The 57,671-nt window shown below is 47.4% G+C and carries 52 protein-coding genes and 1 pseudogene (1 of these 53 running past the window's edge); 16 read left to right on the forward strand and 37 right to left on the reverse strand.

The features are described 5' to 3' along the window. Positions 1-1,159: 1,159 nt before the first annotated feature. The 9 genes from LC073_RS13135 to LC073_RS13175 all read right to left on the reverse strand — a co-directional run bounded on the left by LC073_RS13135 (position 1,160) and on the right by LC073_RS13175 (position 7,759). On the reverse strand, positions 1,160-1,612 hold the full coding sequence (locus LC073_RS13135) for a hypothetical protein (RefSeq protein ID WP_226647703.1): 453 nt from the start codon (positions 1,610-1,612) through the stop codon (positions 1,160-1,162). Positions 1,613-1,724: 112 nt separating this feature from the next. Then, positions 1,725-2,066, reverse strand: a complete 342-nt coding sequence (locus tag LC073_RS13140) for a GNAT family N-acetyltransferase (RefSeq protein WP_226647704.1) — start codon at positions 2,064-2,066, stop codon at positions 1,725-1,727. A gap of 1,473 nt (positions 2,067-3,539) precedes the next feature. Next, positions 3,540-4,040 carry a hypothetical protein gene (locus LC073_RS13145; RefSeq protein ID WP_226647705.1) on the reverse strand — a complete coding sequence of 167 codons (501 nt, stop codon included), beginning with the start codon at positions 4,038-4,040 and terminating at the stop codon, positions 3,540-3,542. Positions 4,041-4,131: 91 nt separating this feature from the next. Beyond that, positions 4,132-4,554, reverse strand: a complete 423-nt coding sequence (locus LC073_RS13150) for a hypothetical protein (RefSeq protein ID WP_226647706.1) — start codon at positions 4,552-4,554, stop codon at positions 4,132-4,134. Positions 4,555-4,834: 280 nt separating this feature from the next. After that, on the reverse strand, positions 4,835-5,269 hold the full coding sequence (locus tag LC073_RS13155; protein WP_226647707.1) for a hypothetical protein: 435 nt from the start codon (positions 5,267-5,269) through the stop codon (positions 4,835-4,837). 100 nt (positions 5,270-5,369) lie between these two features. Further along, positions 5,370-5,849, reverse strand: a complete 480-nt coding sequence (locus LC073_RS21815) for a DUF2059 domain-containing protein (protein WP_226647708.1) — start codon at positions 5,847-5,849, stop codon at positions 5,370-5,372. 74 nt (positions 5,850-5,923) lie between these two features. Beyond that, positions 5,924-6,163, reverse strand: a complete 240-nt coding sequence (locus tag LC073_RS13165) for a hypothetical protein (protein WP_226647709.1) — start codon at positions 6,161-6,163, stop codon at positions 5,924-5,926. 614 nt (positions 6,164-6,777) lie between these two features. After that, on the reverse strand, positions 6,778-7,140 hold the full coding sequence (locus LC073_RS13170; RefSeq protein ID WP_226647710.1) for a hypothetical protein: 363 nt from the start codon (positions 7,138-7,140) through the stop codon (positions 6,778-6,780). 64 nt (positions 7,141-7,204) lie between these two features. Beyond that, on the reverse strand, positions 7,205-7,759 hold the full coding sequence (locus LC073_RS13175; protein WP_226647711.1) for a hypothetical protein: 555 nt from the start codon (positions 7,757-7,759) through the stop codon (positions 7,205-7,207). 332 nt (positions 7,760-8,091) lie between these two features. On the opposite strand from LC073_RS13175, the gene LC073_RS13180 reads away from it, so the two are divergent. Beyond that, on the forward strand, positions 8,092-8,274 hold the full coding sequence (locus LC073_RS13180; protein ID WP_226647712.1) for a hypothetical protein: 183 nt from the start codon (positions 8,092-8,094) through the stop codon (positions 8,272-8,274). Between the two features lie 48 nt (positions 8,275-8,322). On the opposite strand, the gene LC073_RS13185 is transcribed toward LC073_RS13180, so the two are convergent. From LC073_RS13185 to LC073_RS13195, 3 genes are read right to left on the reverse strand one after another with little or no spacing between them, the layout of a single operon-like run. Beyond that, entirely contained in the window at positions 8,323-8,787 is a 465-nt protein-coding gene (locus LC073_RS13185; protein WP_226647713.1) for a DUF2489 domain-containing protein, read from the reverse strand. Further along, a complete protein-coding gene (locus LC073_RS13190; protein WP_226647714.1) occupies positions 8,787-9,716 on the reverse strand; it encodes an AEC family transporter in 930 nt (309 codons plus the stop codon). Before LC073_RS13190 ends, LC073_RS13185 begins: the two co-directional genes overlap by 1 nt. A 6-nt stretch (positions 9,717-9,722) precedes the next feature. After that, on the reverse strand, positions 9,723-11,117 hold the full coding sequence (locus LC073_RS13195) for a DNA recombination protein RmuC (protein ID WP_226647715.1): 1,395 nt from the start codon (positions 11,115-11,117) through the stop codon (positions 9,723-9,725). Positions 11,118-11,354: 237 nt separating this feature from the next. Here LC073_RS13195 and murI point away from each other — a divergent pair, with 237 nt between their 5' ends. From murI to LC073_RS13210, 3 genes are all read left to right on the forward strand, one after another. Then, entirely contained in the window at positions 11,355-12,188 is an 834-nt protein-coding gene (gene murI, locus LC073_RS13200) for a glutamate racemase (RefSeq protein ID WP_226647716.1), read from the forward strand. Positions 12,189-12,270: 82 nt separating this feature from the next. Continuing rightward, positions 12,271-14,970, forward strand: coding sequence for a PD-(D/E)XK nuclease family protein (locus tag LC073_RS13205; protein WP_226647717.1), 2,700 nt, complete (start codon positions 12,271-12,273; stop codon positions 14,968-14,970). Further along, the gene (locus LC073_RS13210) at positions 14,967-18,425 is read left to right on the forward strand and encodes a UvrD-helicase domain-containing protein (protein ID WP_226647718.1); all 3,459 of its coding nucleotides are present in this window, start codon (positions 14,967-14,969) and stop codon (positions 18,423-18,425) included. Before LC073_RS13205 ends, LC073_RS13210 begins: the two co-directional genes overlap by 4 nt. Positions 18,426-18,560: 135 nt before the next feature. Here LC073_RS13210 and LC073_RS13215 read toward each other — a convergent pair whose 3' ends face one another. The 4 genes from LC073_RS13215 to LC073_RS13230 all read right to left on the reverse strand — a co-directional run bounded on the left by LC073_RS13215 (position 18,561) and on the right by LC073_RS13230 (position 22,126). Beyond that, positions 18,561-19,478 (reverse strand): hypothetical protein, encoded by a 918-nt coding sequence (locus LC073_RS13215; RefSeq protein WP_226647719.1) that lies wholly within the window; start codon positions 19,476-19,478, stop codon positions 18,561-18,563. Next, positions 19,466-21,436 (reverse strand): Piwi domain-containing protein, encoded by a 1,971-nt coding sequence (locus LC073_RS13220; protein ID WP_226647825.1) that lies wholly within the window; start codon positions 21,434-21,436, stop codon positions 19,466-19,468. The genes LC073_RS13215 and LC073_RS13220 overlap by 13 nt, the downstream gene beginning before the upstream one ends. Positions 21,437-21,579: 143 nt before the next feature. After that, positions 21,580-21,828, reverse strand: coding sequence for a DUF2442 domain-containing protein (locus LC073_RS13225; RefSeq protein WP_226647720.1), 249 nt, complete (start codon positions 21,826-21,828; stop codon positions 21,580-21,582). Then, positions 21,809-22,126, reverse strand: a complete 318-nt coding sequence (locus LC073_RS13230) for a DUF4160 domain-containing protein (protein WP_226647721.1) — start codon at positions 22,124-22,126, stop codon at positions 21,809-21,811. The genes LC073_RS13225 and LC073_RS13230 overlap by 20 nt, the downstream gene beginning before the upstream one ends. A 719-nt stretch (positions 22,127-22,845) precedes the next feature. Here LC073_RS13230 and csrA point away from each other — a divergent pair. Beyond that, positions 22,846-23,025: a carbon storage regulator CsrA gene (gene csrA / locus LC073_RS13235; protein ID WP_226647722.1), complete on the forward strand. Its 180-nt coding sequence runs from the start codon at positions 22,846-22,848 to the stop codon at positions 23,023-23,025. Between the two features lie 175 nt (positions 23,026-23,200). On the opposite strand, the gene LC073_RS13240 is transcribed toward csrA, so the two are convergent. The 5 genes from LC073_RS13240 to LC073_RS13260 form a co-directional block, all read right to left on the reverse strand. Beyond that, a complete protein-coding gene (locus tag LC073_RS13240; RefSeq protein ID WP_226647723.1) occupies positions 23,201-23,443 on the reverse strand; it encodes a hypothetical protein in 243 nt (80 codons plus the stop codon). 261 nt (positions 23,444-23,704) lie between these two features. Next, the gene (locus LC073_RS13245; RefSeq protein ID WP_226647724.1) at positions 23,705-23,995 is read right to left on the reverse strand and encodes a hypothetical protein; all 291 of its coding nucleotides are present in this window, start codon (positions 23,993-23,995) and stop codon (positions 23,705-23,707) included. A gap of 1,069 nt (positions 23,996-25,064) precedes the next feature. Further along, positions 25,065-25,517 carry a hypothetical protein gene (locus LC073_RS13250; protein ID WP_226647725.1) on the reverse strand — a complete coding sequence of 151 codons (453 nt, stop codon included), beginning with the start codon at positions 25,515-25,517 and terminating at the stop codon, positions 25,065-25,067. Next, the gene (locus tag LC073_RS13255; RefSeq protein WP_226647726.1) at positions 25,504-26,178 is read right to left on the reverse strand and encodes a response regulator; all 675 of its coding nucleotides are present in this window, start codon (positions 26,176-26,178) and stop codon (positions 25,504-25,506) included. Before LC073_RS13255 ends, LC073_RS13250 begins: the two co-directional genes overlap by 14 nt. After that, complete coding sequence (locus tag LC073_RS13260; protein ID WP_226647727.1) at positions 26,178-27,449, reverse strand: sensor histidine kinase; 1,272 nt, start codon at positions 27,447-27,449, stop codon at positions 26,178-26,180. The genes LC073_RS13255 and LC073_RS13260 overlap by 1 nt, the downstream gene beginning before the upstream one ends. 190 nt (positions 27,450-27,639) lie before the next feature. On the opposite strand from LC073_RS13260, the gene LC073_RS13265 reads away from it, so the two are divergent. Then, on the forward strand, positions 27,640-28,467 hold the full coding sequence (locus tag LC073_RS13265; RefSeq protein ID WP_226647728.1) for a DUF2306 domain-containing protein: 828 nt from the start codon (positions 27,640-27,642) through the stop codon (positions 28,465-28,467). 373 nt (positions 28,468-28,840) lie between these two features. Further along, positions 28,841-28,972 carry a carbon storage regulator gene (locus tag LC073_RS13270; protein WP_226647729.1) on the forward strand — a complete coding sequence of 44 codons (132 nt, stop codon included), beginning with the start codon at positions 28,841-28,843 and terminating at the stop codon, positions 28,970-28,972. A 223-nt stretch (positions 28,973-29,195) separates the two neighbouring features. Here the strand turns inward: LC073_RS13270 and LC073_RS13275 are convergent, their stop codons facing one another. From LC073_RS13275 to LC073_RS21955, 3 genes are all read right to left on the reverse strand, one after another. After that, positions 29,196-29,702 (reverse strand): GNAT family N-acetyltransferase, encoded by a 507-nt coding sequence (locus LC073_RS13275; RefSeq protein ID WP_226647730.1) that lies wholly within the window; start codon positions 29,700-29,702, stop codon positions 29,196-29,198. Between the two features lie 436 nt (positions 29,703-30,138). Then, a complete protein-coding gene (locus LC073_RS13280) occupies positions 30,139-30,612 on the reverse strand; it encodes a hypothetical protein (protein WP_226647731.1) in 474 nt (157 codons plus the stop codon). A 214-nt stretch (positions 30,613-30,826) separates the two neighbouring features. Continuing rightward, the gene (locus tag LC073_RS21955) at positions 30,827-31,243 is read right to left on the reverse strand and encodes a VOC family protein (protein ID WP_413231449.1); all 417 of its coding nucleotides are present in this window, start codon (positions 31,241-31,243) and stop codon (positions 30,827-30,829) included. A 281-nt stretch (positions 31,244-31,524) separates the two neighbouring features. Here LC073_RS21955 and LC073_RS21960 point away from each other — a divergent pair. Continuing rightward, positions 31,525-31,635: pseudogene (locus LC073_RS21960) on the forward strand (carbon storage regulator); the annotation flags it as partial. 370 nt (positions 31,636-32,005) lie between these two features. On the opposite strand, the gene LC073_RS13290 reads toward LC073_RS21960, so the two are convergent. Next, positions 32,006-33,364, reverse strand: coding sequence for a serine hydrolase domain-containing protein (locus tag LC073_RS13290; RefSeq protein ID WP_226647732.1), 1,359 nt, complete (start codon positions 33,362-33,364; stop codon positions 32,006-32,008). 992 nt (positions 33,365-34,356) lie between these two features. After that, positions 34,357-37,899 (reverse strand): sialate O-acetylesterase, encoded by a 3,543-nt coding sequence (locus LC073_RS13295; protein ID WP_226647733.1) that lies wholly within the window; start codon positions 37,897-37,899, stop codon positions 34,357-34,359. Positions 37,900-38,994: 1,095 nt separating this feature from the next. On the opposite strand from LC073_RS13295, the gene LC073_RS13300 reads away from it, so the two are divergent. The 3 genes from LC073_RS13300 (at position 38,995) to LC073_RS13310 (ending at position 41,570) form a co-directional block, all read left to right on the forward strand. Next, a complete protein-coding gene (locus LC073_RS13300) occupies positions 38,995-40,074 on the forward strand; it encodes a 3-deoxy-7-phosphoheptulonate synthase (protein WP_226647734.1) in 1,080 nt (359 codons plus the stop codon). Between the two features lie 277 nt (positions 40,075-40,351). After that, positions 40,352-40,807, forward strand: coding sequence for a hypothetical protein (locus tag LC073_RS13305; RefSeq protein ID WP_226647735.1), 456 nt, complete (start codon positions 40,352-40,354; stop codon positions 40,805-40,807). Positions 40,808-41,291: 484 nt separating this feature from the next. After that, the gene (locus tag LC073_RS13310) at positions 41,292-41,570 is read left to right on the forward strand and encodes a hypothetical protein (RefSeq protein ID WP_226647736.1); all 279 of its coding nucleotides are present in this window, start codon (positions 41,292-41,294) and stop codon (positions 41,568-41,570) included. On the opposite strand, the gene LC073_RS13315 is transcribed toward LC073_RS13310, so the two are convergent. Continuing rightward, a complete protein-coding gene (locus LC073_RS13315; RefSeq protein WP_226647737.1) occupies positions 41,562-41,699 on the reverse strand; it encodes a hypothetical protein in 138 nt (45 codons plus the stop codon). The two genes, LC073_RS13310 and LC073_RS13315, sit on opposite strands and share 9 nt — an antisense overlap. Positions 41,700-42,249: 550 nt before the next feature. Between LC073_RS13315 and LC073_RS13320 the strand changes: the two genes are divergently transcribed. The 5 genes from LC073_RS13320 (at position 42,250) to LC073_RS13340 (ending at position 48,128) form a co-directional block, all read left to right on the forward strand. Beyond that, positions 42,250-42,705 (forward strand): hypothetical protein, encoded by a 456-nt coding sequence (locus LC073_RS13320; RefSeq protein ID WP_226647738.1) that lies wholly within the window; start codon positions 42,250-42,252, stop codon positions 42,703-42,705. Positions 42,706-42,967: 262 nt separating this feature from the next. Beyond that, positions 42,968-43,387 (forward strand): ester cyclase, encoded by a 420-nt coding sequence (locus tag LC073_RS13325; protein WP_226647739.1) that lies wholly within the window; start codon positions 42,968-42,970, stop codon positions 43,385-43,387. Positions 43,388-43,482: 95 nt separating this feature from the next. Further along, on the forward strand, positions 43,483-44,151 hold the full coding sequence (pcp, locus tag LC073_RS13330; RefSeq protein WP_226647740.1) for a pyroglutamyl-peptidase I: 669 nt from the start codon (positions 43,483-43,485) through the stop codon (positions 44,149-44,151). A gap of 226 nt (positions 44,152-44,377) precedes the next feature. Then, complete coding sequence (gene hrpB, locus LC073_RS13335; RefSeq protein ID WP_226647741.1) at positions 44,378-46,954, forward strand: ATP-dependent helicase HrpB; 2,577 nt, start codon at positions 44,378-44,380, stop codon at positions 46,952-46,954. 175 nt (positions 46,955-47,129) lie between these two features. Further along, positions 47,130-48,128: an endo alpha-1,4 polygalactosaminidase gene (locus LC073_RS13340; protein WP_226647742.1), complete on the forward strand. Its 999-nt coding sequence runs from the start codon at positions 47,130-47,132 to the stop codon at positions 48,126-48,128. A gap of 43 nt (positions 48,129-48,171) precedes the next feature. Here LC073_RS13340 and LC073_RS13345 read toward each other — a convergent pair whose 3' ends face one another. The 10 genes from LC073_RS13345 to LC073_RS13390 form a co-directional block, all read right to left on the reverse strand. Continuing rightward, the gene (locus tag LC073_RS13345; RefSeq protein ID WP_226647743.1) at positions 48,172-48,606 is read right to left on the reverse strand and encodes a nuclear transport factor 2 family protein; all 435 of its coding nucleotides are present in this window, start codon (positions 48,604-48,606) and stop codon (positions 48,172-48,174) included. Continuing rightward, entirely contained in the window at positions 48,590-49,465 is an 876-nt protein-coding gene (locus tag LC073_RS13350; RefSeq protein ID WP_226647744.1) for a patatin-like phospholipase family protein, read from the reverse strand. Before LC073_RS13350 ends, LC073_RS13345 begins: the two co-directional genes overlap by 17 nt. A gap of 245 nt (positions 49,466-49,710) precedes the next feature. Further along, positions 49,711-50,589, reverse strand: coding sequence for a patatin-like phospholipase family protein (locus LC073_RS13355; protein WP_226647745.1), 879 nt, complete (start codon positions 50,587-50,589; stop codon positions 49,711-49,713). Between the two features lie 123 nt (positions 50,590-50,712). After that, positions 50,713-51,591, reverse strand: coding sequence for a patatin-like phospholipase family protein (locus LC073_RS13360; RefSeq protein WP_226647746.1), 879 nt, complete (start codon positions 51,589-51,591; stop codon positions 50,713-50,715). Positions 51,592-51,626: 35 nt separating this feature from the next. Beyond that, positions 51,627-52,487 carry a patatin-like phospholipase family protein gene (locus LC073_RS13365; RefSeq protein ID WP_226647747.1) on the reverse strand — a complete coding sequence of 287 codons (861 nt, stop codon included), beginning with the start codon at positions 52,485-52,487 and terminating at the stop codon, positions 51,627-51,629. Between the two features lie 1,061 nt (positions 52,488-53,548). Then, positions 53,549-53,764 (reverse strand): cold-shock protein, encoded by a 216-nt coding sequence (locus LC073_RS13370; RefSeq protein ID WP_264190571.1) that lies wholly within the window; start codon positions 53,762-53,764, stop codon positions 53,549-53,551. A gap of 306 nt (positions 53,765-54,070) precedes the next feature. After that, positions 54,071-55,423, reverse strand: coding sequence for a Na+/H+ antiporter NhaA (gene nhaA, locus LC073_RS13375; RefSeq protein ID WP_226647749.1), 1,353 nt, complete (start codon positions 55,421-55,423; stop codon positions 54,071-54,073). Positions 55,424-56,069: 646 nt separating this feature from the next. Next, complete coding sequence (nfuA, locus tag LC073_RS13380; protein WP_226647750.1) at positions 56,070-56,660, reverse strand: Fe-S biogenesis protein NfuA; 591 nt, start codon at positions 56,658-56,660, stop codon at positions 56,070-56,072. Positions 56,661-56,778: 118 nt separating this feature from the next. Then, entirely contained in the window at positions 56,779-57,459 is a 681-nt protein-coding gene (locus LC073_RS13385; RefSeq protein WP_226647751.1) for a type 1 glutamine amidotransferase domain-containing protein, read from the reverse strand. Positions 57,460-57,501: 42 nt separating this feature from the next. Then, positions 57,502-57,671, reverse strand: the final stretch of a protein-coding gene (locus LC073_RS13390; RefSeq protein WP_319004730.1) for an NADP-dependent oxidoreductase. Its footprint extends 862 nt past the window's final position; 170 of the gene's 1,032 nt are visible here — the last part of the coding sequence; the start codon falls outside the window, past its right edge — the gene reads right to left on this strand; the stop codon is at positions 57,502-57,504.

The raw sequence follows: 57,671 nt of genomic DNA on the forward strand, positions 1-57,671 counted from the left end.
TCTTCCAAAGCTTTACAGCCGTTCGACGTTTCTCTTCCTTGGCGGAAGCGGGTAATTTTCTTGCATCAATAATATCCATTCGGACATTATACAGAACTACATGGTCGCCGGGTTAATAATGCGCCTAAAAGACAACTCCGCAAATTAAGCGCTTTTAATAAAGACAACGCATCAACACTTCAAAGATCAACTCAACTTCCTCTACCCTCCTTCCTTTCCTATATAAATAGTAAGCTGGTTAAATATGTCGAGAACCACTCCATATGGGCATGCTTTGGCATTTTATGAGGAGTGACTGAATTAACTTGGTTGCACGCCGTTACAAAACAGAAGCACACCACCATTATTGTAAAAGCCTAAGGGATCTGAAATTATCGACAAACTCTCAAAAAACAGATTTTAAATTATTAAAATGAAAGGTAATTTACAAGAATATTTCTTTGCTTGAAAAAAAGATGGCGCGTCGCCCCAAAAGCAAATAATTACCACTAAAATATTTATTACCTGTTAATAACAATCGCATATTGGCTCATGCATGAAATCCTTGACCAACGCTAAGGATAAATAACACAAGCCAAAAGCTTTAGAGATATGCGCCGTGACAGCTGTAAAATAATCAGATGTAATTTTACTAACCAATCAATCAAACGACAATTATCAGAACGGCATGTATTAATCAGGCTTTCAGCTCATCCATTGAATCGATATTCCAGATCTCGTTTATGTTACAGGTCTAGAAAATAAGTTAGATATCAATCATCTATGGTCACAATAATTTCTCCGATCCTAAAATTCTAGGTGAAGTATTGAGGCTGACTTTCATCTCTAAATTTCTTAATCAAAGACACTCCTAACTTTATGCCACACATCACGCAAGAAGAGTTACATTCATCAAAACCTGACGGGGCAGAAACTATACAGCATGAGTTTTCCCCAAAAAATAGTAGACTTAATTTGAATTACCAATCTGAGAGAATGCGGTACCATTTTTTAGTAGGCCGCCTATCACAGAACCAATCAAAATCAACATGCTACTTTTCGCTAAAATCCAGCCTTCTTCCGAGACGCATTTAATCTAGTGTTATTTTTTTCAGGCACCGACAACAAAAAGTAAGCTGAAGATTGAACATTCAAACTGCCCCCCAATAAACATATATATTTAGCTACTTTGTTGATCCCTACTTGATAAGCGGCTCCATGACTGACCCAAGCCTAGCGAGTAGATTACACCTAAGATAAAACATAATACTGAACTAATAAGCCAAAAAGTTAAGGAATTATCCGGGAAAGCCGGCATTATAAAGTAAAAACCTAGCGCCCTCGTAATTAACACCAAAGATATAAGGGTAAGACCTGTACGTAACAATGGAAGTCTGAGAATATGGCCAGCACCGGAAAAAGCATACGCAGACCAAACAAGCAAAACACTCACAATAATACCTGTAACTATTGTAGGGTAAGAATCTCCAGCTTCAGCCATTTGAGCCATTGCCTCTCCGGCACCTAAAAATCGATACCATTCCGCACCAAACAGAATACAACCAACATGCAACCCTGCAACGATCAGAGTAAGCATTCCCGCCAATTCCAAATAATTAAGCCTATCAGTCATATTTGATTCCTTAGAAAGAGCTGGCCCAGCGCCTGGATAAAGCTAGGGCAGCCCCTGGGAGCCCTATAGGGTCGGAGTAACAAGGATCGAGATGCTAACACTTCTTATTTGATCAAACCATTACGATAGCGTGTACCGGCGTACCATTGTATTCAGCAATGAACTCTTTAGTTGTTTCAAATCCAACCTTTTGATAAAACTTGATTGCAGGCCAATTAGATTTTGCAACGAACAACTTAGCTTGGCCACTGATCTTTGCTAGCAGAAACTCAAGTATCGGCTTCCTACCCCCTTCTCCTCTGGCACTCGGGCTTACAAACAGAGTACGAATTTCTTGCTGGAACATTGCGCCATAGCTAAGAGTTGTTTTATCTCCGTAGACGTAAATATCTGTCCCCTTTAGTGCTGCCAACCTTTTCGCATCTTTCTCCAACGACAGAAACTCAAATTCCACAGTTTCAAATCTAAGCTCATTTAGCTTAGAGAGAGTATAGGTCTCCAAGATTTTTGGAAAGTCCGTAGCGATGAACGTTCGAATCATCCTGAATGCTGAATGCTGAATGCTGAATGTTCCAATGTCTATCGACACTAATTTTTTTCAGTGCCACTTCAATTTTATTTTATACGTTGTAAATTTGAAGCAGCAACTATTAATTATATATTCCATATTAAGAGGACAAGTCGATACGTGGTATCGCCCAACGTACAACTCCAGCAACCCATAGAAACCTCCTAGATAAACATTCATAGCTCCCCCCGGGGCTATAAAGCCTTTGTGGCCAAATACAGTAATATTTTCAATTACCTGCTCTAGAAAGAAAATGACACTGAGCCATGTGAGCCAACGCGGGATCTAAACATATTTATCAAACCCTACAACGACTAAAGCTACCGCCATCGCAATTGTTGACCCATTTACCAAAGGCCCCCAATAAGAAGATATGTCAAATAGTGTGCGAGCACTGCCGGTTCTAGTCCTTCAGGATGAAGTGCCAAACCCGCTCACAGCCAAGCCTGTACCTGGGCTGTGAAGGCAAACCCTAGTACACCTACCAGAAAGATATACCTACCCGGCTTAGGTAGCAAAGCTGAAACCTACCCATCAAATATAGCAAGGCCAAGTGAAAAGAAAGCGGCGGTCCAAGCATAAAATCGAGCATTCAATCCATTACTTAAGAGCCAATAGACTATTTGCTCACCACTGGAATCGATGGTTGGATACGAGCTGCCGAGCGCGATAAAACCGGCCACATAAAATGCACCAGTAATCAATATATTTATCAGTAAAATATTTGACGGTTTTATGCTCATATAGGGCAGACCTTTATGAAACGTGAAACATCACCATTTATAGACCTCTGTATCAGGAATGATAACCACCCAGCCTAATAGAGATGTAATGACACTCGCTTTAGCCGTCTATATTATACTCCTGCAGCCTCTTTTCCAGATATAGGCTACACCACTTCGCCTATTAGTAGAATTCATATGAGGCTAAGCTTACATGTGACGACTTAGCCTGGTTTTTTACTTTCCATACCTCCCTTCCCATACTCCCGGTGCTGGATACTTTTCATGGTATGCTTTCAACTCATCTTGAGAGGTATATTTGAAATATGGCCATAAGAACTCACTAAGGTAAGATTCACCAACACCCATTCGCCAGAATATTGAGAATTGAGATTCTTGTAGATTTTTTATCCAAGGTGGCTCTGGTGGGTTTATCTTTAGCTCTGTTTCAAACTTCAATCGCCTTTTCTGATAAAATCGCCTCTTGATCTTTAAAAGTCAATTCCAGTCTTCCTGACTCATTCCCACTGAAAACTTCAAATTATTTGCATTCATTGCTAATGATGGATCTAATAGTTAAATTGTAGGTGTGCTCTTCATGCTTAATAAAGAATATATTTCAGATTTACACTATGCGTCAGATAGTTAACCGTTCTATTCTAATGAGATAAGACCGACTGTAGACAGCATAACCACCCCAGGCAGCACCTATTGAAACGACACAGAAGACAATATAAAAGCTAGATAGCGCTTGATACCTTACTAAAAAGCTAACTGCAAAAAGCATACATATAGCTGCTACACCAACCATTTTCATTTTTCTGTTAATTACCGCATAACCTCTATAAACAGAAGAGTGATATAGCCCGCAAACTACCGAAACAACAATACACAAAGTCAACCCCTCAATATCGAAATTAGGATTAGCCAAAACAATGAAGGGGAAAAGACATCCTGAAGCTGATGAAATTTTCTGTCCTTTGAAGCCGGCCTCCTCCCAGAAAATACTGCAAAGATGATTAGGGTCTCGTTCTGACTCAGTTGATACCTCTACCCAAAGCGGAATCAAAAAAATGACTCCAACCAGAGCTAAGACTAGAAGGCAAAATAAAGTCACCCCGAGTAAAATATCATTCATAATCCAATTTATACTTAAAACCTCAGACACCCACAGCTGAGAACTAACAACCTAGAGTGTACGCTATCGGGTAAAGATATTTACTAACTTATCAGCAGGATTCAACATGAAGCCTCCACTCAGGTGAATAGTGTGAGTAATTATAGTCTTCTGAGTATTCACTGATATAACTGTACCCGGGACCTCGCCCAGATAGTTTGACCAGAAACTGCTGAAAGTTAGCTAGGATATCACCATTTCCATATACTCTTAAAATGTTTCGGCCATTCCAATCATCCATTGAGAAATAGTCGTTAGCTTTGTTCTGAAGAGCCGTAAAAAGTTCCTCTTTTGTTTCATCACAAATAATCTCGATTGATATTTCTGACTCAGACAACATGAGCATTGGCTTATTTGAACTAATAGCCATTCCAACAATATCAGCGAATCGAACGTAATCCTCTGATTTCGCATATAGGACAAGATCATCAATCAACCCATTTGACTGGAACATTTGCCTTGCTTCCATTTTCACTACTTTTCACCCCGCAATATTCTACATCCTAAAAAAGCATATCTTTCACCAACCAATAACAAATGGTGATATTCCGATTTTGGCTGACATATCCAGAACCTTGAGTTCAATGTAGAGGTTAAGTTATATAATGACCCAAACAGAAAGAAACGAACCCTATATAGCTTGTTAATGGTTTTCACTATAAAAAACGGGGAGTCAGAAACAAAGTTTCTTTCACTTCCATCTTGGATTTCATTATTTACACTTAACGATTTATCGTTTCAATGGTCCAATTTTCTCATGCATTTTCAAAAACCCGAAGGACCTTTTCCCCCACCCAAATCATAAAACCCATCATTAAGCAGCTCATGCCACCACCGAGTACTGCCGCAGCCAATGCACTAATACCGTTTGCCTGTCCACCATTTACAGTGATTGCTCCAAGACCAAAAAATCCTAGAATGCCAAGAAACAACCATAACAGCCCAATACTGCAACAACATGCTAAAAAGCAACGTTTGAAAGTAAATGTATTTTGACCTTCATCCATCGCCCCCTGCAAAGGGGTGGATCCAGACAATTTTACAATCTGAGCATTTAGCTCTTGAATCTCCACCCTCTTCTTGGATAGTTCAGACTGAAGCTCACTATATTTTTCTCGGTACTTTTCTTGATCTATTCCATCAATAGCTTCTTGCAACTCTTGAATGGTGTAATCTTCAACTTTCTTCATAGTCAATACGTCATTTATCACAGCTTTTACACATGGCAGGAGCGCAACACAATAAAATAATGGAAAATTAATTTATCCACCCCCAAGCACTCTTCAAGTCTTACTTAAGCCCCTTCAGCTTTTCTTTAAACTCTTGATCTATCGCAGCTAATTGCGGAAGTACAGATTGCACCTGAGCCTCTGATATCTTTGTTATGCCCGCCACGATTTCTGGAAAGCTTTTCGAGAAAGCCTTTCCGTGATCGCTTTTATAGAATGCCAGTATACTTTTCAGCTCTTCTTCCGAGAATACACTTGCGTACAAATCTGCATACTGCCTCTTTACTTCCTCGGACTGAAAAGTAGAGAAGAGCAGATTGTTGGTATCTTCCATGTACTCCCTTATTAATGGCTTGGCTTTTTCAGGTATATCGAACTGCTCCAGTTGACGGACTTGCATAGCACTTAGGTTCTGAACTATAACATCCGTTTGAGAATCAAAATCCATAATCGCAATCAACTCCATAGCCAAATCAACCTTAGGCTGCTGAGCATTTACCCCCATGGAAATAAATGTAATCAGAAATAATATATTTTTCACTTAAACCTCTATATCCTATCTTGAAAGTTAAACATTTCAATCAGTTAAACTATTACGTATACTGAATTCACACCTCACGGCTTGTCTGGCACAGCCATAACAAACTCTATCAGTTCAAACAGTGAGTCTTCGGCACTTAAGACGCCATCCATGTAATCTTCACATATTTGAGTAATTTTGTTTCTTTGACCGAAGGGGACACCTTCAAGCGTTTCAATATCTACACCCACAACTTTAAGCGCCGAAAATACATCTTTGCAGGAATCTCCTGCAATCCTTGCTAGAATATATTCTTTCCTTTTAAAGTTATTCATAACCAACCACCAGAAACGTAGCACCCCACGATTTTGTTGTTATTTTATCTATTATCAAACTGTCATCCCGTTGCATAGATTCCCGAGTAATGTACAAATGTATACCTTGAATCCTTGCCTCCCTCGGTTTTCCCAATTTCAGAGCCCCTCCCAGTCAAGCAAAGAAAGTCGATCCAATTGCTCCAGAAATATTCTCCACGCTTGTAACCAAGTTCCTTTCCCTTCCAAAAATTGAGGTCTTCTCCAGCAAGCATTCGATAATGGATAGCGTGCAGGAAGATCTTTCTATCGTACTCTGGAGTGTAAAACACATAAGATGCCTTCAAAGCATGCTCGATTCCCAATGGGCTATGGATCTCCCCTTTTTTTAGCCTTCAAAGGCAAGGTTGGATCAATTCCCATTGATCGTCAATTAATCCCAACTTTCATTTTTTCTCTACTGTCGGTATTTTTCTATGTAATTCCATGAGAGAAACAGATTTCAAGCTATGAATAACCCTCTAACAATCAATACGCTCAAGCGATTTCTAAAGCAATTTTGGCATTGTCTTTTAAACATACAAGACTAGTTCAGCACTTTTTACTAAACACCGCCGTAATGAAATCACTTTGTGCTAGCGAACCTCGAATATATATATTTTCTTAGACTCACCATCTAATGGGACCCACACTTCTTTAACGCCCTTAAAGTCCAAAACCAAATCAGCTTCCTCTAAAATCCTCTGACCATAGAGGGATCTATCCGAGTAAACCCCTCCACAGTTGTAGTAGTTTGGCGGCTCTTTTTTAGGGAAATTTACTGTGAACTCGCTGCTTTCTGGTTTACTAATTTCTATTTCATAATCTTTGAGTGCAGTTTCAAAAATATAATTCTTGCCTTCAAAATTTAAGATGTTAGGCAGCCCAGGTTCTTTCCGCCCCTGAGAAGCACAGCCAAATAAAGCCAACAATATAAGACCGATTATAATCCGACTCACTTAACCCCCATTTAAAACCCACGCGATAAAATTACATCTGAAAAATAAAAAATAACCCACCTTGTTACAACTTGGTATTACCACCATCTTTCTTTCGGAGCTCTACTAGCTCCTTCAATTTTATTGATATCTCTTCACTTCTTCCCGTGAAATACTCCATCAACTTTAAATTATCTTTATGCCAGGCTTCCATTTGCGCTCCAGCTGCTTTGGAAATCGCCTCACTTATACTATCCAACTTTTTAAACACAGGCCGTCGATGAATTTCTCTTAACTCCACCAACTCTTCAATAGTGAGCAATGAAACAACATCATCAACTAATATTTTTTCAAAATCCTTGGAATCAAACTTTAATACTTTTGAAGCAATCACATCCATGTACAGCTGCTCTTGCATAGCAATAATTTCCGGTGGTGCTTCACTGGACTCATAGAAAGGCTCATATAACTCTATAAAGGCCTCTCTTTTCTCATCAAAGCGCTCTTTGAGAGTAGCAAATTCTTTCTTGGTAGCTTCATTAATAAATATTTCACGAGCCAAATCCTCACTTGTTTGAGAAAAGACAATCCCCGGTATAAGCAAGCAGATTGACAATAAGCCTTTAATAACTCTATTCATTTAACTATTAACCTAGGATCTTCTTTATATGTCTTGCAGCTACCAAACCCAAACAATATACTCAATGCAGGCACCTTTATATCATTCTTTTCTACATCTCTAACCTGTTTAAACATCAGACATAGATCTTCAGCAAATGAAAGCTATTGACGATAGAGTCACCAAGTAGACAGATAACACCAGCTCTATAGATATCCGTTTTCTTTACTTTAGATAAAGCTGCCAACTTCATTAAAGATCAATGAGTTAGCCCGCATCCAAGTGCTACAAACAGACGAAACTGGTTTTGGCTTTAGATACCTTGAGCGGGATTAGGCTAAAAAGCGGGATAGATGTCAACTTATAAAAATAAGGAAACATATCTACGCTTGCGTTTAGAAGTATTACCTGGTGAGCAAGTGGGATATATTTTTAAAAATACGGAATCTGATAAAAAATTAATCCGAGAGGAAATTCAGGCCAGCTTAAAGGGAAAGGCTTCACCCAATCTCAGCGAGCAGATTTCTGCTCGCTGAGTACTTATAAACACTTTAGCTAAATGAGTCACTAATCAGCTTCCAGATTCAAAAAGTACGACCCAAAATACGCTTAGCTGCATCTAGGGCGAAATCTTTATAGTCCGCCTCCACCTGTGCCATCTCCAGCTCATACTGGAACTGTTCTTTGCGTGGGAGTGCTTTCCATTCTTTTAAAATTGGAATATGGCTGGTTTTTTCTGCGATGGTATAGAAAGCGACAAACTCTTCACGCACTGTGTCTTCTACTTGAAGCGCATCCAGGAGTACGCGAATACGAATGGAAGCTTCAGTAAGCCCTACCCCATCATCCAATAGGGAACGCGCGATAATCTGAATGCTGTCGTTCACTCTTTGGCGCTGCTCTTGCGCGGCTTGCTCCAATTCTGCCAGCTGTTCGGCCTGTTTTTTCTGCGCAGCTGAGAGCTTACGCAGATAGTAGCCGGCAATAACGGCAAGGGTGAAAACGATTAAAGCCGCAATAACCAGCAACCAGATAGGAAATTCCGTCATTAGATATACACCTTAAACAGAGCCAGTCCGATGCTGGCAGATACAACAGAAAGCAATGTGCTGAGACCAATAATATTGGCGGCCAGCTGGCTGTTACCACCCATGGAGTGGGCCATAACAAATGCCGATATAGCGCAGGGCGAGCCTGTAATCAGCATCAAGTAGCCGAGATAATTAGGGCCCAGTCCCATGCCCCAGCCAATGGCTACAGAGAGTGCGGGTACAGCCACCAGTTTTAAAAGTGAAGACATCAGGGCTGTTGGGGAACTGCGCAACAGGTGGCCAAACTTCATGCTGGCACCTATGCAGATCAACCCCATGGGAAGACTGGCAGAGGCCAGGATTTTGATCGTATCAAGCACGACTTCCGGTAGCTGGATATGCGCTATACGAAAAAGGATGGCGAGCAGTACGGCGATAATCAGCGGATTCTTACCCAGCTCAGCCAGTAACATACCCAGGCCAAATTTCTTATTTTTATCGTAAAAAACAAAAAGGATCACCGCGAACACATTGAACTGAATCGTAAGTGCAGCCACCAACACCGCGGAGTTTGAAACGCCGGCATCACCAAAGGCTTTATCCACCCAGGCAAGGCCTACGATAGCCACGTTACCCCGGAAGGCTCCCTGAATAAATGCGCTTCTATCTTTCACTGCAATTGGCTTGGCCAATAACCAGGAAAGCGGCAATACGGCGAAAGTCCCCAAAACCGCTGCGGTGATCAGGGGGATTTCTTTGGAAGGTTGCGCGCTGGAGCTATAGATACTGTTAAACAGCAGCGCCGGCAGCATTACGTTGAAAACCAGTGCGGTGGCGTCATTTATAAACGGCTGATGCAGCATGCCCTGCCGCGTGAGCAGATAGCCGCCGATGATCATTAAGAAGATCGGACCGGTAACCAGCAGGGCAAAAGCCAGGTTTTCCATCGTAAATTAATCGTCCAGCGCCATTTCAGCCTGGGGAAGTGCCTTGAGCGCGGACTCTTCCGCTTTCTCACGCAACTCTGCGGAAATTTGCTTGCGGGTCTTGGCGCCGAGTTTGCGCAGGCTATCGATACGTTTCACCGCATTGCCGCGGCCGCTGACCAATCGCTTATAAGTCTGCTGGTAAGCGTCATCCGCTTGGCGCAGGCGGTCACCAAGAGCATCCAGCGACTCCAGTACCATAGCAAACTGGTCGTGCAGCTTGCCGGCCTCGTCGGCGATTTTTTCCGCGTTCTTGTTTTGTTTCTCGTAGCGCCAAATATTCTCGACGGTGCGCAGTGTCGCCATTAGGCTGGTGGGGCTTACAAGGACAATCTGCTTCTCGTACGCGAAGCGGAACAGGTCCGGGTCCGCCTGCATGGCAAGCATATAGGCGGCTTCGATGGGCACGAAAATAAAGACGAAATCCAGGGTGCGCACACCTTCCAGCTGTTCATAGGCTTTCTTGTTTAGACCGGTGATATGGGCGCGCAGGGAGTTCACATGTTGCTTCAGGGCCTGGGTGCGCTCCTCGTCGGTCTCTGCCGAGCTATAGCGCTCGTAATCCACCAGGGAGACCTTGGAATCGATAATCAGGTCTTTATTTTCCGGCAGGCGCACGATCACATCTGGCTGACGCCTACGGCCATCACTGGTGAGAGTTACCTGGGTTTCGTATTCACGGCCCTTTTGCAGGCCGGATTCTTCCAGCAACCGCTCCAGTACCACCTCCCCCCAGTTACCCTGGATCTTGCGGTCTCCTTTTAGGGCCGAAGTCAGGTTCAGGGCTTCATCGCTGATGCGTTGGGTCTGCTCACGCAGTGCCTTGATCTGCCCAAGTAGGCTATTGCGCTCAGCATTTTCTCGATCGTAGACATGTTCTACCCGCTTACGGAAATCCCCCAGCTGGCGCTCTAGCGGATCGAGACTTTTGCGCAGGCTATCTTCACTGCGGCGCACGAAGCTCTGCTGCTTCTCCTCGAAAATCCGGTTGGCCAGATTCTCGAACTGTTCCCCCATAGCAACGCGCATCTGCTCCATCAGCTTGCGCTGCTCTGCCAGGGCCTGCTCACCTTTTTCAACCAGCACTTGGCTGCGAGTCAGCTGCTGTAATTTTGCCGCCAGCTCACTACGCAAAGAATCCACCTCTTCACTCAACTGAGATTCCCGCTCGCGGCTGTTATCCAGGCGTGCCTGTATCACCTGCTGCGCTGCTAATGCTTCTTGCTGCGCCGTTTGCGCTTGCAGGATACGGTGGCGCCCAGCAGAACGGCCAACCCAGAAAGCAAAACCCAGCAAAACCAACAAGGCGACAGCCGCCAATAGCGCGTGATCAGCATTTAGTTGCAGCGGGAACGCTGGCATATAGAGGTACTCCCAGACCCGGAATAGAAGTGTGAAGCAGGCTTCTGCTCAGACCAAGCGCCCGCAATCGACATACCCACTACTAGCCGTGGGCGAGGCGGCCATTCTAACAGCTTGGCCAGGGAAAGTACTCTTAACCCCAATGCGGCCCATTGAGATCCGTGGCGCAGCAGTAACTTACAAAGGGTTTTAGGGTATTCTTGGAGGATTGGTTTCGATGTTGGTACTCCTGAACGCATGCACAGACACAGCGCCCACCCAGACAGCCCAGCCCCCAGCGCCCTGATCTTTGATTCTGGCGTGGGCGCCATCAGCATTGCGCGGGAAATCCGCCGCCTGATGCCGGGCCTGACCTTGCACCTGGGTGTGGACAACGGCTTTTACCCCTACGGCAATAAAAGCGAAGAGGAGCTGCGCCCCCGGATCGTCCAGCAAGCCCAAGCCATGATGGAGCACTGCGAGGCCGACATTTTAGTGGTGGGCTGCAATACCGCCAGCACCCTGGCCCTGCCCCAGCTGCGTGAATCTTTAGATAAGCCCGTGGTGGGTGTTGTGCCCGCAGTCAAACCCGCCGCGGCCGCCAGCCGCACACGCACTATCGCCCTGATTGCCACCGAAGGCACCGTCAATCGCCGCTACACCCGCGAACTGATCGAGCAATTTGCCAATGGCAACCGGGTGATCAACGTCCCTGCGCCGGAGCTGGTGCACCTGGCAGAGAGCAAATTGCGTGGAGAAGTGATTACGGCAAAGGATTTGGAGCCGGTATTACACCGGGTATTCCACACCGCCGGAGGCGATCAGGTGGATATAGCCGTATTGGCCTGCACCCACTTTCCCCTACTGCGTGAAGAGCTGGACCAGTTCGCCCCGCGCTCGATCCAATGGCTGGATTCCGGTGAAGCCATCGCCCGACGCGTACGCTGGTGGCTGGAAGAACTCAACCTGGTACTGCCAGATGCCCCAGGCACCGGCCGCCTGATTACCAGTAGTGCTGACCATACCGGCAATATCGAACTCGCCTTCCGCGAATTCGCCCCGATTGCCGAACCTCTCGCGTCGAGCCCCTAGGGCCGCCAAAAACAAGGTTGACAGCTCCGTCACAAATCGCGACCGTTCCCCGAATAACAAGCCCTAACCGGTACCCGAATTCATGCTGAAGCCGGCATTTCCCGCTCTCGAAATATTTGCGCAGCTGCCCCCCGGCGGACTGCTGCTCACCCCCAACAACCGTTTGCGCAACCGCTGCCAACAGGTGTTTGCCGCGCAGCAGTCGCCTGGTGCCTGCTGGATGCCGCCGCCGGTGGAATCCCTGCGCAGTTGGCTGGACAAGCTCTGGTTCCAACTGCAACAGCGCAACTGGCAGCCCGCCCTGCAGCAGGTGTTGAATCGTGAGCAGCGACAATTACTCTGGCAGCGCGCCTTGGACGAATCCCTGGATCGGCAACTGCTCAACAGCCAGCAGCTGTGCCGGGATGCCGATAGTGCCCTGGCGCAGCTACTCCAATGGCAGCTGATCTCCGATCTCTCACAAATTGATGAAGCGCTATCTCCCCTACTGGAACAGTTCGCACTCTCTATGCGCAGCAACGAACTGCCGCTGTGCGCCATGATCAAGGCCTTTGCCACTGAGCTTCAGGCCCACGGCGCCATCACGCCAGACCAGCGCGATCAACTGATCCTGCGCGCATTCCGCGAAGGCATTCTGGAACCCCTGCCGCAGATTGATACTGCCGGCTTTGCCCAGATTTCGCCCCTCGCCAATGCCCTGATTCACGCAGGTGCCGCAAGCGTTTTCGAAAGACCGGGAATCACCCAGCAAAGCACATTATCCGTAGCCGCCTGTGCCGACTTGGATGAAGAGCTCTACCAGGCCGCCCTTTGGGCCGGGCAGAAATTGGCCGAAAATCCCGGCCACAGCGTCGGCATAGTGGTGAACAATCTGGGCCAATGCCGTGCCCAGGTGGAAGCGGTATTTTCCCGCGTGCTCGAACCCCAATACCTGGACCCACAGCAACCGCGCTACACATTGCCGTTTAACTTCTCTGCCGGTACACCCCTGGCGCAGACACCGGTCGGCAGCGCCGCCTTACAATTGCTATCGCTACTGCAAGACGAATGGGATTACCCTCAATTGCAAAACATCCTGTTCAGCCCCTTCTGGGGTGACGACAGTGAAACCTGGCTGCGCAGCGCCCTGTTCCGCCGCCTACAAAAACTGGAACTGCGCCGCATCGACGGCGCAACCCTGCGCTACTGGGCCGAGCGCACCGCAGAAGTCCTCCACTTGGAATCGCCGCAACTACCCCGCCAGCTGGAACAAATGGCCGAACGCGCCCGCCGCTGGCGGCGAGCGCCCGCTGAAATTTGGGCCGCGCGTTTTTCCGAAACGCTTACCGCATTAAATTGGCCCGGCAGCCGTAACCCGGACAGCCAGGAATACCAGCAGCTGATGCAGTGGGAATCCATCCTGGAAGAGTTCGCCGCACTCAGCGCTTGCGGTGGCAACCTTACCCTCACCCAGGCCCTACAATTGCTGCGTCAGATTGCCAGCCGCACCCCCTTCCAAGCGGAAACCCGCGATGGCCCCCTGCAAATTCTCGGGGTACTGGAAGCCGGCGGCCTCGCTTTCGATCACCTGCGCCTGGTCGGCTTCGGCCAACAGCAGTGGCCACCGGCACCGGCGCCCAATCCGCTGTTGCCGATTCAATGGCAAAAACACTGGAAAATGCCCCGCGCCAGCGCCGAACGGGAATTGGAACTGGCCCGCGAACTCACCACCGACCTGCTCAATGCCAGCGGTGATATCGTCGTGAGTTACACCTGCGAAGAAGACGGTGTTCAGCAAGGCCTCAGCAGCTTGTTTGAGAGCCCGCAAAAAGCCCAGCACTTTGCCGAAGGTGCCCTGCACAATCACTACAACCAGCTGGCGCAAGCCTGCCAACTGGAAAAAGTCGAAGACAAAAAGCTACCGCCACTCACCCCCGCCGAATGCGAACAAGTGCGCGGCGGTGCCTCGGTACTCAAGGCCCAGGCCCTGTCCCCGTTAAATGCGCAATTGCGCTTCCGCCTCGGCGCCAGCAGTTTTACCCAACCGGATATCGGCCTCGGCCCCGCCGAGCGCGGCAATGTGGTGCACCAGGTGCTGGCGGAATTCTGGCAGCAGTGCGGCACCCTCGCACAACTGCAAGCCATGGACGACGAGCAACACCAAGCGCAAATCGAACGCGCGGTAGAACGGTCCCTCGGCAGTGTGCGCAAAAAATACAATCACCTGCCGATCGGATTTTGGACCATGGAAAAGCAGCGCCTGGAGCGCCTGCTGCAGCAATGGCTGTCCGTGGAACTGGACAGGCCCAACTTCTCCGTAGAAAAAGTCGAATGGGAACAAGCCGTGGAAATCGGCGGACTGCACTTTAACCTTCGCCTGGACCGGCTGGACCAACTCGCCAGCGGCGAACAGCTGGTCATCGATTACAAAACCGGCATCCCCAGTATTCGCGACTGGCTTACTCAGCGCATCCGCGAACCCCAGCTGCCGCTCTACGCCCTCTTTCAACCGGACGCCCACGCCATCGCCTTCGGCCAAGTACGCAACGGCGACTGCAAATGGAATGGCTGCGGAGACCTGGAGCACCCCATCGCCGGCATTAAAGCCGTGGGCGATACCGAAAAAGAATCCCCCTACGGCACCTGGAGCAATCTGGTGGAGCACTGGCGCTACAGCCTGGAATCCCTCGCCACCGAATATCGCAGTGGTGTAGCCACCCTCGCCTTTGATCGCCCCACCGATAACCACAGTGAACTCTGGCCCCTGAACCGCTGGCCGGAAAGGGAGCAAGTAAGCGAATGAACGAAGTTGTGACCACTCCCGCCCTGCGCCGCCCCATCGATGCCGACGCCCGCAGCCAAGCCCTGGATATCAGCCGTAGCTTTGCCGTATCTGCCCCGGCGGGCTCCGGTAAAACCGGCCTGCTCACCCAGCGCGTATTAAAGTTGCTCGCCGCCTGCCAGCAACCAGAAGAGGTGCTGGCCATTACCTTCACCCGCAAAGCCGCCGGTGAAATGCGCGAGCGCCTGATCGACGCCCTGCACAGTGCCCGCGACCAAGCCCGGCCAGATAACCCTCACGATGCCATCACCTGGGATTTGGCCCACGCCCTGCTGAAGCGGGATCGCGAACTGGAATGGGAACTACTGCAAACACCCCAGCGCCTGCGCATTCAAACCATCGACGGCCTCTGCCGCAGCCTCGCCAGCCAACTGCCGATCGAAAGCGGCCTGGGCGCACCGGGTGAACCCCTGGAGCGCACCCAAATCGCCTTTGAGCTAGCGGTGGTGAACCTGCTCAAACACCTCGATGGCGAAACCCCAGACGCAGATCTACAGCAGCTACTGCTCCACCTGGACAACGATCTGGGCCAGCTCAATAAACTGCTGCGTATTTTGTTGGACAAGCGCGAGCAATGGCTCGGCCCACTCTTGAGCATCAACTTCGACGGCGCCCAGGATTATTTCCATTTTGTCATCGACGAACTGGTAGCAGAAAAGCTGCAAGACCTCACCACAGCCCTCGGCAGTGTCGCCGGGGAACTGCTGGAGCTGGCCAGCTATGCCGGCAGCAATTTACAAAAAGAAAATCCCAGCCACGGCCTGTGCCTCTTCGCCGAACTGGACGATTTCCCCAGCACAGACAGCAGCGGCCTGCCCGCCTGGCTCGCCCTCGGCAGCCTGCTTCTCACCACTACCGGTGATTTGCGCAAAGGCGGCGGCATCAATAAAAAACTCGGTTTTGGCCTGCCAGATAAAAAAGATCCCGAGCGCCCCATTGCCGAAGAATACAAACAGCGGATGCAAGACCTGCTGACGGAACTGGCCGGCAATGAACCGCTGCTCTCCGCCCTGCGGGAAGTGGGCAAGCTCCCTAACGGACTGCAACAGAGCCAATGGCAACTGCTGCAAGGGCTCGCCCAGGTACTGCCAAAACTGGTCGCCGAATTAAAATTGGTCTTCCAGCAGCTGGGCGCCACCGACTATACCGAAGTGGCCCAGGCCGCACTGATCGCCCTGGGCGATAGCGATAACCCCACAGACCTGGCCCTAAAACTGGACCTGCAAACCCAGCATATTCTGGTGGACGAGTTCCAGGACACCTCCCACACCCAGCTACAACTGCTGGAAAAGCTCACTGCCGGCTGGCAACAGGGAGACGGCCGCACTCTATTTATTGTCGGCGACGGCATGCAGTCCTGTTACGGCTTCCGCAATGCCAACGTGGGTATTTTCCTGGATGCGCGCAAACGCGGTATCGGTGAAGTCCCCCTGGAAGCCCTCGATCTCCAGGTCAATTTCCGCTCCGAAAGCGCAGTGGTGAACTGGGTCAACGAGACTTTCCAAAGGGCCTTTCCGCAAGCGGACAATATCGGTCGCGGCGCCGTGCGCTATCTGCAATCCGAAGCGTTTAAAGGCAGTAAATGGGCCGAGCCCTCGGTCAATTTTTACGGCTGCATTGATGACGAAGACCGCAACCGCGAAGCCACCCAAGCGGTTGAACTGGTGCAGCAATTACAAGCGCAAGATCCGGAAAGCCGTATCGCCATTCTGGTGCGCAAGAAAAAACACCTACAAAAGATTCTGCCGTCCCTAAGCGCAGCCAATATTGCCTTCCAGGCCCCAGAGTTGGCGCCGCTCGCCAGTAAAATGGTGGTGCTGGATTTACTCAGCCTCACCCGAGCCCTGCTCGACCCCAGCGACCGAATCAGCTGGTTGGCCCTACTCCGCGCCCCCTGGTGCGGACTGCAACTGCCAGACCTTTACACCCTGGCCAACTGGGGCAATGGGGATATCACCGTAACCGACACCAGCGCGCGTCCACTGTTAATGGCATTGCAGGAAGTGGACGATATCGCCCTGCTCAGCGACGAAGGGCGCATACGCCTGGCCCAAGTGGCCCCCAAACTGCTGCACGCCTGGCAACAGCGCGGCCGCAAACCCCTGCGCACCTGGATTGAAGGCCTCTGGCTGGAACTGGGTGGCCCCGCCACCGTAGCGCAAAAATCTGACCTGAATAATGTGCAGGATTTTCTGCAATTATTAGAAGCCTTCGATACCGGCGGAGCCATTACCGACTGGCAACAGTTCACCCTGGCCCTGGAACAACTCTACGCCCGCCCCGCCCAGGATGCCAAAGTGCAGGTGATGACCATTCACAAATCCAAAGGGCTGGAGTTCGAACACGTAATGATCCCAGGCCTGGATCAGGGCGGCAAACCCGGCAGTGATCAACTGCTGCGCTGGAGCGAATGGCTCAACCGCGAAGGCGAAAGCCGCTTCCTCCTCGCCCCCAAAAATGAACGCGGCGGCCGTGACCCAGTTTTTGAATACCTGAAGCACGACAACAGCGAGCGCGAACGCCTGGAAGGCACCCGCCTGTTGTATGTAGGCTGCACCCGCGCCATCCGCTCGCTGCATCTTTTAGCCTGCATCAACCGGGATGAAAAAAAGGGCCACCTAAAAGCCCCCGGCAGCGCCGCCCTACTCGCCGGCATTTGGCCCAGTGTTTTGCACCATCAGGAAAGCGACTGGTGCCGCTGGCTGGAAGCGGAAGAACCCCTGCTAAACCAGGACGAAGCCAGCAGAGATCACGACTACCTACTGCGCCTGCCCAACCAATGGCAACCCCAAGCCATGCCCCGGCAGGAATGGCTGGCCCAATACCGCATGCCAGACTACCAATCCAAATCTGAGGAAGAGGACAATATTCCCGAGCTAGGCCAGGTAGCCCTGCGCTGGTTAAAACACGCCGGCACCGTAGCCCACGAAACCCTTGCCACCATTGCCGAAACCAATATCAACGACTGGACACCCAGCAAACTGGAAGCCCAACGCCCCCTATGGCAACTGCGCCTGAAACAATTAGGACTATCCGCCACCAGCCTGGACCGCGCCGCCGAGAAAGTGGAAATCGCCGTACGCAACAGCCTCAACTGCCCCACGGGCCGCTGGCTATTGGATGGCACATTAAGGGAGTCTGCCTGCGAACTGGAACTGCACAGCGGTGGCCGACAGTTACGGCGCTCCATTGTGGACCGCACCTTTATCGACAATGAAGGTACTCGCTGGATAGTCGACTACAAAACCGCAGAGCCCTGTGGTGAGGAAAGCCAGGAGGAATTTATTGCGGCTCAGCTGGAGCAGTATCGGAATCAGTTGGAGAATTACCGCAAGCTCTTTTATGCGCGGGGGGAGCGGAATATTCGGTGTGCGCTGTATTTTCCGTTGATGCAGAGGTTGGTGGAGTTGGATTAGGGCATACTAGGCATCGTGCAGGGCTGGTACCTGCACTTTCTATAAAGTGGTAAGAGATAAGCTATCTCCTAAACTACGTTTGTTGAGTTTACAGAGATTGTGCATTATAGAAGCCTAACATTTCATATCATTATGTTACTCTATTCTTAAAGTTTTTTTTAAATTTACATAACTAGGGTAATCAACCCCTAACAACTTGTAAATCCCTTTAAGCACAAACTTCCTAAATCTAGACTTAATAGAATCCACCTTTGTTGCAATCACTACACCTGTAATCAAAACAATCCCTAAAGCCGTTTTATCTAGAAGATATGCATAGGGCTCCAAAGTATCCCAACTTTCAACAACTAAACTAACAATTGGTGGAAAAGTTAAATACATCAGATAACAAAGAGCCAAAAACAAAAACAAAAAAGAAGCAAATTCAACTCTGTTTAAAGCTATATTTTGCGCTCTCACCAGATCCACATAGGACTGAAAATTATTCTCTTCATTTGACTGAAGAACACTCCTAGCTATAGCTCTCTCCAGGACAAACAAATCATATAAATCGCAAACAGAAGTTAAACACTGCTGTATTTCCTTTTCAGAAATAAATTCATTTTCTTGAATTAAATAGGCCAGATGGTCAATTGGTGTAAAAGTATTACATGACTCTACATAATTCGAACCTAGTGCCGAGTTAATTATCAACTGTTCTTTGTAACCTCTTACAGAAAGAAATTTTTTAATGTTGGACTCTTCACTCGCTATATCTATTAGCGCTGCGGCAGTAAGAAGAACAAGATTATTGCTATAGTGTAATCCTTTAAAAGGTTTAATTTTCTTCAATTTTAATAAGATTGCCCCTCTATCTCCATCTCCATCTCCATCTCCATCTCCATCTCCATCTCCATCTCCATCAACAAAAGCCTTAAAGCACAGCTCACTTTCAATATCATTTGGCGCTACTCGAATTGAGTGTTTTCTTCCATGTAAAAATCTATATAAAGATATATCTCTTTCCGAGGCCCCACTAAGCAACCTACTTAATAAATCATTTAGATAAACCACAGCTTCTCCTTCATTCCATGAAGCATATCAACATCCCAATGATTTACTGTTAACAAATCACTTGTCAGCTTCGCCAAGCGTTGTGGATAAATCGTTGTAACTGGGCTATTGGCTGGTATAAATGAACGATGGGATAGGTGAGCAAAAAATAGAATCTGCTTGCTTAATTCAAACAAATCCTTATAAGTTGACCTAGTATCTAGCTTTATTTGCAAAGGTCGAGACCCTTTGCCTCCCATACAAAGTAGTGCATAACTATCTGACATTTTAATAAAGCAGCCACGCACTAATTGCTCAGTCACATTATTAAACATTTTAAAAGAGTGGTTGTAGCTAATATTCACAATCGCATATTCAATTTCATATTCAGAAAACTCCTCCAAACATTGATTAATAGCAGACAACTCATATTTCTTGCTGGCATCTTTAAACAAATGAAAAACAAGCCTAATTTTTGAATGCTTAGCAATACTTCTAGAATCGATGATTTCATTCAAAATCGAAGATAGATAACTTTGAAGACTATCCCTATAGTCTTCAATTTTACAGAGCGGGCTACAACTACCAACCATGTAAGAGCCAAAATGGTCAAATACACTTGCAAACCCTATATTCCTTACACCCTCTTCATTTATTGTCGAACCAACTCCAATAATAAATTCATTCTCATCAATACCTTCCTTCTCTATGGACCATGGTGTACCACCAAGCTTAGAATATAAATTTAGAGAAACATTTCTAAGTGTAATTTCATTATTTACCCTGGCATTCTCCACAAGAACTGACTGAGATGGAATTTGCTTACTTATTAACTTTGCTTTTAAACGATTATAGGCAGACTCATTTAATCTTTGATTCTTATCAACCCTAAACAGAAAAAGTATCGCCAAATCAAATTGCTTATTTTCCAGCGTTGATATTATTTTTAGATGCTCTCTCCTATCATTACCCACATAGTATGTTTTAATCTCCACATTAACCAGATGAAATATATCAGCCAGCTTTTTCCGAATGTTAACTATAAATCTTTCACACTGCTTGGCATCAGACTTAGGTATAAACGTACAAATAGAAACACTTCTTACATTAAACACATCAAAACTCAAGGGCTTTAGCTGCTCCAAAGCCACATTAGTGAAGCCTCTAGTCGTATTTTTATTGTAGTAGTAAAGGGTTGGCTTTTTAATGAACACACGTTCAAAGTTAGCATTCGGAAGAGATAGGAACGATATGGATTTAAATTTAACAGATGGAGAGTTTAGTAACGCAAAATTACTCTTCAAATAAGCAAAAGTTTTATCAATAAACTCAAACTCAGTCTCTTTGCTTCGTAGACGCTCAATTTCAGCATCATATTTTACTTGAAGATTAGTTCTCTCCAAATACTTCTTTACATTTGATCTTGTCGCTACAATCCTTTCATCTTGAAAATCCCAATCTCGGATATCTATACCCTGCTCTTTATATACACCTAAAGATTGCTCAAATTCTGGCTTGTACTCTTTAGATATACTTATTATAAAAAGCACTTTATTTGGCTTTACAATATGGTTAACAGAGTATTCACACCTGGGAACTAACTTCAATTCACCAATTCTAAACGGCTCTTCTGAAGCTATATCAAAGCTCGACGTAGAAGAATATTTTTTCCGGTAAACTTTTCTTTCTAATGACTCAAAGAACAACTTAAATGCAATGTCTATAAGCTTAGTAAAAACGTAAGGTGACTGATTACTGGTAACTATATTTTTTTTAAAACCAGACGGCGGTGATAGATTATCCATTTCAGGGAGGGCATATATCTCATTTGAATTCCTGTAAAAAAAATATCCACTATCATTTTCCGAAATACATTTTTTGAAAAACTCATAAGAATAAGGAGATGAATATAGCTCAACCTCATTGGAATCCAACTCAATCTCAGCAAAATTAGACCACAGCTGGTTCTGGCTCATCATGTAACTCAAAGATCAACTCCCTTTGAAAGGTCACCACTCAAATCACTAAAAATATTGCTCTAAAACAACCATCACCGGTAAAAACCACTCAACGATCTGGACAAACTGTGATTTAAACCTTAGCCATCACTTTACCATACACTTCAAATTATCTTGTTTGCGTACAGATCCTCTACTGGAAAAATCATTGTGTAATCATCCCAGTTCAAATTTCCATCTATGATTTCATATTCAAGAAATTTCTCTTCAGACTTGTATTGCTCATAATCCGGATGCCTAACAGAATAAATAAAGGGGGCAAAATCCACAATCTGCGTATGGCCATCATTGAACGTAATCTCAAGAATATGAGATTTGATATGACGAACAGAATCAACCAAAATTTCTGACATTTTTAACTCTCTGCGTAATCACCTTTGTAGCGATTGGCTGTTTTTTGACAAAATATGAAACCCACTTCTCTACGATTTCATCAGCATATACGTTAACAAATTCTTCAAAGTCTTTCCTCTTCTTGGAGTCTAGGCCTTGACCCTTATCTTTAATTATGATCTTACTAATTTTACCATGAAAGAAGTGGATTTCTGCTTTACTTTCTTTACCTTCATATTTCGCATGAACATGGATTGGCTCATGCTCATTACTATAAAAGAAAAGAGTAATCCCAAGATATTGATATAGTTTAGGCATCACATCCTCCTTGTGAAGCTGGCCTATTGAGTCCAATAGCACGATAGCAATCTGCTTATGGCAAAAAATATTGGATGTTTACCACAGTATTAAAGGTTGACAAGACTATACATGCCACACCAATCAAAAATTATAACCCGCCATACGCACTGACTGAAGAGGAAAATAGATAAACATCAGATACCTATTAGAAATTTGAGATTTCTCAAAACTAGAACTTGTAGAAATATAGGCGCTAAAATTATCTTAATGGAATTTATTAGGTTTTTTCATACATCAAAGCTGCGTAAAATCAACAATCATCTACCAGCGTTGCTAGCTATTGCTCACAACCTTCTTTTAGGCCCACATCTTAAAGGGCTCCAAAAATTTTCTAAAAGACATACTCATTAGCAGGAGAACTGTAGCGTGAAGTAAGAATAGAGAGAAGGCGCTGACCCAAGGTGCTGCAACACCAGGGGCCAGCTAACCAAATTGATAAGATAAGTATCAAGATGGCTGTATGCATACTACGCTAGAAACCCGCTCGTCTTCAATAAAGTGGAGCACAATCAGCAGCTTGGAGCAATTCCCTAAGCTCTGGGAGCCTAGCGCCCGCCTTTTCCTATTCTGCGCCCACCGCCCCCGCGCCCCACCCCACTCTTCCACCAAGTATCACTTACCAATCTTCCCCATCAAGGAATGCCCACCCACGGCTTGAGTATCGCTAGGAAACAAACATGCTGATCCTAAAGCGCCGAACAGGCGAGAACCTAAGAATTGGAACGAATGTCTCGATCACAGTGTTGGAAGTAAAAGGAAATCAAGTAAAGATAGGCATCCGCGCCCCCAAATCGCTCCCCGTCCATCGAGAAGAGATCTTTGTGCGCATTAAAGAAGAACACAAAGTAGGCAATTGAGGGTGTTGAGGGAAGGCTCACCAAGGAGGGAGGCTCCAAACGATCCTCCTTCCTTTAGTTAACAAATCTAGCTCTTTGCTGAGCCGTAACCTAATAGTTAGGGCCTGAGTTTTGCTAATGCTTGCTCGGACAGGCAACTTTGAGGGCAATACATCAGCACAATAACTTGTTAGAGCTAAAGTAGTTCCCTACTGAAATTGGTAATTTGTTGACCAAAAACTTCTATTGCTTGATTTTCTAAACGTTCCTTGAGGCCAATAACTTCTAGATAATCATTCCCAGCATCTGCCACTTCATCCTCATCTTCAGATGTTTCACAAATAGACTTTAAACGCTCAGCTTCATGAGTTATTGCTTCAAGTATTATCCGGGCTTCCCAATCACATAGTGATGAGTTCATTTCTTTTATATGTGTCATAACTCAATCTGCTTTTTGAATACCTTCTGACATTTTAATGCCAGTTTTGAAAGTAGCCCCTTGAATTCATCGAGGGGCATGTTTGCTGTTGGAGCGATACTATTATGCCTATCAAAAGAGAACAAATAGTAGGCGCTGAAAGCGCGGTGGGAGCAGATTCACAATGGAGGCAGCCCCACCCCCTATAACTGAAAAATCAACACTAATTAGGAGGATCAGCTGAGTTCAAGACATAGTTAGCATTGCTGCAATCTGTTTACACTAATTTTTATCAGTTACCTCTTCCCATTCATCTTCATAACCGGCTGAACGAAAATAGGCCATCAACGTAATGATGATTTTCTCAAGGATATATTCACTGCTCTCACCTTTCTTTTCATCTTGCTTGTTAGACTCGCTAACAGTTCTCCAGAAAAACTCAGCGAAGCGAATGGCCTCTTCTTTATTAACCAAAGATCCCGAATTGATAATCTCAAGGCTTTTTTTATCAGTGAGTAACTCTGCATAATGCAAAAGAAACTCTTTCTCCTCGGGCAATTTATAATTAATCATCCTATCACCTTCGTACCATCTCTTATTACACTCATACGATCAGCAACCATCTGGAGCTTTTGGACTAGTTGAGAAACCGTCATTCTCCTCATAATGGTTAGAAAGTAGTGTCTATTATCTTTCTGATCTTGCACAAATTTTAAATCAGGTGGCAAATCTGACTTCTCCAAAAACCAAAATACGTCGACATTTTTCCCAGGGTTTTTAGATGCTTTCAGCTTATATATTGATTTTAGGTGCTACCAGTTTGCTGAAAAGCTGAGCGCCCTCAGATAAGGGGCGCCCAAAAACTGTTCCTTCATTCTCCGCGAGCTTCTTAATATAATCTCTCAAATCCGTGAGTATCTTAAATTGTTCCATTATCTATTTGAACACTCCTTTGAACTTAATATCACTGTTTGGTGTAACCCTGGGCACCCACCAAGTTAAAAGTATAAACCGCCAGGGCTATTGGCTGAAGAGGGGAGTCAAATAAAGTATCATGGGGCAGCTAGTTATAGGGACTTCGCTCCGCATATTCCTATTCTGCCCACACTGCTGCCGCGCTCCCCATTCTTATAAGGGCATCACTTACTAAGCTTCCCCACCAAGAAATGCCCACCCATGGCTTGAGTATCGGTGGGAAACAAAGAGGTTGATCCAAAAACCAGTAAGCGGCGAAAACTTAAGGTTGGAACCGCTGTCTTAATCACAGTGCTCGAAATGAAAGGAAATCAATTAAAGATAGGCATTTACATTAATCGTGTTGCCAGATTTTATTTCTGAAAGGTTTACATAGGAAGCTATCGATCGAACTGCGGAGAAAAAGCAACGCGCTTATCGGAAAGATTCGATTCCAGTCACTTTGAGGTAGCACTACCCTGCAGATGTTTCTCTAAAGAAGTTTTGATGGTGAGAAATATCATTCTGACAAGGGAAGTTGTTTTGCGAAAAACACGACCTGGTTATGACTTCAAAGGTACATAGAAAAATCTATTTGTCTGACTTCGAAAAAAAGAAACTAGCAAGTTAAAAAACAACCTTGAGGTTTAAGACATCGGGTAGCTGGTACAGTCCCCGAGCGCAAACATTACTGCATGCCCTTCTCAACCGGCGCTTCTGCTACCGCAGGCCAGATCAGTCCCGCCCTTGTTACTACGAGCAGTAATACAAACGACATCTCCAGTGCGAGGAAAACACCAATAGGGTGATTAGGTACGCCGCGTATCATCAGGTAGAACAAGTAGCTCATAGTAAGCAGATTACCCGTAAGCGTAACGTTAAGGGCGTAGGCACGTTCTTGCCAGAGTGGTTTGCAGAGCAGAAGGTTTAACACCGCTGTGCCAGCGAGCATCACACCGGGCAACATCAGTAGCAAGCCGTGGGATAAATCCATTCCTTCGCTGATTACCATTGGCCAGATTGCAACAAAGTGGCCCTGGGCTCCGAGGGTGAGGAACAGCCCCAGAATTACTGCGCCGATGGCAGCAAGTCGATACAGTGCATTCCGCTGCAAAACACGTGTTGATCTAGAATCCGACATCGCGTTCCCCCACGGTGGCCAGGCCACATTCGTAAGCGAACACGACCGCTTGTGCGCGATCTCGCAGCCCGAGTTTGGAAAGCAAGCTGGAAACGTGGGTTTTCACGGTGGCTGGGCCAATAAATAGGGTCTCGGCAATCTCGGCATTACTCTTGCCGGCGGCGATGGCCTCCAGTACTTCGCGCTCGCGAGTAGTGAGGCGCTCCAGGCGTTCTGCCAGATTGTGCCCTGTCCCCAATTTCTGTGCGAACTGGCTGATCAGGCGTTGAGTGATGCCCGGTGCAAGCATGGCACCGCCCTCTGCTACGGTGCGTACTGCCTGCACCAGCGCCTCTGGGGGAATATCTTTGAGCACAAAACCACTGGCACCAGCCCGCAGTGCGCGAAACACGAATTCATCGGGATCGAACGTGGTCAAAATAATAATGCGGCAAATTGCATCGCTCGCTTCCAGGATGCGTGCCGTGGCTTCCAGCCCGTCCATCTCCGGCATGCGGATATCCATCAGAATGATATCCGGCTGATGCGCTCGTGCGGCTTCAACTGCCTCGATGCCGGTACCGGCCTCGGCAACCACTTCAATATCGGGCTCGTTGTCCAGGATTAGGGCAAAGCCGCGTCGCACCAAAGCCTGGTCGTCTACCACCATCACTCGCAACATTATCTTTTCACCATTCCTGTAGGTAGTTGTGCATATACCTCAAAACCACCACCATCGACCGCACCCGAATACAGATGGCCACCGAGCTGTTCTGCGCGCTCGCGCATGCCTGCAATGCCGTGTCCACCACCGGGCTGCTCGTCAATAGTTATTTCCACCATGGGCCCGTCGCCAGTGGTGTTTCCGTCATCGCGCACATGAATCGTAAGAGTGCCATGCTCTACGCGTACACTCACTTGCACCCGCGCTGCGGCTCCAACGTGCTTAATGACATTAGTGAGAGATTCCTGAACGATGCGATAGGTGGCGAGCGCGATGCTGGTCGCTACGGTCTCCAGCGCGCCGTGAGCTTTGTAGTCGACCTCACTTAATACCTGCCGGACCTTGTCGATCAGAGCTGGCAAATCATTGAGGTCCGGTTGGGGGGTGAGTGCAGTGTCGTCACCGGTGGGGCGCAGTACGCCGAGCAAATGGCGCATTTCTGTCATGGCCTGACGGCCAGCAGCCTCCACAGAGGCCATGGCCTCATTGGCGGCTTGCGGGTTATTGCGGCTGATGGCCCTGGCGGCACCAGCCTGCACAGTCATAAGGCTCACCTGATGCGCCACCACATCATGCATCTCGCGAGCGATTCGAGTGCGCTCGGCCGCTACCGCGCGCTCGGATTCGGCAGTGCGTTCACGCTCCAAATATTTAGCTCTCTCTTCCAGCAAGCGCAGATATTCGCCGCGAAAGCGCAGCCGGCGACCGATATACCACAACGCCCATACCAACATCACCGTTACCGTGCCTGCCGCCGTTGGCTGAACCGGAATACCCTTGTCAAACGCCACAAATACCAGAGTTGCGATGGCCACAATAAAGCTGGCCCGGGTATTGGCCTCGTACCGGCCAAGGCTATACAGCGAAACCGCCATGGCGACGATGCCATCCGCCGGTAAACCCAACTCCAGCAATATTGTTGCGCCGAGAATAACGGCCTGTACCTGCCAGGGGTGTGTGCGACGCCACAACAGAGCGAAGGAGCCGATGAACGCACACTGGAAAGCAATGACATCCCACAGGTTCTGCAGGGCCAACACCTCACGCGAATCACCGCGCGACCACATCAGCAGCGTTAGCAAGAACATGAGCAGAGCAATGAGCAGGTCGGTCAGGTGCGGCCAGCGCTCGAAGGGTCCGCGAAAGGGCTGCCATACAGGAAGCTTGGGTAATTCCAGGCTGGCGTTGGGCGGATTCGACGCAGGTGTATTTAGGGACGAGGTTTTCATTTCCGCATGCTAAACCAGGTGCAAACAGCTGTCATGGGACTTTCAGGGGAGGCGGAAGCGGGAGCATCTCCACCTTTTGGGGGAGGTCCGATTCCTGCCTGTGGCCGATGTGCGTAGATCTGAAAAAGTCGAACATGCTCGGCAAGCACACTCAGACCTAACACGGACCAACATCGCCTGGAGAAGCCCCATGAACGACGCTGTACTCAGCCAAACACTGCCGCGACCACTCGACACTCGGCGGGCCGTTAACCTGTCAGTAAAAACCTGGTTTTATGTCGCGGCCATTGGCCATGCGATCTTCTTTGCCTATATTTTGGCCGTATTTTACCCACCCATCGCCGAGTCTGGATTGTACGGCTTAAAGGGGCTGCACCTGCCAACAGGCTTCCGCGAGGGGGATACCCTGGGCAACCTGGCATCTGCAAGTCACGTGCTCCTGGCCGCGATTGTGATCGGCGGCGGGCCCCTGCAGCTGGTCCCTTCAGTGCGACGACATGCCCCCAACTTCCATCGCTGGCTGGGGCGTAGCTATCTGCTGACAGCCGTCATCATCAGTATTGCTGGGATGTACATGACCTGGACGCGGCACACCTTTGGTAATCTGGTATCGCAAATCAGCATCACCATGGACGGTATACTGATTCTAGTGTTTGCCTTTTTGGCAGTGCGCACCGCGATGACCAGGCGCATTGCTGAGCACCGCCGCTGGGCCATGCGCCTTTTTTTGGCTGCCAGTGCAGTGTGGTTCTTTCGTGTGGCTCTGATGGGCTGGGCAATGCTCACCGGCGGCTGGGGAATCGAATGGAAATCTTTTACCGGGCCGTTCCTATATGCCCTGGGCTTCGGTCAATACCTGCTCCCGCTGGCCATGCTCGAGTGGTATTTTCACTGTCAAAAGCGTGCGGCCAGACAGGGTACCCAAATTGCTTTTGTCAGTACCCTGATACCTCTGACTGTGTTTATGGCCATTGGTATTTTTGCCGCTACGATGGGTCTGTGGTTGCCACGGATCTAAGATGCTCGGCCAGATTATCCTGAAGTTCTTCTGATGATTTGGCTGTAGAGTTCTACGATTAGTGGAATTCTACAGCCGCTGTAATTCTGGATACCCACCAAATAAAGGTGTAAACCACAAAAAGTCTTAGCTGAAACAGAGGATTAAAAAATACTAGAGGACAGCTAGCAAAAAGGATATGAACACTTTAAAGGTGAAGTACACGTATCAAATTGCAGCGACGCCTCAAGCTCTGACTAGCCAAGCGCTCGCCTTTCACTATTCTGCATTCTGCGCCCAGCGCCCCCGCCCCACTCTGCCCTTAAATTTCACTTACCAAGTTTCCCCATCATGGGATGGCCATCGACTGCTTGATCACACGTAGAAAATAACCATGTGGATCCTAAAGAGCCGAATTGACGAAAACCCAAGAATTGGGACAAATATCTCAGTCACCGTACCGGAAGTGGAAGGCAATCAAGAAAAAATAGACATCCACGCTCCCAAATCCCTCCCCATCCACTAAGAAGAGATCTATATACGTATCGAAAGTGAACGAAAAGCAGACGATGGAAGGCGTTTAAAGTAGATTCGCCAAGAAAGGAGACCCCTATAGAGCTTCAATCTCTATAGAGGCTCCCCCCTAGCAGACAACGTTGTATAAACCGTACTTAACTCACTATCATTCTCGTCACGCGTCGGCCTAGAGCCACAAACCGGTAGAAAGTCAGTCGCTGTGTAGCCGATTCTTAGCCTTGCGCCGAAAATGCCTCGTGGTACGCAACCTTTCCCTGCGGAAAACTGCTACCAAATGACAGTGCCTGGAAGTACTCCGCAGGAACCCCAGGAAAAACCAACCCATCTACAACCTTGAAGCCAAAGCGCCCATAGTAATTAGGGTCCCCAAGTACTACACAGCCCGCGGCCCCCTGTTCTTTGAGGTCAGCAAGGGCATTCTCCATAAGTTTTGAGCCAACCCCCCGACCTTGATACTCAGGCAACACTGAAATCGGCCCAAGCCCAAACCAGTTGGCCGAGCCATCAGAAATGTTTACTGGAGAAATGGCAACGTGCCCTACAATTTCCCCATCTGATTCAGCCACCTGAGATAAAAATAACGCATCAGCCTTGCGAAGAGCCCTAACGATAAACTGCTCGGTGTGATCAGAATATGGAGCATCTCGAAAAGCTAGCACAGTAACCCGATGAATCGGCTCAACATCTCCTTTATTCTCATTACGAATTTTAATATCCAATTTTTTATCTCTTAAAGAAGTTAACTGTTAATCCAAAATCAGCATCTATATCATATTTCTCAACAACCCCAAAACTCATCAGCCTGACTATAGTAAGAATATAACTCTGCACTCACTAGATAGCATTTATCCTCAAAGGGACTAGGGCTGTAGTTGTAAGATAATCAAACTGGCATCCATACCTCTAAATCAGCCCCCACCCACCGTAAAGAGATCTAAGTGCGCATTGAAAAATAACGAAAAGTAGGCAATGGAGGATGTAGAGAACAGATTCGCCATCAAGGGAGACCCAATCAAGCCTCCTCTATAGAAGTTAAACTTTGTTAGGCGGCAAGATACAGTCAGCTTCTTTATCGCATTATCGGCCGCCACACAGGCGAGCAACTTGTTGCAAGTCCAGCGTAGGTAACGTGCGAATGCACCGCTACTTGTATACTTACCTCCGCTTCACAAGGCGGACAAACCGGCCTCTTACATACTTTTCAAATATTTCATCCAATACGATATCTATCTCGCCTAACTGTAAATTTTTAGTGTATGCCTGAACGCATTCTAATAATCGGGATACTTCCGGCATCAGTTTGACGCCGATCCTTTTAAGAGTTTCCACAGCGGGATTTCCACGTATTTGAAATTCCTCTGGGCCTAACTCATAGAGATCGTTAATCAAGAGACATAGGGTGTATATAAGAGCTGCCTCTCGAATAAAGGCTTCGTTGACTCCAAGGCTAACATTTGGTGGCTCGATAACTTTTACATTCAGCCAATCCCAACAAGTACCATCGTCAAACAACCAAAATGCAGTTTGCCCGCAAGAAAAACCTCCTTCATCCAGAAGCTGATAGTAAAAGAAAGAAGCATGCATCATTGCACTCAGCCCTCTTTCGCAGTTTGAACTATCAATTATCACGATTTTTCTCCGGCAACCTAACAGTTAATTAAAAAATTAGACCACTACGAGCAGGTAATGGAAAGCATTGAGAGCAGATTCTCAAAGGAAGGATGCCTCAACCAAGCCTCCTCTATAGATGTTAAACCTTGTTAGGCGAAAAAATACATCAAGCCTTGATTATCGAATTAACTCTTAAAGAAGCGCACAATGTCAGCACCAGCTGTCTTTTTTGTTATGTATTCTTACTAACTACAGTGTCAGCAAAGTTGTTGTAGTATTTAAACTCAAGTAAGTTGCCCTCCGGGTCTTTAACCACAAATTTGCCAGCCTCATTTTCTGAATTCTCACCTTTCACTAGAGGCTCAAGCACAAATGGGATCGAATTTGCTTTTAGTAAAGCTAAGACCTCACCCCACTGCTCTTTCTCCAGTAAAGGGCCGAAGTGATCTATAGGCTTGGCTACTATTCCATCTCTCTCTTGATGTATAGTAATTTGATGCCCATAAAATATTACATCAATCCATTCTCCTGTATCTCGGCCTACAGCACAGCCAAGTAGGTTTACGTAGAACTCCCTCGCCTTTTTTAGGTCTGGAACAACGAACGAGAGATGGAATGGCTTAATAGCTAGCTCTCCTCTCTCAAAGATACAACCGCGATAACCATGGACTTTCCACTTGTAAAAGTATACAGCGACAAAGCTGCTGACTGAAGTTAAGAGTTAAACAATACATTAAGAGCCAAATTAGCATCGACGAAATAAGGGTGATGTATATTCAACACGCCGAAGCAACCCGCCAATCTCTGGGAGCCTAGTACCCGCCTTTCTCTATTCTGCGCCCCCGCCCTTTTCACCCATCAGACATCACTTACCAACCTCCCATCTCATGGAATTCCCAACTAAAGATTGAACATCATTAGTAAACGAGCATATTGATGCTAAAGCGTCGAACTGGCGAGAACCTGAGAACTCGATTAAATGTCTCAGTCACAGTACTAGTGGTAAAGGGCTGTCAAGTAAAAATAGGTACCCAAGCCCCATTCACAGTAAAAAGATCTAAGTACTCATTTAAAAGAACAGAAAGTAGACAATGGAAGTCGTTGAGACCAGAATTTCAAAAAAGGAGGAAAACCACTCTTAGCCTCATACTCTGATATGGAAAAAATTTATCAAGTAGCAAGATACATCAAGCCTTGACTTCTGTACTTAAGTCATGCCTGGCGAGTGTCAAGATTAATCAGATTTAACCATCATGCTACAGCAGATTGTTTTGATGAAGCCTCTAAAAAGAGACTTCACATTCTCACTTTATATTAAAGTATGTATTAGAATTTTTACCCATAGGTATCTATCTAGAAAACTTTAGTCACCTTTCCTGACTAGATCACTAAGAAGGATGTCAATCGGTTATTATATTTTTATTGCCTTCTGTGGCTCCAGGGCAAGATCATTATAAAAATTCATAACCTGCTTACCCTCTTCATTCTGCTCAATGACAATATAAATTAAAGCACCCTCAAAATAGAAACTGTTCTCTGACATCGGAGTGATTTCAAATTTTGGCCCATCATTTCTTTGAGAAAAGACTTTTCCATTTTCTAGCGACAAAGTCCGCACAGAGTCTGCATCCACTTTATAACTGCCCATAAAACCCTTGACCTTACTCTCATCTAGTGGGATGGGTTCAAATTTAGGCACAGGTATGTCAAGCGCTTCGGCTGCCAGTAGCTTGCTGATAAAGCTAGGATTGCGGCTACTCAAATTACTTAAAACAGCGACATATAAGTCTTCCGATGGAACATAAAAAGCATCAGTAACAAAACCAGGTATACCGCCGCCATGTGCAATAATGTCATACTTATTAAACTTGCGGACACCCAACCCGTAACCATAGCTTGATATTGAACCATCATTCAACTTAAACGGTTCAGTCATCATTTTATAACTTTTTTTAGATATCAAACGACCTTCCCGCAAAGCACTAAACCAAACATTCAAATCGCTCACGGTAGATAAAAGGGCTCCCGCTGCATGAGGCCACATCATATCTATATACATCGCATTAACTACACCATTCGGCGTCAAATCATAACCATTTGCTCTATTGGGGATGATTTTTGAGCTACCGTAATAGCTCGATTGCATACCTAATTTTTTAAAAATATTTTCCTCAATGAAATCAGCATAGGATTGCCCACTGGCAACCTCAATAATTTTTCCCAGCAGAACATACCCGGTGTTTGAGTAGCGCATTTCTTCACCAGTTTTGAACTGCATTGGATGTTTAGAAAAGCGAACCAACATATCATCGATAGTTGTTGGAACCTGTATTTCCTTAGCAAACAACTCCTCATCATCAGTATAATTAGCTATACCAGAGGTGTGCGTTAAGAGGTTTTCAATAGTTACATCGTTGTCCTCAGTTGGGAAATCGGGAACATATTTATGAATATTATCTCTTATTGAAAGCTTCCCCTGCTCTTGCAAAATCATTATGGCAGCAGCGGTGAACTGCTTAGTAATAGAACCCAAACGAAATACACTATCGGCTGTTAATGGTATATTGTGTTCTAGATTTGCAAGGCCACGCGCTCCCCTGTATAACACTTTACCTTTTCGGCTAACAATAACAGACACTCCAGGCTCATCTGCTTTAACATTGGCAATCAAAATATTTTCATAGCTCTTTTGTCTATTCGTGAGAGCATCCGCAATGGATGCACTCAAACTAAAACTCAAAAGGAATATACTTAGAATTAACTTTTTCATATTACTTATTCCATTTTTAATTATGATTAATTTTATAGCGTACTATAAACTATATACTGCGATGTGCGACCAGAGTGTAACAGCGGAACCGTGTATTAGAGATATAGCTTGCCGGGGAGATGCGCCATCGATTTGTAAGGTACTGGCTGAGCCCCAACCAGAAACCATTTTTCAGAAACACAAAAAATATAAAATTTGGAGATCGCTGGACCCTTGGTTTGGAATTATTTTTGAGAATACCAAATCCGCATCTAGACAAACAAATAAACTCTCGGAGTGCCCTCATTCAAGCATAATCCTTTACCAATTTAGCCACGCCAGCTGAATTCACTCTAAAGTCATGTTTGTGTAGGTGTAACCTTACACCAACTACACCACCCTTCATAACGATTCAACTGAATGCCCCTCTAGCAATGATACTTCCTTATAGATATCCAATAATTAACTTAAAGGCACCATATATACCATCCTTCTTGGTAATTTTAAAGCAGACACAAACCACCCTACCAGACAGTGAGACTTTGCAGATCAAATGTCACCATTAGATGGTACATATGTTCGAATCAGGGCGTCGTGCAACTTAAAAATATCTCTGTTTTTCCTGCACCTTACCTTTTGGAAAACATATAAAATTGACTATTTATTGTCCGCCCTCAATAAAAGGGAAGATACACTACCTAATTAAGCAAAAAGTAAATTTTTAATAGTAAGAATTCTTCACTATACAAACTTTTACTATTTAGATAGGAATCTATTCCTCTAAGTCCCAGCCTGCCCATTGTGAAGAAATCTATATTCGCACTGAAAAGAAAAAAAGCAGGTTTTAGGATTTTAATAAGCATTTAAAGAGCTCTCACCCGACTATCCCCCTATGGATCAAGGTTAAGGCAATTTTAAAGGATTTTTCTAAGCTTTTGAATTCAGAGAGCGCAGACTAAGCTTCCGAAAAGAAAAGCTTAGCCTGCCTAATCATTGCTATGAATTGAAATCAGTTAGGGCAATCTATCCCGCGTTTCTTTCATACGCTTACCTATCACCAAATGTGCCGCAGGGTCAAAATGGTAATAGCCAGAGAGATCATCAGTGTCATGGGCCTCAACATTAAAAGTGTTGTTTGCGACACTTTGTTGAGCTTTCTGAATGGCCTCATTGGGGTTACCACGGTGGCTTTTGGTTATGACAATAGGTAAGTCATAATCATTCAGTGCTTCCCGTATACCGTTCACCAAGCAGGTTAGGTTGGCTTCATAATTGTTTTCATTTACCTCACTACCCCCATCATTCCAGCCTTGAAACCAGATAAAACTATCGATTTCAATTGTTTTATTTTTATATTGCGGAAAGTAGCTGGCTAAAACTTCCGGATCACGCAGGGCGTTAATTTTCTCCAGCATAGCGATATAAAGGGAGTCCTGACTTTGCTCATCTTTTGTCCACTGATTAGCAGCAGGATCGTGACAGCCGGGTACTTTCCAATCAACACGCAAGTCGGTGCCCCCCTGAACCACTTTTAGAAGCAGTAGATCATCCTCTGTCTCTTCACCAAGGTAGTGCCCAAAAGTAAGCTCCGGTCCATATCGATTGGTAGACACACCATAATTTGGGAACAGAGCACCATAACGCTCTGAGAAGGATAAAGAACCAGCATCGCTTAATGAGCCTTGATACTGAAGTACGGCTACATCGTCTCTTGCATTTTCAAGTTCTGCGCTGAGGTGTCCTTCGGCATAAGCTTCGGCCACTCCCATAGCAGAGCTCATCTGCATCCAAGCATCGTAGCCGTAACCATATGAGCCGTTGCTCGTCGAAAAGTAATAGCCGCTGATGGTGGCAAACAGACGGTCGGTTAAATCGAAGTCATGTTTGTTACAGGTTTCACCTGGGAGAGTATCCAGGCTGCCCGCACGGCAAAGAAATTGACCGAGCTTCTTCACCACTGGGTCTTCACTATCGTTATCAAGCCTTTCTTTGTAGTCGATTAAAGAATCATCATTATCGATAAACTGCGTACTGATCTGCTCGTCGCTGATCACCGTTGAACCACAATCGACACTCCCAAAGGTATAGTCGGCATTAGCATGGCAAATAAGCTCCTGCAATCGATCCAGCCGAGTGTTGTTGCCTTCCATATTGGATTGGCCTGCCATGACTACAACCTTTACAACATCGCCATTGGGAGTCCCTCCCACTGGATTAACATTAACATCACCTCCAGATGGGTAGATGGCAAAGTCATAATCATAGAACTCGAAATCCCTGAAGGTATCAGGTGTTGTGACAACCAAAGCATAGAGTTCGTGACCTGCTGGTACAGGGACAACGGTACCGGAGGTTTTGCCCGAACTGTCTATATCAAACGGATAATAGGCACGGATACCAGTTGACGGGTTGTAGACCACTGCACGGCCACGAAAATCTGAGTGGGCCGGATTATTTTCAGCATCGGCCCTAACGGCAATAGTGTAATTGCTATCTTCAGTAATACCCTCCACCTTAAAGGCGTTGAATGCCCAGGAGCCAGGTACATAACCAGCATCCATTTCGGTCCAGTTATTGCCAGTTCCCTGCCGGTCAAAGGTTTTAGTGAATTTATTATCGTGGGTACCGGCATCGGGAGATGCGTCCAGCATACGCCTTAAAGAAGCTTCTTCCGATGCCTGGTAAGCCTCACTCTCAACCATATCCCAGGTTGTGATATGGGCTGCAAAATCTGCAAACAGGGTTTTCATGTCATGACCCTGAGCCGTTAAGTAAGCATTGGCTGCTTCCAGATCATTCAGCCCATTTTTGGAATCTCGGAAGACGCCTCCCATCAGGTCCTTACTGACCGCGTAATTGGTAAGCCATGACCAGAAAACATAAGCCCCATATTGGTGGCCCCCCTTGAATTCGTGGCCATACTGGTGATCAACCGGAGAGTCTTGAATAGCCCATAAAGTAATATGCGGGTGGAGAGTATAGTAGCCAAGGAGTGAATCCTTAACGCCAGGAATATTGTGATCTGCCCCCCAGCTAGCGGAGGATTCCAATGTATATTTTCCACTGGACTGGCCAGTGACCCGGCTAAGCTTACCCTGATAGGAGTGGAAGTTTTCATGCATCCAGTGCTGGGCATTTGCCTGGGTAAGTGGCTTGCTCTCCAGGGTGTAATCCTTAACGAACGTATTGCTAATTCCTTCGCTTAGCTCCAGATCACGTGTGGAACCTTCGTGGTTAAAGTAGGTACAAAGCTCACCCTGCCCATACATACCGGCCTCGAAGATATTCCTCTCCCAAACCCGGTCTTGAGCCACAATATAGTGCTCGAAGTTGGCCATGGTCTTATCGGTATCGTCCGGCCACCATTCACACTGATATACTGAACACAGGTAGTTGTTATAGCCATCAAAGGGGCTGGTGGCGATCATGGATTCATTACATTTGCTCCCCCCCATCGCCATGACATCATCGTGGGTCAGCACGCGCTTATAGAGACGCACATCCCAGATTTTTCCAGCAAAGGGCCCAAATTGCAGCTTGTCTCCCAAATGATTGTAGCTTTTGGGATCTATAGCTATTGCAGATGAAGCCACACCATTCACATAAGCAGTCAGCAGACCATTATTGACAATGAGCGCAACGTGATTACAGCTATGGGTCTTTAGAGTGCTTTCGGTATTAGAAAACTGATGGCTTTCTTGATCGCCCAATTTACCGACAACGCCACCATTACCGGTACCAAGATAAAAGCTGCCCGCATTATTGTTGCCAGTGAGATCAGCAATGGACCGCACTAGAACGTCATCGTCATTAGCACTATCCGGGATAAACTTGAATGACAAGCTAAAGGAAGCAAGATCATTTTGCTGAGGAAGGGCTATGGTCATGTCAGCATTGTTAAAGTCATTTCGGCTGATAAACGGAGTACGGCTTTCCACTTCTGGATCGGATGAAGCGCTTTCTGTCAGCGCAGTCCCCTCGACAACCACGGCATTGCCACCGGCTACATCGCGGAATTCCAGATGGGAGGGAACATGCACCAACAAACTGTCTGAAGGTCCTTCAAGGACGTCACTGGTGCAATCGTTTGCTGCAACTTCAATAGTAACCGTTGCAATATTGCTGGCCCCGTTGCTGTCAGACGCCATATAAGAGAAGCTGTCAGTACCTGTAAAGTCAGTTTTGGGCAGGTATTCCCAGCGCTGTCCACTTCCCCTTAATGTGCCATGAACCGGCTGGGTTTGAATGGAATACTGTAAAGAGTCCAAATCGGCATCATACGCAGCAAGAAAAATAGATTTAGCCAGGCGACCATGGGCAGCCATCTGGACTGATTGGTTGTTAGCAACAGGCAGGTGATTACTGTTGTTGGCTTCTGGGGGAGAATCAATGCCTCCTCCAGAATTATCATCACCGCTACCGGCACCTTCCTGCTGTGTTGATCCTCCCCCACTACCACCTCCGCCGCAGCCAAAAAGCAGTGCACCTAATAATAGTAAAAAGGGAATTTTTAACCCCCTTATAGATTGAAGCTTGTTGTTGGTTTGTATAAACATTACTTGTCAAAAAAAGGCTAAAATAAACACCATAGTGTAAAGATACACAATGATTAATACCGTGAACTGGTTCTTTGGTTTGACTACATAAATTTTCAGCTTAACTCGCCTTAATACTTGTAAAATAATCCTTCATTTTTTGACAGTCAGCTTTTTAGAACACACAAGCTTGGCCATTTCACTCCTTATTTGCTGACTTATCTGACAATACTCCACCGCTGTACCGTTAAGGAGGATTTAATAGCTTTAACGGATGATTCAACCAATTATTTCCAGCTCTACCACAGGAAAAGACTTTCAACCATTTTCAGATTTCAGGTGATGGAGTTGATTAAGTTAGATATACAAAAAAAGCTCTAACCCTGTCCAATTGAGGGTCCAATTGAGGATTCCCCAACCATCCAATTTTGAACTTCACGGTGAAGAACACCGCACACAATGTGCTGGGCAGTATAGAGGCTTTTCTACCACCCGTTTATTTTTAACCCTCAGGAAATTTTTACATTAAGAGAGTTACGGTCAAATCAATTCACCTACCACGCCAAATTTTAATGCGTTGCTGATCTGGTAAATTTATAGTCCGACTTAATTTTATACCTAGCTCTGCCAATAGGCTTTTAAGACCAAGCCCCACCATAATTTATCTTGTTGGCGTAACTGCTTATACGGTACACCCCCCAAAAAAAATCGTGGCCGAACAATGACTATTCAGCCTCAAGCCAGTATCACAGCCCTCCTCTTCTTTGGTGCCACTCAGCCTCTCAACAAACCTCAGCTAGGCAAAAATATACTTCTAAAAGTCAGCAGGCTTAATTTCATATGTCACTATGCCGAAGCCAGATAACGTGCTAGAGCTGGATGGTTAGAGGTCGTATCCGCCATTTCCCCCCTTTCCAAACCTACTTAAACCAAACTCCCCCAAATTCTGCCAAAGTGCCAAACTGTCACAGGATAAAAGCAAACAATCATCCCAAAAACAGGCCTATTATTTGGTTGCAAATGAAACCCTCGCCCTATTCTTTATGGCGCAGTAGGATAAGTCATCCGCCTGCAAGTGCAGCGCGGCACTAAGGAACAGAGTAATCAGAAGACGCTATGACTACACAGCAGTTTGACGACCTGAATGTCGTCTCCCAGGAAGTTCTGATCAGCCCGGAGATGCTGAAAGCAGAACTCCCCATTAGCGATGCCGCCGAAGAGACCGTCGCCAAGGGGCGCGCCGGTGTGCGTGATATCCTCGATCGCAAAGACCACCGCTTGATGGTTGTCATCGGGCCCTGCTCCGTTCACGATGTGGACGCAGCAATGGATTATGCCAAGCGCCTGAAGACAGTGGCAGATAAGGTTTCCGATACCCTGCTGATAGTAATGCGTGTCTATTTTGAGAAGCCGCGCACCACGGTTGGTTGGAAGGGCTTGATCAACGATCCCCATCTAAACGATTCTTTCAAAATAGAGGAAGGCCTGCATATCGGCCGCAAACTACTCTTGGATGTTGCCGAGCTGGGACTGCCCACCGCTACCGAGGCGTTGGACCCAATCTCTCCCCAGTACCTGCAAGACCTGATCTCCTGGTCGGCCATTGGCGCGCGCACCACTGAATCCCAGACACACCGTGAAATGGCCAGCGGCCTATCCTCTGCCGTAGGCTTTAAGAACGGTACCGACGGCGGCTTGGAAGTGGCGATTAATGCCCTGCAGTCCGTCGCCAATCCCCACCGATTCCTGGGTATCAATAAGCAGGGCCAAGTGGCCATTATTCACACTTCCGGCAACTCTTATGGCCACGTGGTGCTGCGTGGAGGTAATGACAAGCCAAATTACGATTCGGTCAGTGTCGCCATGTGTGAACAGGAACTGCGAAGCGCCGGAATAACCCCCAATATCATGGTCGACTGCAGCCACGCCAACTCCAATAAGAACCACGAGCTACAGCCTCTGGTGGTGGATAATGTGACTCACCAGATTCTTGATGGCAACCAATCGATTATTGGCATTATGGTGGAGAGCAACCTGAAAGCCGGTAACCAAAAGATACCCGCCAATTTGGATGACTTGGAATACGGTGTCTCTGTCACCGACAAGTGTATTGATTGGGAAACCACAGAGTCTCTATTATTGGGGATGGCCCAACAATTGCGCGAACCTCTTAAGGGGCGAACACTCCAAGCTTGACATTCTTCGGGGGTTAATAGCCCCCTTTCTCTTATTTGGCGGAAATTTATTCCTAACATCAGCTGCCAATCCCATCCTGTATCCATAAATTGTCCTCAGGTATCTATTAACCATCTGAAACCCACCGTAAAGCTGACAACAGGGCACAGTGAGAGTATTCTCCTCACTGCAAAAACGTCCATAGGAAGTAATTTTCCCATACTTTTCCAGATATGCAGGATGGATAACCAGTATATGTCGGGATTCCGTATAAAGGTTTTAGGATAGAAGCAGAGAAATGGAACTGCCGTCTAATAAAATAATTACTTACATATTGGGTGGTTTTGTACTGATATGGCTATTTGTGAGCCTTAGCTTCGCTCTGGATTCTGGTTCAACTTTCTCCTGGATCGCCACTTCAATACTATGCCTTCTCGCCATAATCACATTTTCTTTCAAAAAGAATCACTTCATTGATTTTGATAGCAAACAATATATATCCAAAAACCAGATACTGTGGCACAACTGGACTGAAGAAAAGCCCCTCACGATTTTTAAGGGCTTTAAAATAATTTCTTACAACCACCCTTCCAAAGAGAACAAGAGCAATCAAAACAGCTTCCAAGTGGTATTGTTATTCAAATATGCAAGCTCTAATGAGGGCATTACCGTGAAGAGTTTCCGCCACCTAGAAGAGGCACAAAATTCCCTTTTTGAACTGGCAAATAGAACAGGACTCCCAGCAATAGCCTAAAAGCAACCCACAAGATACTCATTCATCCCTAATGGAACTCTGCAAAGCATCATTATAAAAAACACTTCACATCCGCCCTTTAAAGCTGGGAACCCATTAGAAGGATTCTTAAACTAATCATTGTCTTTTTTATTTCGATATTTCACACCCCAAAAATTAACACCCTCACCAGTATGATGAAATCTACTTTAGAATCTTTGTAATAAGATATATCTGCACTAACCATTGTGGGCAAGATCAGTGAAGATGCTACCCGGAAATACTCCCCACCTCATCAAAGTAAGGGGAATGATTAAAGTTTCATGCCTATATCAATCAATGTGGAGCAAAGACCCCAAGGACATCATATGGATAAGACTGCAGATTTTCCCACTTGGCCATATAAGAAACTTGGAAGTTTGTGATGAAGGTACTGCGAGGGGAAACCATAGCGGCACCCCATATCCAGTTGTGTTTTTCCCCGCTGGGCTGGAGACTCTAAAAGATGTCTCATGTCCAAATGCTGGCACAACTATCTGGCATTCCCCCAAAGACAGTAAAACCTGAACAAAAGACCATTTTTTCAAGCGCCCTGAATTTTGGTGAAATTGAAGTCGAGAAAGAACTTAGTAAGGGTGATCGAGTAGAACTTTACTTGGCTCTGGTTATTGATAGCGAAGGGCGAGGAGAAATTAGTGGAATTTGCCAACTGCTGCTGGCAAGCCTGCATGCCGCTGTAACCGGCAATCAATGCCACACCAATCACAAGCTTCTTTTATCTTAACAACAAAGCAACCAAAGCCTTGAGACCACCTACATCAATAATTCTTAAAAAACCTGAGAATACTCTTGGGGATTGGCCATGATCCCCCGCTGCAAAACCTGAAAATAACGTGTAAGCAAGATTACTCATCAGATCCTTGAATCCTTCACCAGCTTGACTAGCGGGATCTTAAATTCACAACATGATCAGTGTTCAGCACTTTACCCATGAAAAGTTCGCGTTTCTAAGAAAGGTCAGCCCCATCAATAGCTTATCAAGGCATTAACCTGTATGAACTGCCAGCTAGGCAAACGCCTTATCAGAGTAAAAATTCTAAAAAACAACTCAAAACAAAACCTTTATATCGCAAGCTTTCCCCAGGTGAGACTTTTTACTAGTTAGGCAGGTAAAACTTAACAATCATTATCACTAGCCAAATACCCGACGAATAACCCTAATAAATCTTTTTTTGTCAATTAAGCATCCAAGTAGAACTTAAATCCCACAGGAACATCTCCATTTAGCGCGACTTCTGCACCCCAGGAAAATATCAGAAAATTTTACTATTGGTTAATTTTTATTTATTTCGTTGAAGTCTTTAAAACCCATGGTGAAGCAACCGAAACTTCCAACAGAGCACATTGGGACACAACACACATTTGAGTAGACTTGTTGCCAAGTTGGAGAAGGAGAAAATGTTATGCGATATTTATTTTCAATGATCTTATTGTTCTCTCTTGCGGGATATGGTGTAGCCCAAGAGCGTCTCGCTCAGCTACCTGCCGGCGCTTCACCAGTGCAAATACTGGGTAAAACTTACTATCAGAGTGGTAATACGTTCTATGCATTTAGCGAGCAGGGTCGTTATTTCTACCCGGTAAATCCGCCCACCCGTATCCGTTCGTATGAGCAACCGAGAAATATGTATTTGCGTGATACTCGTCCTCGCTATTATTCGCGTGGCACGCCTAGCTACTACTGGCGCGGTACACCTAACTACTATTGGCGCGGTACTATGCCTCGTAACTACGGCCTAACTCGCGACCAAATTGAAGGTTGTATGAATTTCGCGGCAGACAGGGCTAATGCCAACCATGCGAACGGTGGTAAGGTTTATATCCGCGAATACAATCAGTGCATCAGTAATTATCGCTAACAAAGCAAGACAACTGATGACGCATTAACAGGAAACTTGAAGGGGCCGCAAGGCCCCTTTTTTTATTGATATCGAATGCCTGAAATAGAAACGTCACCTTATTTTCATTCTCGGCAGAATAAGCCTGAGCAAAAGGTTTGTATCTTTCTGCCTCTATCAGGCATTTTTCTCTCTCTACACTTTCTTTCTCTACACTTTCTTTAAACTATGCTTGCCCTGCCTAATAACCCAAATCTTGCCGACCATAAGACTGGAGAGCACTATGTCCGCCAATCATAAAGCGACGTCTAAAAAGTTACTCGAACTATGGGGGGACAACACTCCCCATGAGGCCTCAAACTATTTATCTGCCAATTACAAAAATCACCAAATGCCAGATGCTTCCAGAGGAACCTCCGCTAAATCTCTCAAAGAATGGCAGGATTTAGTGACAGAATTCCACAAGGGATTTTCCGATGTGAAGATGGAGATTTTACTCCAGGTCGAGGAAGGCGACTATGTATGCACCCGTTGGCGAATTACAGCCACCCATACTGGCAAGTTCATGCAATACGATCCCACTGGCAAAACTAGTAGCTGGACAGGTATCCATACTGATCGGTACGAAGGCGGGAAAATGGTGGAAAGCTGGGTTGATTGGGATAAGTACACATTTCTGGAAGAGCTCGGGCTGATCGGCTAATCACCAACAATAAAGCCCCAAACCTGGAATGAAGATTGGATCGGGGCTTTAATCAAACATCGATTTCATCTCATGACGAGCAACACTCAACTGCCATGACAAACATTCTTGTAACCGGGTTTGAACCCTTTGGCCATACCCCAGTCAATCCGGCAGAATCTGTAATGCGGGTGCTCGACGGCACCCGTATCGGTAATGCTGAAATCTGCGGACTGCTCGTACCAAATAACTTCTTCGAAAGCATTGATGTTGTGACCGCTGCAATAGGAGAGCTTCATCCACAAATTGTGATAATGCTCGGAGAATATGCAGGCCGTGCGATTATTACGGTTGAGAGAATCGCACAAAACTTAAATGACTCAACCCGCTACCAACTGAAGGATAACCGCGGAGTGGAAATGCAGGGTGAGCCCACCATCCCTAATGGCCCTGTTGCCTATCGCAGCAACCTCCCCCTTCGAGCTATGGTGAAAGCAATGCGCAATGCCGGCGTTCCGGCAGACATTTCAGACACCGCCGCCACCTTCTGTTGCAATCACCTGATGTACGGAGTACTTCACTACATTATTACCAATCAGTTGGACATTCGCGCAGGCTGGATACATCTTCCTCAATTACCGCAAGTAGCTGCACTGGCAGAAAATATTGGCACCCCCAGTATGTCCAGAGAGACAGCCGCCCTCGGGGTGCATGCCGCTATAGAAGCCGCGTTGGGACATACTGAGGATATAGATGAACCCATTCTATCCAAGCCGCAGATTTAAAGTTCCTTAATCTCAACCAATCCCGATTCCAGACCCAAATATTTGTAAATACAGCAACAAAGAATAGGCGGCTCTAGCGGCCAGCATTGATCAACCGGCGATCATATCAATTAAGGCTCAAGCCCACCTATCCCTTGTCAATCCCCCCTCGCCAACCCACCCCTCACCAACCTATGGCTCGGCGCCTCTTATAACTTGCCTTATCCAGCAGCTATAATCGCTCCCCATGTCAGAGTTACCTATTTATTCCGCCCTACCCGAGTTACTGCAAAGCCTGAATGAGCACAACAATGTGGTGCTGCAGGCTCCACCTGGTGCCGGCAAGACCACCGTTGTTCCTATTGCCTTGCTCGACACGGACTGGCTGGGCCAACGCAATATCATTCTGTTGGAGCCCCGCCGCCTGGCTGCTCGCACTGCTGCGGCAAGAATGGCTGCCCAGCTTGGAGAGAAGCTGGGGGAAACTGTGGGTTACCAAGTACGCGGGGAACGCCGCCTAGGTGAGAAAACCCGAATCCTGGTTGTTACCGAGGGAATTCTTACCCGACTTTTGCAGTCCGACCCGGAGCTGTCAGAAACCTCGCTGGTTATTTTTGATGAATTTCATGAGCGCAGCCTGCAGGCCGACCTGTCCCTGGCGCTGTGCCTGCAATCCCAGGAATATCTGCGTGAAGATTTGAAGCTGCTGGTGATGTCAGCAACCCTGGAAACCAAGGCCGTAGCCAGGGTGCTCGGCGGTGCGCCAGTGGTCAGTAGTGAGGGGCGCAGCTTCCCCGTACATATCGATTACCTTGACCAGCGGGAGGAGCCAGAAGATCACCGCTCTATGCCCGCGCTTATGAGCCGCAAGATTCTCGAAGCACTACGCAAAGAGGCAGGCAGTGTGCTCGCATTTCTTCCAGGAGTGGCGGAGATTCGCAAGGTGGAGGAGCTACTGCGCGATCAACTCGCTTCTGCGAGTGATCTCGTTCCAGATGCCATTGTTATCGCCCCACTCTATGGAGATTTGAGTCGAGAACAGCAGGATCAGGCCATCTCTCCGACCGCCTCCGGTCAACGCAAAGTGGTACTGGCAACCAATGTGGCAGAGACCAGCCTGACCATTGAAGGGATTCGCATCGTTGTGGATTCCGGTTTAATGCGGGAGTCCCGCTTCGATCCCAACAGCGGTATGAATCGCCTGGAGACCTGCCGAATTTCCCAGGCCTCTGCCACCCAGCGCAGCGGCCGCGCCGGACGCCTCAGCGAAGGGCACTGCCTGCGCCTGTGGAGTGAGGGACGCCAGCGCAGTCTCAGTGGCAAGACCACTCCGGAGATTTTACGCAGTGATTTGGCCCCGCTAGCACTGGAACTGGCCCAGTGGGGAGTCAGTGATCCCACCGACCTGTGCTGGCTGGACCTTCCCCCCGCTGGCCCGTTGGCTCAAGCCCAGGCACTTTTACAACAACTGGGCGCCCTCTACCAAGACCTCAGGATTACTCAACACGGCAGCGCCATGCTTACCCTTGGCTGCCACCCGCGCCTCGCCCGCATGATGCTTCGCAGCCTCGATTGGCGGCTATTGCAGCAGGCCTGCCTGCTGGCAGCTTTGCTATCGGAGCGGGATATCTTCCGGGGTGAAGCGCGCTGGGACAGAGATATCAGCAAGCGTATCGAGGTACTACAAGGCCTTGCCAAAGGCCAAAGTGTCGATCGCGGTGCGGTGCAGCGAATCCGCCAGCAGGCCAAAACCTGGCAGGCTCAATTACAGAATTTCGAAGCGCAAGAGCCACAAAATAGCGAAAGTATTGACCAAGCCGACGCGATAGGAGCGCTACTGGGGCTTGCCTACCCCGATAGGATCGCAAAAAACCGCAACGACAGAGGCCGCCGCTTCCTGCTCTGTAGCGGCCGAGGGGCACACTTCTCCCACGATGATGCCCTAGCGCTGAGCGACTTCCTCGTCATTGCCGAACTAGATGGCCAGGGGCGCGATGCGCGAATACAGCTAGCCGCTCAAATTTCAGAGGGTGCGATACACCGCTGCTTTGCTGACCAAATTGAACGAAGTACTGCTATTCGCTGGGACGATACGGCCGGGCGCGCAGAGGCCCTGGAGCAGGTCACACTAGGCAAACTAGTGTTGCAACAACAAGTCGCCAAAGATATTCCAGCAGAATTATTGAGCCGGGCACTACTCGATGCTATTCGCCAAAAAGGGCTTTCTCTATTGCCCTGGAGTAAAGAAGCCCTGCAATTTCGCGCACGCGTGGAATTTTTGCGAACAGAGGAAAGCAGTAAATCTCTACTGGGAGGCACTCCGCTACCCGACTGGAGTGATGATGCGCTGTTGCAGGAACTTGAGAACTGGCTATTACCGCACCTACATGGCTTCAATAAGTTGGAGCAGCTCAAGCAGCTGGACCTACTCAATATTCTTCGTGCACAACTCGACTGGGCCCATATTCAGCAGATCGATGAGCTGGCACCCAGCCACTACAACGTCCCCAGCGGCTCGCGCATCGACATCGACTACGAGGCATCCCCGCCAATCCTGGCCGTGCGCCTACAGGAACTCTTTGGCCTGGCACAGACTCCGGCAATCTTGCACGGGCGCTACCCACTGATGATTCACCTGCTCTCCCCGGCTCGTCGCCCGGTACAGATCACCCGAGACCTGGCTAATTTTTGGGCAAGCACCTACGAAGAGGTCAAAAAAGAATTGCGTATCAAATACCAGAAGCACTACTGGCCAGATGACCCACGCACTGCGATCGCCACCAACAAGACCAAAAAAAGAATGGACAACCCCAGGGGCCCCTAAGCCACAAAGCAGGCTTATAAACCCCTGTTAAGTAGGTATTCAGCAATCACCCACTAAGTTGCAGCAATTTAAGTTGGCATTTGCCAACGGGGAACAATATCTGTACTTTTCTGCCAATAAGTCATTAACAGACATAACATCTAAACTTATCCATACATTTAGTTGGAGAACGACCTTGCACCGGAAGTTAGCGTTACTTTTCAGTCCACTACTCTTTCTCGGCTGTAGTGATGATTTACCCGACATCATTATCCCCGCAAATATCGATTACGATCAGGAAATGCGCCTGTTTGTGGCGGATATCAGCGAGTATGCAAAGGGCCTTGACCGCGACTTTATTATCGTCCCGCAAAACGGTATTGAGCTGATCACCACCAATACAAGGACCAATGGCCCGGTAGATGACGCCTATGTGAACGCCACCGATGGTATCGCCCAGGAGGCGGTCTTCTTTGGGCAGAACGGTAAGGTAGACCAGCCCACCAGCGAAACTGAAAGCAAGCGCCTGCAGGACTATCTCAACTTGGCCAAGGAGAAAGGCCGTGAAATCCTGGTGACCGATTACGCCTATAGCGAAGACAAGGTTAAAGAGTCTTACGAGGAGAACGAGAAAGCCGGCTACGTCTCCTTCGCCGCCGACAATACGCTTCTGAACAATATTCCTTCCTACCCGGAAAAACCTTTCAATGTGAACAATGACGACATTGATAAGCTGGAAGAGGTCAAAAATTTCCTCAATATCACCAATACTACGGACTTCTCCACACCCCAGGAATTCGTGGACGAGTTATCCGAAACCGACTACGACCTGCTGATCATCGACTTATTCTTTAAGGATAACCAGCCTTATACCGAAGAGCAGATCAAGCAATTAAAAAAGAAGAGCAACGGCAGACGTCGCCTGTTGATGGCCTATGTCAATATTGGCATGGCCCAGAGTAACCGCTACTACTGGCAAGACTCTTGGCCCACCAATCCACCGGCCTGGCTGCTAGATGAAATTGATCGATCGGGCAACTATTACGTGGAGTACTGGAAAGCCGGCTGGCAGGACATTATCTATGGCAACAACAGCTCCTATATCTTCAAGATCGTAGATGCGGGTTTCGATGGTGCTTATATGGATGGCGTCGACGTATTTGAGTATTTCGATTCCCTCGAAACTGAAGAATAAACGTAAACCTCCACCCATCAACTGGATGGGTGGAGATTGGAAATCAAGCCGGCTGGGCGTCCTTGTACTGAGTCACATACTGGGACAAGCGGCCGGACATCTCTTCCGCCAGCTTCTGCAGGGCGTTGAGGGGACGTATCATCACCTCAAACTCCACGATCTTGCCATTCTCATCAAAGCGAATGATATCCAGCCCTTTAAGGCTCTTGTCACCGATGCTGGCCTTAAACTCCAATGCCAGATCGCGGCCTGACTCCGTGGAGAAGCTGCGATCGTATTCAAAGCTTTCAAATACCTGCATTACCGTATTGAGGATCAGGCAGACTGCTGCAGCGCTGTGGTAAGGCTTAAAGAACGCCGGTGAGCGGAAAACCGCATCCTCCGCAACGATCGTGGGCAGCCGACTGAGGTCCCGCTCCGCAACCATCTCGTGCCACAGAGCGATTGACTCCGCTATTGGATTATTGGTATTGCTCATTGAGCATCTCCTGTTCAAGCATGTGTTTTTGTAAAAACTCCCGGCCATCGGCACGACCGAGCTCATAAGTCTTTTGCGCCAATTCGGGATTGGTGTAATCCCAAACACTGATAAAGGGCGGCTGCGAGGGTTGCACATAGGTCCACAGCTGCTCCCCATGACGACTGGTAAAGCAGTTTGGATAGCGGGGATAGCAGCGGCTGAGCAGTATCAACACCCGGCCCGTCCCACTGTCCAGCCCAGCTACCGGGATATTGTCCACCACCCCACCATCGAGAACGGGAGCGCCGGACCGGCGCAAACGCGGCGTGAACGGCGGCGTGCAGGACGAGCAGAGAATGAGCTCCACCAACTCCTCAACACTCTGGCAATCCTGTGCACGATAGAAGTTCTGTTTAAAACCAAGGCCCAGGGCTATCTTCGGGTGCAGACTGCGCAGCAAATGCTTATCGGTGTAATAGGCCAATGCGCCAACACCAAATGCCAGCCCGGCAGGTAAAAGGCGCGGGGGGTGGACAATACCAATTTGCAGATCGGCGGCCGCACGCAATGGCTGCATACCATCGCGAAACAGCTCCAACATGGCATTGCGAAAAATCCCATACTGTGGAAACACCCGCTCTTTCTTTACCAGGTTGCCCCAATAAGCATTCTTACGATTGGCGGCAAAAGCCGACCAGAAGTGCTCCCGGCCCTCTTCAATTCGCCCCATCAGGATCAGGCTTGCCATCAGCCCGCCAGCGGATACCGCAGTTACCCGCCTCGGCGACAGCCCGATTTCACCGGCAACAGACTCCCAAAATCCGATTTGCCAGGTACAGCGCCCGCCACCACCGGCAAAAACAACCTGATCAAACATGCGTCCCTTTCCTGTTCAATAGGCTAATCACTCTCCCAAACCTACAGCCAGCCTTCACTAAGGATTTAGCAATATGGAATTAATATGCAACTAATTGCATAAGCTAATAGAATCAGCGGGTTAGTGCAACCAGAGGATTCCCAACCCCAATCTTGCAAAGCCTATGTGACAGGCAGGCATAAACGCCCATCCACTATGTCTGGCTACCACTATGTCTAGCTACCTAGTGCCAGCAGGAAAATATCTCAGAGTGCAACCAAGTCATTGTCGTGAATGGCGCCCTCCCTAAGCCTTCCCAGTAATGCCCTGCCATCGGCGCGGCCGATTTCCAGAGTCTCCATAACCGCTTCCGGATTGGTGAAATCCCACACTTTAATCGGCAGTGGTTTAGAGGGTTGAACATAGGTCCAGAGCTGGGCGCCCCGGCGTTGGGTAAAGCAATCGGGAAAATTACGGAAACGATTGGTGAGCAGAATCAGAACCCTGCCCTCTGCAGTATCCAAGCCTCCAACCGGGACATTGTCCACGATACCCCCATCGAGAATTTCCCTGCCATTGAGCTGGAGCCTTGGAGTAAATGGGGGAGTGCAGGAAGAACTTAGGATTAGGTGCTCCAGTTCATCCATATTGCTGCAATCCTGGGCACGGTAAAAAGTCTGACGAAACCCAAGCTTGGTCGCTGCCATGGAATGAAGATTGCGGGGAAAGCCTTTGTCGGCATAATAAATTACCGCGCCAAAGGTCAGAGCCAGGGGGCCGTACATCCAGGAGGGCGGATGGCTGACTGCCAAGCGCAATTCCGCCACCCCCTGCAAGGCCTGTGGGCCATTATCGAACAGCTGCCGAATTCCATCGCGGCAAATAGCATATTGAGGAAAAACCGCCTCCTGCCTGAAAAAATTGCCCCAATAAATATTTTTGCGATTGGCGCTGAATACCGAGCGGACATAATCTACGGCCTCCTGCTCTCTACCTATCAATAGCAAACCCGCAACCAAACCACCCGCCGATACGGCACTCACCACTCTGGGAGATAACTGGATTTCATCAACCACAGATTCCCAAAAACCAATCTGCCAGATACAGCGGCCACCACCGCCGGCAAAGACTACCTGATCAAACATTAGCAAGCTCCCTTTCACTACCTAGCCGCCCTTCCCGAGCTGGCCCTTACCCAATTCCCCCATTAAAAAATATTGCCTGTAGTAACTCTCTATTCCAGAGCGTAGAGATGCAGAAGCGCAAAATTACTTCTCTTGTATCCCAGTGTAAAAACCGCGCTCCGCTAGCATATTTTGTAAAAATAAGCGGCCATCTCGGCGTCCAATTTCATAGGTGCGAACAATCCCTTCAGGGTTAGTAAAATCCCAAACACTGATGGGGGGCGGCTCTGAGGGCTGCACATAAGTCCAGAGTTGTTTTCCCATAGGCTGGGTAAACCAGTCGGGAAATCCCCGGTAGCGACGGGTCAGTAAAATTAGCACCCGCCCCTCCCCCGGATCGATTCCGTCAATCGGTACATTGTCCACCACCCCGCCATCCAAAGCCCGCCTCCCGCCCAGGCTCAACCTTGGAGTAAAGGGTGGGGTGCAAGATGAGCTCAAAATCAATCGCTCAAATTCATCAACATCGGCACAGTCCTGGGCCCGAAAAAAATCCTGTGTGTACCCCAGACGGCGCGCCACTTTGGGGTGCATTTTGTGCAGTAAATATTTGTTGGAATAATAAATCGCCCCGCCAACGGCCAAGGCCAGCGACGCCGGCAGCCAGCCGGGCGGTCGCGATACGGCGACGCGGAGCTCGGCCGCAGATTTCAATTTTTTAAACCGATCACTAAAAAGCTCTCTAATCCCCTCCCTGTAGATTTCATAGTGAGGAAAAACCGGCTCCTTCCCTAATAGGTTTCCCCAATACACATTGCGGCGATTCGCACTGAAAACTGAGGAAAAATAGTCTACAGAAGCGGTTGCTCTACCAATCAATATCAGACCCGCGATCATGGCTCCTGCGGAAACCCCGGTTAGCACTCTCGGTTTGAGCTTTATCTGATCGGCGATCACTTCCCAAAATCCAATTTGCCAGGTACAGCGGCCACCCCCACCGGCAAACACCACCTGGTCGAACATGCCCTAATTTCTCCGCCTGGCAACTATCCGGCCTTTCACTTGGCACTTCCCTCGGGAGAGTGTGCCGCGAGGAACGCTTCCCCATCGGCATAACCCGCATCAAAGGCCTGCCATAACCCCCGGGGGTTGGAGAAATCCCAAACACTGACTGGCAGGGGCCGACTGGGTTGCACATAGGTCCACAGCTGCTCGCCCTTCTGACAGGTGAAGCAGCTCGGGTATTGCGGATAATTGCGAGTTAACAGGATCAGCACCCGGCTTGGCCCCGGATCGAGTCCGGCTACCGGCACGCTATCCACAATGCCGCCATCCAGTACTTCGGCTCCCCGGTGTTGTTGACGAGGCGTAAAAGGCGGTGTGCAGGAGGACGAGAGGATCAGCTTTTGCAGTTCAACGACATTGCTACAGTCACGCACCGAGTAAAATGACTGCCGATAGCCGAGACGCCTGGCCGTATTCGGGTGCAGTGCACGGGTGAGGAAGGTATCCGAGTAATCAATGCCCGCTCCAATAATCAGGGCCAGAGGGCCATTCAACCACTGAGGGGAGTGACTGACAGCTATACGCAGCTCAGTAGCGGCTCTTAGGCGCTCAAAGCCGCCTTCAAACAGTCTGCGCATGCCATTGCGATAGATATGGTGGTGGGGGAAAAGCGGACCTTTGCGAAAGAGATTTCCCCAATGGATATTGCCACCGTTCTCTTCGAAAACCTCCGCGAAGTACTCCACCGCATCCAGGGACTTGCCCATTAAAATCAAACTGGAAACCATGGCGCCCGCTGAGACAGCGCTCACGATCTTTGGCCTGAGCCGGACCCGATCCGCGACAGACTCCCAAAACCCGATCTGCCAGGTACAACGCACTCCACCACCGGCAAATACCACTTGATCGAACATAGAACTCTTTCCCGGCTTGCCCGCTGCAACCTGTGGAACAAAACCCCAACAACACGCCATCCGCCTCCTCTGAGGGTGGATACCTAACTCGGCGATACGTCTTAAGAGGATCTTTAAAATATATACGGGACGGGCAAAATCTGGAGGCGGCGAACGCGCCTTAAATCGCAAAGAGAACAGGGGTGACATCACCGGGAATATTGATATGCCACTTTCAAGTACAGACCAATGAATTTCAGGCCACGCTGTTCAGAAAACGTGATCAGGGATGACTAATAAGTATCACGAGGCTCAATCCGTAATGAGAAAATGGTTACTCTAACTATGCTCAAGACCTAGTGGTTGCCAGTTTGCGTCAAGCCAGTTTTACGTCAATCAGACATCTATGAAAATCACACATATAAGTTTCTTCTAAACAATTCCAGAGGTTAGAAACGGTCTACATATATTTTAAGTCAACTCTAAATTGTACAATATGTAACACCACCCTTGCCGCTGATATCGAACCGATGCTTGAACCTTCTGCGCTTTAAATCATCTCCCATCTCACTCAAATAAGGGCCGGGGGGAAGATGCCGAGAACTTTCTTCTATCACTTACCCAAAAATTCAGGAGTTTTCTCTTTATTTTTATTTTCAGAGCGGGCGCTAAAACTCTACTTTCTCAGGAAACCCTACTTTATCAAGCAGGTCAATCTTTCCGGGAGAAATTGACCAACACAATTAAAATGCCCTAAAGAAAGGGGCTGGGGTAAACGGGAAAAGGCCAGTATCAAACTGAATAAATTTTAAAGGCACCCAATTAGGAAACCACCCATACAGTACACCCCGTAACATTTATACCACGCAATTTAATCAAATACTTTCACTCCCACTTACTCACCAGCAATATACTATCGATTATTTCTTCAGTCTTAACAGGCTTTCCTTGTCCCCTTTTACGCTGCCCATTCGCCTGGCGCTGAGTCTTCAAGGTACTCCCTATCTCCACCTGAAATAAGAGCAAAAAAAAGGCGAGCCTTAGAAGGCTGGCTCTTTTTACTTTCAACAAAGTATTAAAACTCAAACAATAGTAATATTTTCAGCTTGTGGACCTTTCTGTCCCTGGGTAACCGTAAACTCAACCTCCTGGCCTTCCATTAAGGTTCTAAATCCAGAGTTTACAATTGCACTAGAATGAGCAAAAACATCTGGGCCAGATTGCTGGGCGATAAAGCCGAAGCCTTTGGATTCATCGAACCACTTCACGGTTCCCTTAACTACATTTGACATAATCATACCCTAAAAATAAATATATTAATGCCTACGAGAGGCTTATACTGCATGAAAAATAAGACTGAAACTTAGATACTGCAGGACGAGCTGTTACGGATAAAACAGCGAAATGTAGAATTTAAACAAGAGACTTCCTTTCTAGCTGAAACACACCATATAGAAACCACCAAGAAATATCCACTTAATTTTTACCGGCTTGAGCAACTTCACTAGCAGCACAACACCCCACACACCCTAGCAAAATAACATCGGAAAACAATAATTAACCAGAAGGTTGAATAAAGAGCTCAATCAAAATTTAGCACTTAATTATTCACGTTCTTCTTTAGGGTTTTCCCTAGGGGCGACCATCAAAAATAAAATGGTAAGTCCAGCAGTAGCAGAAAAAATAGAGGCTAGAAAAATTCCCACTTTAACACTGTCAATTAGATCCTTATCAAATGCAATATTTGCAATAAACAATGCCAAAGTGAAGCCTATTCCAGCAAGCAAACTACCCCCTGCCAGTAACCTCCAGTTAAGACCTGGGGGGTGAATCGCTATGTGAAACCGTATGGCCAGCCAACTAAACAGTAGAATACCAACCGGCTTGCCAAGTACAAAGCCTAAAAATACAGCCAGAGTTACCGAACCATCAAGCTCAGTTAAGGATAGTGACAACCCCGCATTGGCAAATGCGAACAAAGGCATGATGACAAACCCCACCCAAGGGTGTAGCAGAATCACTAACCGTTCGGCTGGCGACAAAGTTTCGCGTGCAGCAATTTCAGCCATCTGCAAAGTGTGTCGATCCTTAGTGACTCCACTACTTTCAGTGCGTGTTGGGTGCGCAATAACTTGCCCCAATATCGCATATAATCGCTTATTGCTGACCCAGCGTCGTGCTGGGGTCATGAGTCCAAGTACAACACCCGTAATGGCAGCGTGTAACCCCGATGCATCCACTGCGAGCCATATGATCACACCCATGAATATATAAAGCGGAAAGCCACGAAAACCGATTTTTGACATAGCGCGTATAATCGCTAAACCAAGCACGGCCCACACTAACGGCCACCAATCTATGCTGTGGCTACTATAGCCAATGGCGATGACTAAAATGGCTCCAATATCATCAACAATGGCCAAAGACAGCATAAAGACTCGTAAGCTTTTAGGGGCACGCGAACCAAGTATTGCCAAGCACCCAATTACAAACACCGTGTCAGTTGCCATAACGGTGCCCCAGCCATCCTGACCGGGCTGACCAAATTGCAACGCCAAATATATCGTCGCAGGGACGATCATACCGCCTAGAGCAGCCGCTATAGATAGCGCAGCCACACGAGGTTTGTTCAATTCACCAAGAACCAACTCCCGCTTGAGCTCCAGTGCGACAAGAAAGAAAAACAACACCATCAAACCATCGTTAATCCACTCTCGCAGAGAGCGCGCAAGCTTGAATGATCCAACCTGAAAGACAGCTTGTATTTCCCAGAAGTGTTCGAAGGAATTGGCCCAAGGTGAATTAGATAGAACGAGTGCGGCAAGAGTAAACAACAGGAGAATTGCTGCTCCAGCAGCATCAATGCGCAAGAAACGCACGAAGGGGCTTTTCAGGAGATCGACAAACTCCCTCGGCAGTCGGGTGGCTTCTGTATTTTTTTGTTTATTTGCAGCCATTCGTTAATGAACGCACCTATTAACAAGTAAGATGAGAAATATTATGTTTTACCCTTGATTTGACATCACCTCTCCCTTAAAAGAAATTGAGATTTTTAACAAAACCCCGTGGTATCTCATCACATCTCTCCACTCTTTATTCCGTACTCGCAAGTACTAACTGGGTGAGCGTCCCCAAAATGGAATTTAAACTGTTTTCTGTGCTGGGTGGTTGAATTACTAGAAATGCTTACATGGAGAGTACGACCTCAAATAATAACTGCCATTTTTTTATGCGGCAGCCAAAACATCTCTTTAATCATAAGTAGTTCAGTGAGTTTAAGCGCTCCATGAATTACTACTCGCCTAATATCTAATATTCCACTGCTTCTCTACAGAACCTGCCCGCTCACTCTTCACTTGACTGAAGCCCGTCGCCTTCAAAAAGTATTGCCCGATGAGACCTTTAGCGGCCTAACTGCCCTTGCGCCAATCATGTAAATGCAGAAAGACTAGCAATGTAAGGGGAGAAGCGAACGCACCCCCAGACAAAAAGAGGAGTGTGAGCAACCGCCATGGCTGAGATATCCGCCAGAAACAAAAAAGGCGAAGTAATACTTCGCCTTTTTAATACACACCAGATGATAAAGAGAAAAAAACCTAACCTTTAGTAATAAGCCTGGGACTTATCAGTGTGATCGGTAATATCCTTAACACCAGCAAGCTCGGGGATTTTTTCTTTCAGGGTTTTCTCAACGCCCTCTTTTAACGTCATATCCACCATACCGCAGCCCTGGCAGCCGCCACCGAACTTCAAAATAGCAAACTTATCCTCTGTGACCTCTACCAGGCTCACCTGGCCACCGTGAGCCGCCAGGCTGGGGTTTACCTCATTGAAGAGCACATAGTTGATACGGTCTTCAATAGGGCTATCATCGGTGATCTTGGGCATGCGTGAGTTGGGCGCACGGATAGTGAGCTGGCCACCCATTTTATCGGAGGAGTAGTCAACTCGGGCATCATCCAGATATGGCACGCTGCGGCCTTCGAAGTAGGCCTTGAGACCGTTCATCTCTATCACCACATCCTCTGGCTCCTCCTCACCGGGGCGACAGTAGGCAATGCAGGTTTCGGCACTGGGTGTACCGGGATTGGAGACAAACATACGAATCGCGATTCCCTCGCAGTCCTGCTTGGCCAGCAGCTCTTTCAGGTACTCCTGCGCGGATTCGGTGATGGTGACATTCAGTTCTGACATAAGCCTTCTCAAATAACCGAGCTTCTTTGTCGGGTATTTTACTCTCAGAAACGCTTGAGTGAAACCGGTGTGTTTTTCGGGAGGCGACAGCCCTTAACAGCCCCCTCCCGAGGACAGCTTAAATGGGAATCATTCCCATCAGGGTTTGCGCGACATCCTCCGAGGAAGCCGGGTTCTGACCGGTGACCAACTGGCCATCCACAACCACATAGGGTGCCCAATCGTCTTCACTGGAATAGTTGCCACCGCGATCTTTGAGCATATCCTCCACCAGGAAAGGCACCACATCCACCAGTCCCACCGCTTCCTCCTCGGAGTTGCTAAAGCCGGTGACACTCTTGCCGGAAACCAGAGGATGTCCATCTTTGCGCCGGGTGTGACGAAACACGGCTGGGGCATGACACACGGCTCCTACCGGCTTCTCCTTCCCGTAAAACGCTTCAATCAGGGCAATGGAGTCCTTGTCCTCTGCAAGATCCCACAGGGGACCGTGACCTCCGGGATAGAAAACCGCATCGAAGTCCGACGCTTTCACATCCGCAAGCTTGCCGGTATTGGCCAGCGCCTGCTGTGCTTCAGGGTCCTGGCGAAAACGCCGGGTGGCGTCGGTCTGGGAGTCCGGCTCGTCACTTTTTGGGTCCAGTGGCGGCTGCCCTCCCTTGGGGGAAACCAGGGTAACTTCCGCCCCGGCATCCTTGAAGGCGTAGTAAGGCGCGGCAAACTCCTCTAGCCAAAAACCGGTTTTCTTGCCGGTATCGCCCAACTTATCGTGTGATGTCAAAACCACTAATATTTTCATCGGCGACCTCCCTGGTGCCCTTTAAATTATAAATTTCCGCTGTCAATCATCGGTACCCAAGCGCACCACAACCTTGCCAAAATTTTCCCCCTTTAACAGCCCTATCAGGGCTCGTGGCGCCTTTTCCAAACCCTCGACCAAATCTTCGCGGTATTTGATCTTGCCCTCATTAACCCATCGGCTCAAACCGGTAATAAAATCACCGAAACGCT

Origin of the sequence: Microbulbifer variabilis (assembly GCF_020524905.1) — a bacterium.
Classification (GTDB): domain Bacteria; phylum Pseudomonadota; class Gammaproteobacteria; order Pseudomonadales; family Cellvibrionaceae; genus Microbulbifer; species Microbulbifer variabilis_A.

Bases quoted from the DNA above. Each gene is read 5' to 3' on its own strand.
- LC073_RS13190 (WP_226647714.1), bottom strand. From the start codon at position 9,716: ATGGAAAACCTGGCTTTTGCCCTGCTGGTTACCGGTCCGATCTTCTTA.
- LC073_RS13255 (WP_226647726.1), bottom strand. From the start codon at position 26,178: ATGTTGCGAGTGATGGTGGTAGACGACCAGGCTTTGGTGCGACGCGGC.
- LC073_RS13350 (WP_226647744.1), bottom strand. From the start codon at position 49,465: ATGTTTGATCAGGTTGTTTTTGCCGGTGGTGGCGGGCGCTGTACCTGG.
- LC073_RS13195 (WP_226647715.1), bottom strand. From the start codon at position 11,117: ATGCCAGCGTTCCCGCTGCAACTAAATGCTGATCACGCGCTATTGGCG.
- nfuA (WP_226647750.1), bottom strand. From the start codon at position 56,660: ATGTCAGAACTGAATGTCACCATCACCGAATCCGCGCAGGAGTACCTG.
- LC073_RS13155 (WP_226647707.1), bottom strand. From the start codon at position 5,269: ATGAAGAAAGTTGAAGATTACACCATTCAAGAGTTGCAAGAAGCTATT.
- LC073_RS13230 (WP_226647721.1), bottom strand. From the start codon at position 22,126: ATGCCTAAACTATATCAATATCTTGGGATTACTCTTTTCTTTTATAGT.
- LC073_RS13300 (WP_226647734.1), top strand. From the start codon at position 38,995: ATGACTACACAGCAGTTTGACGACCTGAATGTCGTCTCCCAGGAAGTT.
- LC073_RS13345 (WP_226647743.1), bottom strand. From the start codon at position 48,606: ATGAGCAATACCAATAATCCAATAGCGGAGTCAATCGCTCTGTGGCAC.
- LC073_RS13370 (WP_264190571.1), bottom strand. From the start codon at position 53,764: ATGATTATGTCAAATGTAGTTAAGGGAACCGTGAAGTGGTTCGATGAA.
- LC073_RS13265 (WP_226647728.1), top strand. From the start codon at position 27,640: ATGAACGACGCTGTACTCAGCCAAACACTGCCGCGACCACTCGACACT.
- hrpB (WP_226647741.1), top strand. From the start codon at position 44,378: ATGTCAGAGTTACCTATTTATTCCGCCCTACCCGAGTTACTGCAAAGC.
- LC073_RS13305 (WP_226647735.1), top strand. From the start codon at position 40,352: ATGGAACTGCCGTCTAATAAAATAATTACTTACATATTGGGTGGTTTT.
- LC073_RS13245 (WP_226647724.1), bottom strand. From the start codon at position 23,995: ATGATTAATTATAAATTGCCCGAGGAGAAAGAGTTTCTTTTGCATTAT.
- LC073_RS13290 (WP_226647732.1), bottom strand. From the start codon at position 33,364: ATGAAAAAGTTAATTCTAAGTATATTCCTTTTGAGTTTTAGTTTGAGT.
- LC073_RS13240 (WP_226647723.1), bottom strand. From the start codon at position 23,443: ATGACACATATAAAAGAAATGAACTCATCACTATGTGATTGGGAAGCC.
- nhaA (WP_226647749.1), bottom strand. From the start codon at position 55,423: ATGGCTGCAAATAAACAAAAAAATACAGAAGCCACCCGACTGCCGAGG.
- csrA (WP_226647722.1), top strand. From the start codon at position 22,846: ATGCTGATCCTAAAGCGCCGAACAGGCGAGAACCTAAGAATTGGAACG.
- LC073_RS13185 (WP_226647713.1), bottom strand. From the start codon at position 8,787: ATGACGGAATTTCCTATCTGGTTGCTGGTTATTGCGGCTTTAATCGTT.
- LC073_RS13165 (WP_226647709.1), bottom strand. From the start codon at position 6,163: ATGAATAACTTTAAAAGGAAAGAATATATTCTAGCAAGGATTGCAGGA.
- LC073_RS13385 (WP_226647751.1), bottom strand. From the start codon at position 57,459: ATGAAAATATTAGTGGTTTTGACATCACACGATAAGTTGGGCGATACC.
- LC073_RS13320 (WP_226647738.1), top strand. From the start codon at position 42,250: ATGCGATATTTATTTTCAATGATCTTATTGTTCTCTCTTGCGGGATAT.
- LC073_RS13365 (WP_226647747.1), bottom strand. From the start codon at position 52,487: ATGTTCGATCAAGTGGTATTTGCCGGTGGTGGAGTGCGTTGTACCTGG.
- LC073_RS13225 (WP_226647720.1), bottom strand. From the start codon at position 21,828: ATGTCAGAAATTTTGGTTGATTCTGTTCGTCATATCAAATCTCATATT.
- LC073_RS13325 (WP_226647739.1), top strand. From the start codon at position 42,968: ATGTCCGCCAATCATAAAGCGACGTCTAAAAAGTTACTCGAACTATGG.
- murI (WP_226647716.1), top strand. From the start codon at position 11,355: ATGCACAGACACAGCGCCCACCCAGACAGCCCAGCCCCCAGCGCCCTG.
- LC073_RS13175 (WP_226647711.1), bottom strand. From the start codon at position 7,759: ATGAATAGAGTTATTAAAGGCTTATTGTCAATCTGCTTGCTTATACCG.
- LC073_RS13205 (WP_226647717.1), top strand. From the start codon at position 12,271: ATGCTGAAGCCGGCATTTCCCGCTCTCGAAATATTTGCGCAGCTGCCC.
- LC073_RS13180 (WP_226647712.1), top strand. From the start codon at position 8,092: ATGTCAACTTATAAAAATAAGGAAACATATCTACGCTTGCGTTTAGAA.
- LC073_RS13250 (WP_226647725.1), bottom strand. From the start codon at position 25,517: ATGTCGGATTCTAGATCAACACGTGTTTTGCAGCGGAATGCACTGTAT.
- LC073_RS13210 (WP_226647718.1), top strand. From the start codon at position 14,967: ATGAACGAAGTTGTGACCACTCCCGCCCTGCGCCGCCCCATCGATGCC.
- LC073_RS13270 (WP_226647729.1), top strand. From the start codon at position 28,841: ATGTGGATCCTAAAGAGCCGAATTGACGAAAACCCAAGAATTGGGACA.
- LC073_RS13355 (WP_226647745.1), bottom strand. From the start codon at position 50,589: ATGTTTGATCAGGTAGTCTTTGCCGGCGGTGGTGGCCGCTGTATCTGG.
- LC073_RS13260 (WP_226647727.1), bottom strand. From the start codon at position 27,449: ATGAAAACCTCGTCCCTAAATACACCTGCGTCGAATCCGCCCAACGCC.
- LC073_RS13360 (WP_226647746.1), bottom strand. From the start codon at position 51,591: ATGTTCGACCAGGTGGTGTTTGCCGGTGGGGGTGGCCGCTGTACCTGG.
- LC073_RS13135 (WP_226647703.1), bottom strand. From the start codon at position 1,612: ATGACTGATAGGCTTAATTATTTGGAATTGGCGGGAATGCTTACTCTG.
- LC073_RS13310 (WP_226647736.1), top strand. From the start codon at position 41,292: ATGTCTCATGTCCAAATGCTGGCACAACTATCTGGCATTCCCCCAAAG.
- LC073_RS13315 (WP_226647737.1), bottom strand. From the start codon at position 41,699: ATGAGTAATCTTGCTTACACGTTATTTTCAGGTTTTGCAGCGGGGGAT.
- LC073_RS13295 (WP_226647733.1), bottom strand. From the start codon at position 37,899: ATGTTTATACAAACCAACAACAAGCTTCAATCTATAAGGGGGTTAAAA.
- LC073_RS13220 (WP_226647825.1), bottom strand. From the start codon at position 21,436: ATGATGAGCCAGAACCAGCTGTGGTCTAATTTTGCTGAGATTGAGTTG.
- LC073_RS13145 (WP_226647705.1), bottom strand. From the start codon at position 4,040: ATGAATGATATTTTACTCGGGGTGACTTTATTTTGCCTTCTAGTCTTA.
- pcp (WP_226647740.1), top strand. From the start codon at position 43,483: ATGACAAACATTCTTGTAACCGGGTTTGAACCCTTTGGCCATACCCCA.